The 56,855-nt window shown below is 68.0% G+C and carries 51 protein-coding genes and 1 riboswitch (1 of these 52 running past the window's edge); of the genes, 22 read left to right on the top strand and 29 right to left on the bottom strand.

Features of this window, described 5'->3' with window-relative positions; genetic code table 11:
• Positions 1-964, top strand: partial view of an MFS transporter gene (locus V6D00_11610; GenBank protein ID HEY9899820.1) — the 3' portion only. It extends 245 nt beyond the left edge of the window; only the last 964 of its 1,209 coding nucleotides appear in the window; the start codon falls outside the window, past its left edge; it ends in the stop codon at positions 962-964.
• A 91-nt stretch (positions 965-1,055) separates the two neighbouring features.
• Here the strand turns inward: V6D00_11610 and V6D00_11605 are convergent, their stop codons facing one another.
• A complete protein-coding gene (locus V6D00_11605; protein ID HEY9899819.1) occupies positions 1,056-1,571 on the bottom strand; it encodes a DUF2721 domain-containing protein in 516 nt (171 codons plus the stop codon).
• Between the two features lie 163 nt (positions 1,572-1,734).
• On the opposite strand from V6D00_11605, the gene V6D00_11600 reads away from it, so the two are divergent.
• The 3 genes from V6D00_11600 (at position 1,735) to V6D00_11590 (ending at position 4,539) form a co-directional block, all read left to right on the top strand.
• Entirely contained in the window at positions 1,735-2,820 is a 1,086-nt protein-coding gene (locus V6D00_11600; GenBank protein ID HEY9899818.1) for a phospholipase D-like domain-containing protein, read from the top strand.
• A 4-nt stretch (positions 2,821-2,824) separates the two neighbouring features.
• Entirely contained in the window at positions 2,825-3,592 is a 768-nt protein-coding gene (locus tag V6D00_11595) for a glycerophosphodiester phosphodiesterase family protein (GenBank protein ID HEY9899817.1), read from the top strand.
• A gap of 278 nt (positions 3,593-3,870) precedes the next feature.
• The gene (locus V6D00_11590; protein HEY9899816.1) at positions 3,871-4,539 is read left to right on the top strand and encodes a carboxypeptidase-like regulatory domain-containing protein; all 669 of its coding nucleotides are present in this window, start codon (positions 3,871-3,873) and stop codon (positions 4,537-4,539) included.
• 25 nt (positions 4,540-4,564) lie between these two features.
• Here V6D00_11590 and V6D00_11585 read toward each other — a convergent pair whose 3' ends face one another.
• Positions 4,565-6,607: a thioredoxin domain-containing protein gene (locus V6D00_11585; protein ID HEY9899815.1), complete on the bottom strand. Its 2,043-nt coding sequence runs from the start codon at positions 6,605-6,607 to the stop codon at positions 4,565-4,567.
• 78 nt (positions 6,608-6,685) lie between these two features.
• Between V6D00_11585 and V6D00_11580 the strand changes: the two genes are divergently transcribed.
• From V6D00_11580 to V6D00_11565, 4 genes are all read left to right on the top strand, one after another.
• On the top strand, positions 6,686-7,318 hold the full coding sequence (locus tag V6D00_11580) for a histidine phosphatase family protein (GenBank protein ID HEY9899814.1): 633 nt from the start codon (positions 6,686-6,688) through the stop codon (positions 7,316-7,318).
• A gap of 32 nt (positions 7,319-7,350) precedes the next feature.
• Positions 7,351-9,012, top strand: a complete 1,662-nt coding sequence (locus V6D00_11575; GenBank protein HEY9899813.1) for a DEAD/DEAH box helicase — start codon at positions 7,351-7,353, stop codon at positions 9,010-9,012.
• 209 nt (positions 9,013-9,221) lie between these two features.
• Positions 9,222-9,494 carry a hypothetical protein gene (locus tag V6D00_11570; GenBank protein ID HEY9899812.1) on the top strand — a complete coding sequence of 91 codons (273 nt, stop codon included), beginning with the start codon at positions 9,222-9,224 and terminating at the stop codon, positions 9,492-9,494.
• Positions 9,495-9,534: 40 nt separating this feature from the next.
• Positions 9,535-10,935 (top strand): DUF3370 domain-containing protein, encoded by a 1,401-nt coding sequence (locus V6D00_11565; GenBank protein HEY9899811.1) that lies wholly within the window; start codon positions 9,535-9,537, stop codon positions 10,933-10,935.
• Positions 10,936-10,941: 6 nt separating this feature from the next.
• Here V6D00_11565 and V6D00_11560 read toward each other — a convergent pair whose 3' ends face one another.
• Both V6D00_11560 and V6D00_11555 read right to left on the bottom strand, forming a co-directional pair.
• Positions 10,942-12,189, bottom strand: a complete 1,248-nt coding sequence (locus tag V6D00_11560; protein ID HEY9899810.1) for a type II toxin-antitoxin system HipA family toxin — start codon at positions 12,187-12,189, stop codon at positions 10,942-10,944.
• Positions 12,190-12,199: 10 nt separating this feature from the next.
• Positions 12,200-12,406, bottom strand: a complete 207-nt coding sequence (locus tag V6D00_11555) for a helix-turn-helix transcriptional regulator (protein ID HEY9899809.1) — start codon at positions 12,404-12,406, stop codon at positions 12,200-12,202.
• A gap of 238 nt (positions 12,407-12,644) precedes the next feature.
• Here V6D00_11555 and V6D00_11550 point away from each other — a divergent pair, with 238 nt between their 5' ends.
• Positions 12,645-13,559, top strand: coding sequence for a peptidoglycan-binding protein (locus tag V6D00_11550; protein ID HEY9899808.1), 915 nt, complete (start codon positions 12,645-12,647; stop codon positions 13,557-13,559).
• Here V6D00_11550 and V6D00_11545 read toward each other — a convergent pair whose 3' ends face one another.
• The 5 genes from V6D00_11545 to V6D00_11525 form a co-directional block, all read right to left on the bottom strand.
• Positions 13,560-14,363 carry a methyltransferase domain-containing protein gene (locus tag V6D00_11545; protein ID HEY9899807.1) on the bottom strand — a complete coding sequence of 268 codons (804 nt, stop codon included), beginning with the start codon at positions 14,361-14,363 and terminating at the stop codon, positions 13,560-13,562.
• Between the two features lie 367 nt (positions 14,364-14,730).
• Entirely contained in the window at positions 14,731-17,826 is a 3,096-nt protein-coding gene (locus V6D00_11540; protein ID HEY9899806.1) for an efflux RND transporter permease subunit, read from the bottom strand.
• Positions 17,813-19,012, bottom strand: a complete 1,200-nt coding sequence (locus V6D00_11535; GenBank protein HEY9899805.1) for an efflux RND transporter periplasmic adaptor subunit — start codon at positions 19,010-19,012, stop codon at positions 17,813-17,815. Before V6D00_11535 ends, V6D00_11540 begins: the two co-directional genes overlap by 14 nt.
• Positions 19,013-19,056: 44 nt before the next feature.
• A complete protein-coding gene (locus tag V6D00_11530; protein HEY9899804.1) occupies positions 19,057-20,322 on the bottom strand; it encodes a TolC family protein in 1,266 nt (421 codons plus the stop codon).
• A 228-nt stretch (positions 20,323-20,550) separates the two neighbouring features.
• Positions 20,551-20,925 (bottom strand): hypothetical protein, encoded by a 375-nt coding sequence (locus V6D00_11525; GenBank protein ID HEY9899803.1) that lies wholly within the window; start codon positions 20,923-20,925, stop codon positions 20,551-20,553.
• Between the two features lie 218 nt (positions 20,926-21,143).
• Here V6D00_11525 and V6D00_11520 point away from each other — a divergent pair, with 218 nt between their 5' ends.
• Entirely contained in the window at positions 21,144-21,728 is a 585-nt protein-coding gene (locus V6D00_11520; protein ID HEY9899802.1) for a hypothetical protein, read from the top strand.
• Between the two features lie 83 nt (positions 21,729-21,811).
• Here the strand turns inward: V6D00_11520 and V6D00_11515 are convergent, their stop codons facing one another.
• The 7 genes from V6D00_11515 to V6D00_11485 all read right to left on the bottom strand — a co-directional run bounded on the left by V6D00_11515 (position 21,812) and on the right by V6D00_11485 (position 29,768).
• A complete protein-coding gene (locus V6D00_11515) occupies positions 21,812-22,300 on the bottom strand; it encodes a hypothetical protein (GenBank protein HEY9899801.1) in 489 nt (162 codons plus the stop codon).
• A gap of 26 nt (positions 22,301-22,326) precedes the next feature.
• Positions 22,327-22,737 (bottom strand): hypothetical protein, encoded by a 411-nt coding sequence (locus V6D00_11510; protein HEY9899800.1) that lies wholly within the window; start codon positions 22,735-22,737, stop codon positions 22,327-22,329.
• A gap of 680 nt (positions 22,738-23,417) precedes the next feature.
• A complete protein-coding gene (locus V6D00_11505; protein HEY9899799.1) occupies positions 23,418-23,972 on the bottom strand; it encodes a hypothetical protein in 555 nt (184 codons plus the stop codon).
• Positions 23,973-24,298: 326 nt separating this feature from the next.
• Complete coding sequence (locus V6D00_11500; GenBank protein HEY9899798.1) at positions 24,299-24,982, bottom strand: DUF6338 family protein; 684 nt, start codon at positions 24,980-24,982, stop codon at positions 24,299-24,301.
• Positions 24,983-25,283: 301 nt separating this feature from the next.
• Complete coding sequence (locus tag V6D00_11495) at positions 25,284-26,108, bottom strand: hypothetical protein (GenBank protein ID HEY9899797.1); 825 nt, start codon at positions 26,106-26,108, stop codon at positions 25,284-25,286.
• A 175-nt stretch (positions 26,109-26,283) separates the two neighbouring features.
• A complete protein-coding gene (gene ggt, locus V6D00_11490; protein ID HEY9899796.1) occupies positions 26,284-28,005 on the bottom strand; it encodes a gamma-glutamyltransferase in 1,722 nt (573 codons plus the stop codon).
• Positions 28,006-28,016: 11 nt separating this feature from the next.
• Complete coding sequence (locus V6D00_11485) at positions 28,017-29,768, bottom strand: ATP-binding protein (protein HEY9899795.1); 1,752 nt, start codon at positions 29,766-29,768, stop codon at positions 28,017-28,019.
• 121 nt (positions 29,769-29,889) lie between these two features.
• Between V6D00_11485 and V6D00_11480 the strand changes: the two genes are divergently transcribed.
• Complete coding sequence (locus V6D00_11480; GenBank protein HEY9899794.1) at positions 29,890-31,497, top strand: glycoside hydrolase family 3 protein; 1,608 nt, start codon at positions 29,890-29,892, stop codon at positions 31,495-31,497.
• A gap of 26 nt (positions 31,498-31,523) precedes the next feature.
• A complete protein-coding gene (locus tag V6D00_11475) occupies positions 31,524-31,922 on the top strand; it encodes a secondary thiamine-phosphate synthase enzyme YjbQ (protein ID HEY9899793.1) in 399 nt (132 codons plus the stop codon).
• 43 nt (positions 31,923-31,965) lie between these two features.
• Here V6D00_11475 and V6D00_11470 read toward each other — a convergent pair whose 3' ends face one another.
• On the bottom strand, positions 31,966-32,559 hold the full coding sequence (locus tag V6D00_11470; protein ID HEY9899792.1) for a hypothetical protein: 594 nt from the start codon (positions 32,557-32,559) through the stop codon (positions 31,966-31,968).
• A gap of 272 nt (positions 32,560-32,831) precedes the next feature.
• On the opposite strand from V6D00_11470, the gene V6D00_11465 reads away from it, so the two are divergent.
• From V6D00_11465 to V6D00_11450, 4 genes are all read left to right on the top strand, one after another.
• Positions 32,832-33,989, top strand: coding sequence for an iron-containing alcohol dehydrogenase (locus V6D00_11465; protein ID HEY9899791.1), 1,158 nt, complete (start codon positions 32,832-32,834; stop codon positions 33,987-33,989).
• 112 nt (positions 33,990-34,101) lie between these two features.
• The gene (locus tag V6D00_11460; GenBank protein ID HEY9899790.1) at positions 34,102-36,906 is read left to right on the top strand and encodes an AMP-binding protein; all 2,805 of its coding nucleotides are present in this window, start codon (positions 34,102-34,104) and stop codon (positions 36,904-36,906) included.
• Positions 36,903-38,012, top strand: a complete 1,110-nt coding sequence (locus V6D00_11455; protein ID HEY9899789.1) for a hypothetical protein — start codon at positions 36,903-36,905, stop codon at positions 38,010-38,012. The genes V6D00_11460 and V6D00_11455 overlap by 4 nt, the downstream gene beginning before the upstream one ends.
• A 93-nt stretch (positions 38,013-38,105) precedes the next feature.
• The gene (locus tag V6D00_11450) at positions 38,106-39,068 is read left to right on the top strand and encodes an endonuclease/exonuclease/phosphatase family protein (GenBank protein ID HEY9899788.1); all 963 of its coding nucleotides are present in this window, start codon (positions 38,106-38,108) and stop codon (positions 39,066-39,068) included.
• 5 nt (positions 39,069-39,073) lie between these two features.
• On the opposite strand, the gene cydB is transcribed toward V6D00_11450, so the two are convergent.
• The 3 genes from cydB to V6D00_11435 form a co-directional block, all read right to left on the bottom strand.
• Positions 39,074-40,114, bottom strand: coding sequence for a cytochrome d ubiquinol oxidase subunit II (gene cydB, locus V6D00_11445; protein HEY9899787.1), 1,041 nt, complete (start codon positions 40,112-40,114; stop codon positions 39,074-39,076).
• Positions 40,115-40,125: 11 nt separating this feature from the next.
• Complete coding sequence (locus tag V6D00_11440) at positions 40,126-41,484, bottom strand: cytochrome ubiquinol oxidase subunit I (GenBank protein HEY9899786.1); 1,359 nt, start codon at positions 41,482-41,484, stop codon at positions 40,126-40,128.
• Positions 41,485-41,569: 85 nt separating this feature from the next.
• Entirely contained in the window at positions 41,570-41,923 is a 354-nt protein-coding gene (locus tag V6D00_11435) for a DUF1622 domain-containing protein (protein ID HEY9899785.1), read from the bottom strand.
• A gap of 137 nt (positions 41,924-42,060) precedes the next feature.
• On the opposite strand from V6D00_11435, the gene V6D00_11430 reads away from it, so the two are divergent.
• The 3 genes from V6D00_11430 (at position 42,061) to V6D00_11420 (ending at position 44,699) form a co-directional block, all read left to right on the top strand.
• Positions 42,061-42,468, top strand: coding sequence for a hypothetical protein (locus V6D00_11430; GenBank protein HEY9899784.1), 408 nt, complete (start codon positions 42,061-42,063; stop codon positions 42,466-42,468).
• 131 nt (positions 42,469-42,599) lie between these two features.
• A complete protein-coding gene (locus V6D00_11425; protein HEY9899783.1) occupies positions 42,600-43,538 on the top strand; it encodes a transporter in 939 nt (312 codons plus the stop codon).
• A 12-nt stretch (positions 43,539-43,550) separates the two neighbouring features.
• Positions 43,551-44,699 (top strand): hypothetical protein, encoded by a 1,149-nt coding sequence (locus tag V6D00_11420; protein HEY9899782.1) that lies wholly within the window; start codon positions 43,551-43,553, stop codon positions 44,697-44,699.
• Positions 44,700-44,753: 54 nt separating this feature from the next.
• On the opposite strand, the gene V6D00_11415 is transcribed toward V6D00_11420, so the two are convergent.
• From V6D00_11415 to V6D00_11380, 8 genes are all read right to left on the bottom strand, one after another.
• The gene (locus V6D00_11415; GenBank protein HEY9899781.1) at positions 44,754-45,305 is read right to left on the bottom strand and encodes a hypothetical protein; all 552 of its coding nucleotides are present in this window, start codon (positions 45,303-45,305) and stop codon (positions 44,754-44,756) included.
• 81 nt (positions 45,306-45,386) lie between these two features.
• Positions 45,387-45,830 carry a CBS domain-containing protein gene (locus V6D00_11410; GenBank protein ID HEY9899780.1) on the bottom strand — a complete coding sequence of 148 codons (444 nt, stop codon included), beginning with the start codon at positions 45,828-45,830 and terminating at the stop codon, positions 45,387-45,389.
• A 16-nt stretch (positions 45,831-45,846) separates the two neighbouring features.
• Positions 45,847-46,389, bottom strand: a complete 543-nt coding sequence (locus tag V6D00_11405; protein ID HEY9899779.1) for a hypothetical protein — start codon at positions 46,387-46,389, stop codon at positions 45,847-45,849.
• A gap of 80 nt (positions 46,390-46,469) precedes the next feature.
• Complete coding sequence (locus tag V6D00_11400; GenBank protein ID HEY9899778.1) at positions 46,470-47,465, bottom strand: D-alanine--D-alanine ligase; 996 nt, start codon at positions 47,463-47,465, stop codon at positions 46,470-46,472.
• Positions 47,466-47,468: 3 nt separating this feature from the next.
• A complete protein-coding gene (locus tag V6D00_11395; protein HEY9899777.1) occupies positions 47,469-48,893 on the bottom strand; it encodes a phosphoglucomutase/phosphomannomutase family protein in 1,425 nt (474 codons plus the stop codon).
• 169 nt (positions 48,894-49,062) lie between these two features.
• A complete protein-coding gene (locus V6D00_11390) occupies positions 49,063-50,133 on the bottom strand; it encodes an NDP-sugar synthase (GenBank protein HEY9899776.1) in 1,071 nt (356 codons plus the stop codon).
• Positions 50,133-51,194 (bottom strand): bifunctional phosphoglucose/phosphomannose isomerase, encoded by a 1,062-nt coding sequence (locus V6D00_11385; protein HEY9899775.1) that lies wholly within the window; start codon positions 51,192-51,194, stop codon positions 50,133-50,135. Before V6D00_11385 ends, V6D00_11390 begins: the two co-directional genes overlap by 1 nt.
• Positions 51,195-51,270: 76 nt before the next feature.
• Positions 51,271-52,251 (bottom strand): dipeptidase, encoded by a 981-nt coding sequence (locus V6D00_11380; GenBank protein ID HEY9899774.1) that lies wholly within the window; start codon positions 52,249-52,251, stop codon positions 51,271-51,273.
• Positions 52,252-52,412: 161 nt separating this feature from the next.
• On the opposite strand from V6D00_11380, the gene V6D00_11375 reads away from it, so the two are divergent.
• From V6D00_11375 to V6D00_11365, 3 genes are all read left to right on the top strand, one after another.
• Positions 52,413-53,285, top strand: coding sequence for a hypothetical protein (locus tag V6D00_11375; protein ID HEY9899773.1), 873 nt, complete (start codon positions 52,413-52,415; stop codon positions 53,283-53,285).
• Between the two features lie 185 nt (positions 53,286-53,470).
• Positions 53,471-53,575, top strand: a riboswitch (SAM riboswitch).
• A 97-nt stretch (positions 53,576-53,672) separates the two neighbouring features.
• Positions 53,673-54,890 carry a methionine adenosyltransferase gene (gene metK / locus V6D00_11370; protein ID HEY9899772.1) on the top strand — a complete coding sequence of 406 codons (1,218 nt, stop codon included), beginning with the start codon at positions 53,673-53,675 and terminating at the stop codon, positions 54,888-54,890.
• Positions 54,891-54,973: 83 nt separating this feature from the next.
• Positions 54,974-56,221: a hypothetical protein gene (locus tag V6D00_11365; protein HEY9899771.1), complete on the top strand. Its 1,248-nt coding sequence runs from the start codon at positions 54,974-54,976 to the stop codon at positions 56,219-56,221.
• On the opposite strand, the gene V6D00_11360 is transcribed toward V6D00_11365, so the two are convergent.
• Positions 56,218-56,673: a hypothetical protein gene (locus V6D00_11360; protein HEY9899770.1), complete on the bottom strand. Its 456-nt coding sequence runs from the start codon at positions 56,671-56,673 to the stop codon at positions 56,218-56,220. The genes V6D00_11365 and V6D00_11360 overlap by 4 nt on opposite strands.
• Positions 56,674-56,855: the final 182 nt, after the last annotated feature.

Genomic DNA, 56,855 nt, shown 5'->3' with positions numbered 1-56,855 from the left:
GATCGCCACCGCCCTGGCCATGGGCTGGCTGCTCTTGACCGGCAAGGTCGCCATGTGGCACGTGATGGCGATCGCGGTCGTGCTGGGCGTCGTGCAGGCCTTCGAGATGCCCGCGGTCTCGGCGCTGGTGCCTGAGCTGGTCGAGAAGGACGAGATCGGTGACGCGATCGCCATGGACCGGACGGTGTTCCACGCGACGCGCCTGGTGGGGCCCGCCGTGGCGGGCTGGGTGATCGGGGCCTTCGGGGCGGCGATCGCCTACTTCGTCAACGCCGCGAGCTTCCTCGCGCTCATCACGTCCCTGACCACCCTCAAGCCGCGCGCGGTGGGGACCGAGGCCGAGGAGGCCGCGCGATCGAGCGGGATGAAGGAGGGCATCGCCTACGTGCGATCCGATCGCATGACCCTCGCGATGATCGGCCTGATGGCGGCGAACACGGTCTTCGTCTTTCCCCTGACCGCCATCCTGATGCCGCTGTACGCGACCAGGACCCTGGGCCTCGGTCCCGACGGGATGGGCCTGTTGATGGCGATCACGGGGGCGGGCTCGCTCGGCGGCGCGCTGGGCCTGCTCAACGTCGCGCGCGAGAAGCGCCTCGGGCGCATCGGGCTCGCCTGCACGGGGATGGTGCTCGCGCTGTTGGGCCTCTCGGCGGCGGCCAACTTCGCGATGGCGGCCCCCTTGATCGCCCTGCTGGCCGTGTCGAGCTCGACCTTCTTCGGGCTGGCCAACACCACCATGCTGGAGCGGGCGCCGGACCACCTGCGCGGGCGGGTCTCCTCGATCGCAGGCCTTGCCACCTTCGGCCTGATGCCGGTCGCGGGGCTGGTGCTGACGAGCCTCTCGGACTTCATCGGGCTTCGGCTGGCCCTGGGCCTGGCCTCGGGCTGCTTCGCCGTGGCGGCGGCCTACACCCTCCTGGGCCCCGTGGCCCGGCTCAACGCGACGCCCGTCGAGGGGTAATCAGGTCAGACTTGAGATTGGCGCTCGCTTGATCCCCCGCCCCACCGAGGGGCGGGGAGGCTTCAGGCTGGTTTTTTTCGCCACGGTTTGCTCAGACGCCGCGGAAACTGCGCTCGGCCTCTTTGGCCGCGTCCGGGTCGAACAGCCCCAGCTCGTAGCGCACCACCCGGAAGGTGAGGCGCACCTCCAGGAGCTCCTTGACGAGTGCCGCGAGCACCAGCACCAGCCCGCTCAGGAAGGTGACCTTGGGGGCGTGGCCCAGGGTCTTGATCTGGAAGTACTGGATGGCCGCGATCAGGAACGACGTCGAGATGATGCAGGCGATCGCCGCGTAGAGCAGGAAGATCGCGTCGCGCATGTGCCGGGCGCGCCGAAAGATCAGGGCGATCTGCCGATCCAGGCTCTTGATCCGCAGCGAATCGGCCACCGAGATCGGATCCAGGTGCTGGAACTCGCGCCGCTCGGCGTTCAGGGTGCGGATGCGGTCCACCAGCGACGAGTACTTGCTCTGCGCGTTGGAGGCCAGGATCGCGCACGCCGAGATCGCGACCGCGGGCGCGAGTGCCGAGGAGATGAAGGGCGTGGCATCAAGCGTTTGCTGAAACATGACCCCCTCATGCTAGGTGAAAAGCGCATGCCGGACAAGACGTCAGGGCGCGAGTCCTGGAAAATTCACACGCAACTTTTTCGTTCAACGGGCGATAACCCCAATAGGCATTAACGAACAGTTAAGCCGCGTTGAGATTTCCTTCAAGGGAAAGGACCGCACGATGCACAATCGCCGCCCGCTCAAGCACCTCCTGGTCACCGCCGCCGCCGGCCTCAGCCTGCTGACGGGGTGCGGCGTGCCCATGCTCTCCGCGGGCTCCGTCGATCAGACCAAGCTGACGGCCAAGGCGCACAAGCCCGGCGAGCTGTCCCTGATGGTGATGCCCGAGTCCGGCCACCAGCCCATCCTCGACGCGATCAACGGCGCCAAGAAGTCGATCCTCCTCGAGATGTACCTTTTGACCTACTCGGGCGTGACCAAGGAGATCACCGACGCGCTGATCGCCAAGTCCAAGGCCGGCCTCGACGTGCGGATCATCCTCGAGAACCAGCCCTTCGTGATGCCCGTCATGCCCAAGCCCGGCGAGCTGCCCAAGCCCTCCATCAACGTCAACCGCGCCGCCCTCGAGGTGCTGACCGCGAACGGCGTGCGGGTCAAGCGCTCCAGCCCGCAGTTCGTCTTCACCCACCAGAAGTCCATGATCATCGACGGCAAGGGCGCCTTCATCATGACGATGAACTTCTCGGCCGCCGCCTTCCAGAAGAACCGCGAGTACCTGGTCTTTGACACCTCGCCCTCCGACGTCAAGGAGCTGACCGAGATCTTCGAGGCCGACTGGGACGAGCGCCCCATCGTGCCCAAGGACGAGGACCTGGTCGTCAGCCCGACCAACTCGAAGGAGCGCATCCTCAAGCTGATCGACTCGGCCAAGAAGGACCTCACGGTCCAGGTGGAGTTCATGGACGACGTGGACGTGGTCGCCCACATGGCCGCTCGCAAGAAGGCCGGCGCCAACGTGACCGTCCAGCTCTCCTACCACGCCCCGGAGAAGGACTCGGGCTACGACGGCAACGAGAAGCAGCGCAAGCAGCTCGCGGATGCCGGCATCACCGACGTCAAGTTCATCAAGACGGTCGGCCTGCACGCCAAGCTGGTCATCGCCGACGGCGCCAAGGCCTACATCGGCTCGGAGAACCTGACCACCAACTCGCTGACCAAGAACCGCGAGATGGGCGTCATCATCGACGACAAGGCGATCGTCGCGAGGCTCGCCCAGGTCGCCGCCAAGGACTGGGCCTCCAACTAGGCCCGTGGCGTCCCGCCCGCTCGAGACCCCGCTTTCGCGCCCCCTGGTGATCGGTCACCGGGGGGCGATGGCCTGCGCGCCCGAGAACACGCTCGCGAGCTTCCGCGAGGCCTTCGCCCAGGGGGCGGACGGCGTGGAGTGCGACGTGCACCTGAGCGCCGACGGCCAGGTGGTCGTGATGCACGACTTCACCCTCGAGCGCACCACCAGCGGCCAGGGGCTACTCGCCGATCACCCCTACCACGCGCTGCGCGAGCTGGACGCGGGGGGGTGGTACGAGCCGCGCTTTTCGGGCGAGCCCATCCCCCTGCTCTCGGAGCTCCTGGCGCTGGTGAACGAGGAGGGCGAGCGGCGCGGCGCCCTGCCCGTCGTGGTGATCGAGCTGAAGGCCGGTTCGCGCCGCTATCCCGGCATCGAGGCGGCCGTCGTCGCCGAGGTGCGCAAGGCGGGGCTTTCGCACCGGGCCCTCTTCATCTCCTTCGACCACTTCGCGATTCAGGCGCTCAAGCGTCTTGCGCCGGATTGCTGCGCCGGGGTCCTCTATCACGCCCTGCCCGTCGATCCGGCGGCCATGGCCCGCGCGGCCGGGGCCGATGCCGTCGGGCCGAGCGTGGAGACCGTCGACGCCGATCAGGTCCGGCTCGCGCACGCGGCGGAACTCTCGCTCTTCGCCTGGACGGTGCGGACCCCCGACGAGGCCCGCCGCATGGCGGCCTTGGGGGTGGACGCCTTCGGCGCCAATGCCCCTGGCGAGATGCTGCGCGCCTTCTGATCCTCTGCCGAGATCTTTCGGCCGCTTTGCCCGTGGCCCAAGGGGCGTGGGGTCGCTAGGGTTGGGACGGAACCGTTTCTAGCGATCGAGCCTTGAGGCGTGACGCCTCCTTGGCCGAACAAGCGGAGGTGCCGACCTTGGTGCGCAGGATTCACCTGGTTTGCGGGCTGACGATGGCCGCCATCGGGGCGGGATGCGGGGCGAAGAGCCCCCCTCCCGCTCCTCCCGCCGCCCCTACCTCCCCTCCCGCGGTGGAGTTGCCCCCTCCCCCCGTGCCCGTGACCTCACCGCCGCCGGTCACGGGCCCGACGCCGCCCTACCCCTACGCCACGCCCGCCCCGCCCGAGGTGGGCGCGCGCGAGGTGGCGGGCACCGTCCTGACCCGGGGAGAGCCCGCGAGCGGCATCCCCCTGACCGTGATCAACAACCGCACCGGCCGGACTTATCGGCTCACCACCGACGCCAGCGGGATCTACCGGGTCAAGGACGTGCCCGACGGCCAGTACTACGCCCACTTCTACAACGACAGCGACAACAACCGGGTCGGCTTCTGGCGAACCCGCACCGTCCAGGTCACGGCCTCGCACGGGGGGGTCTTCCCCGCATGGGACGTGTACCTGGTCGGCATGCGCAACTCGCCCGGCCAGGGGCAGTCGGTGAGCTTCCCCTTCACGGCGCGCTTCGAGCCCTATCCGCTCGCGATCACCTACCGCTTCCGCATCCACGACCGCGGCGGCCCGGGAGGGCAGGCGCTGTTCATCTCCGAGCTGATCCCGGCCAAGGGCCTGCGGACCTTCACCTTCGACGGGGCGAGCAACCAGGGTAGCCAGGGCGCCCAGAGCGTGGCCGCCCTGGGCTCGGGTCGCTACCTCTGGGGCTACCAGTGGGACTCGGGGATGGCGGGCGAAGGGGGATGCCTCTTTCAGGACTTCTCGGCCGGCAGGTGAAGGCGCGCGGGCGACGCACCCCTCCTCACGTGCGACGGATCTCCGCGGCGAGCGCTTCGGGGTCGGTGACGGGCAGCCCGCATTTCCGATCCACGCAGACGTAGGCCGTGGGGCGATCGCGCCACACGGGGCGATCGCGCAGAAAGACGATCGGGGTGGCCGTCGCCGCGGGGGCGGCGGCCACGACCTTGTGCGGCACGTAGTCCGCGAAGGCCGCCCGGACCAGGGCGCACGTCGCGTGCTCGCCGAGCGGCCCGATGATGGCGACCTCCTTGGTCGGCGCGAGCGCGAAGTCGAGCGCGCAGAGCAGGCGCCCGAAGCCGTCGGGGTACTTGCCCATCGCGCCGCTCAGGCCTTCAATGGCCTGCATGGCGCAGGCGCGGTAGGCCTCGTCGCCCAGGTAGGCAGAGAGCCTGAGAAGCACGTCGCAGGCCACCGAGTTGCCCGAGGGCGTGGCGTTGTCGTAGACGTCGCGCGGCCGCGCGACCAGCTCCTCGTGGTGCCTGCCGACGTCGTGGAAGCCAGGAAGATCCGGGTCCCAGAACTCGGCGATCATCGCGTCGGCCAGGGCCCTGCCCTCTTCGAGCCAGCGCGGGGCGAAGGTGGCCTCGTGGAGGGCGATCAGGCCGTCGATCAGGTTGGCGTAGTCCTCGAGGTAGGCGTTCAGCTTGGCCTTTCCGTCCCGGTACGAGCGAAGCAGCAGGCCGTCCCGGCGCATTCGCGAGAGCAGGAAGTCGGCGTTGATGACGGCGATCTCGCGGTAGTCCTCGCGCTCGAGGACGCGGGCGGCCTCGGCGAAGGCGCGCAGCATCATGCCGTTCCAGGCGGTCAGGACCTTCTCGTCCCGGGCAGGGGCGACGCGCGCCGAGCGGGCGTCGAACAGCCTCGCCCGGATCAGGGTCAGCTCCTCCTTGAGCATGCCGAGCGAGTATCCCAGCTGCTGGGCGGTGGTCTCGAGCGGCTGGCGCAAGTTCAGGACGCTCTTCCCCTCGAAGTTGCCTTCCGGGGTGACGTCGTAGGCCAGCTCGAAGACGACGGCCGCCGCCCGGCCGACCGCGGCCCTGACGCTTTCGGGAGTCCAGACGTAGAACGCGCCCTCCTCGCCTTCGCTGTCCGCGTCGAGCGTGGAGTAGAAGCCGCCCTCGGGCGATCGCATCTCGCGCGCGACCCAGTCGAGGGTCTCCTCGACGACCTCGCGGTGGACGGGCTGCGCGAAGGCCTGGTAGGCGAGCAGGTACAGCCGGCTCAGGAGGGCGTTGTCGTAGAGCATCTTCTCGAAGTGGGGCACGCGCCACTCGGCGTCGACCGCGTAGCGGTGGAAGCCGCCGCCCAGGTGGTCGTAGAGGCCGCCGCGGTGCATGTGCGCGAGGGTGCGTGCGACCATGTCGCGGTCGTGGGGGTTGCCGGTGCGCACGTCGTCGCGCAGGAGGAACTCGAGGGCCATGCTGGGCGGGAACTTGGGCGCCCCGCCGAAGCCGCCGTTGACGGGGTCGAAGCGGCGGCGCAAGTGCTGGGCGGCGTCGTCCAAGAGGGCGGTCGTCAAGGCGGCGGGCGGCACGGCGGCTTCGAGCCGGCGGTTGAGGTGTTCGCTGATCCGCTCGCCGCTCGCGTCCACCTCGGCGCGCTGCTCGCGGTAGGCGCGCGCGAGCTCGCTCAGGAGGGTGGGGAAGCCGGGGCGGCCGTGGGCATCCGCGGGCGGGAAGTAGGTGCCCCCGTAGAAGGGATGGCCCTCGGGGGTGAGGAAGACGGTCATGGGCCAGCCGCCCTGGCCGGTCATGGCCTGGACCGCGCCCATGTAGAGGCTGTCGAGGTCGGGGCGCTCCTCGCGGTCCACCTTGATGTTGACGAAGTGCGCGTTCATCAGGGCGGCGATCTCGGGGTTCTCGAAGCTCTCGTGGGCCATGACGTGGCACCAGTGGCAGGCCGAGTACCCGATGGAGAGCAGGATGGGCTTGTCCTCGGTCCTGGCCTTCTCGAGGGCCTCGGGCCCCCAGGGGTACCAGTCCACCGGGTTGTCCCGGTGCTGAAGCAGGTACGGGCTGGTCTCGTCTCTCAGGCGGTTCGGCATGGTCGTCCCCTCTCGCCTCTGGATTCTATCACTGCCTGCTTGACGCCGCCGGGCCCGGCGCCGTAGCGTTAGATCACCATGCAGCTCATCCTAATTCGCCACGGCGAATCCGTCGCCAACCAAATGGGAGTCGTCCAGGGCCATTTCGACTCCCCGCTCAACCCGCAGGGGCTCGCCCAGGCCCAGGCTCTCGCCGAGGGGCTTTCCCACGAGCGCTTCGACGCCATCTACGCGAGCGACCTGAAGCGCGCCCACCAGACGGGCCGCGCGTTGGCCGATCGCCTGGGCTTGAGCCTGAGGGTCGATGCGCGCATCCGCGAGATCGACGTGGGGATCTTCTCAGGGCTCAGCTGGGCGAGCATCGCCGAGCGCTACCCCGAGGAGCACCGCCGCTTCGTCGACTCCGGCGACTGGGCCCAGGTGCCCCAAGCCGAGACCGAGGAGGACACCCGCGCGCGCCTCGACTCGTTCATGGGCGAGATCCAGGAGCGGCATCCCGGTGGCCGGGTGGCCGTCGTGGCGCACGGGGCCATCCTGCGCCGGCTGATCCATGTCCTGCTCGCGATCCCCTTCCCGAGCGGGATCTTCTTCGAGCTGCACAACACCTCGACCACCGAGATCCACCTGACGGCCAAGGGCCCCAGCCTCCTCTACCTGAACCGGGTCCCGCAGGTCGCCGTCGCGACCGCCCCGACGCGATCGCTGATTTGACTCCGGAACACTCCCGCCTCCATGTCTCGCTATTGGACGGCGAGCTCGTCCTCGAATTTCCCTTCCAGCCCACCTGGGTGGCCGCGATCAAGCGCATGCGCTTCCGCAGCTTCGATCCCGAGACCAGGCGCTGGCACGTCCCCGCCTGGCTCGCCCCCGACCTCGCCGAGCGCCTGGCGCGAGCGGAAGCCCCCGAGGAGGCCCTCGCCGAGCTTCGCCGGATCTCGGGCGAGGCCCTGGCCGAGACCGCGGCCATGAACGCGAGACTGCTCGAGGCTTACGAGCGCGCCGTTCCCAACCTTTCGAGCCGGTATCCCGGGCTCTTCCCTCACCAGGTCTCGGGGATCGACTTCCTCATGCGCCCGCGCGAGGTGAGAGGGGCCCTCCTGGCCGACGACATGGGCCTCGGCAAGACGCGCCAGGCCATCATCGCGGCCCACGAGGCCCATCCGACCGGCGAGATCCTGGTGGTCTGCCCGGCGGGCCTCAAGCTGAACTGGGAGCGCGAGATCCGCCTGGCCCTGGGCCACGAGGCTGAGGTGAGCGTGGTGGGGCGCGCCTTTGCCCGCGCGCGCTGGACCATCGTCAACTACGACGTCCTGCGCAAGCACCGCTCGGCCCTGCTCGCCAAGGAGTGGGCCTGCCTCATTCTCGACGAGGCGCACTACATCAAGAACCTGCGCTCGCAGCGATCGCTCCTGGTGCTCGGCGGCGATCGCAAGGCCCGGCGCAAGACGGCGCGATCGCTGCCGAACGGCCGCATCCGGGGCATCGCGGATCGCGCCGAGCGGGTCTACCTGCTGACGGGCACCCCCATCACCAACCGACCGCTCGACCTCTTTGCTCTCTTGCGGGCCATCCGCCACCCCCTGGGCGACGATCAGCTCGCCTTCGCCCTGCGCTACTGCGCCGCCTTCCAGGGGGCCTTCGGCTGGGACATGAACGGGGCCTCCAACCTCGACGAGCTGCACGAGAAGCTCGAAGGCGTGCTGCTGCGCCGCAAGAAGGCCGCCGTGCTCGATCTCCCCCCCAAGCTGCGGACCTACATGCCGGTCGAGGTGGACCTCGCGGCCTACCGCAAGGTCTGGCTCGACTACGTCGCGCGGCTCGCCAAGCGCAAGCGCGTGCCCCGCAAGACCCTGCTCGCCGAGGTGGCCAAGCTGCGCCATGCGGCGGCGATCGCCAAGATCCCCGCGGCGATCGCGCTGGCCGAATCGATCCTGGAGGCGGGGGAGAAGGTCATCATCTTTGCATGTCATCAGGTGGTGATCGATGCCGTCGTGTCGCATTTCGCGGCGTCCTGCGTGAGAGTGACGGGTGCCGAGTCAGCAAGTCAACGACAGCAAGCCGTTGATGATTTCCAGAATGACCCGGGGATCCGGGTCTTCGCGGGAAACCTCCAGGCGGCGGGCATCGGCCTCTCGCTGACGGCGGCGACCCAGGTCGTGTTCGTGGACTACTCGTTCGTCCCGGCCGAGCACCTGCAAGCCGAGGATCGCCCCTACCGGATCGGCCAGCGCAACGCGGTCACCGTCACCTACCTCTCGGCGGTGGGGACCCTCGACGAGGAGATCGAGCGCCTCCTGGCCCAGAAGCTCGGGGTGGTCGCCCAGGCCATCGACGGCGAGGCGCCCTCGCTCGGCGAGAGCTTCCTCGACGACCTTCTCGCCGTGATGCGCCGCAACCTGGCCTGAGCCGAAGTCCCTCGATCGGCTGTCACCCGCTGGTGACGCGGGCCAAGGAACCATGCGATCGCTAGGATCGTCTACTTGGCGGGTATAAGGAGGGCGACATAACGCCGAGGCGCGTCGGCGACCTCTCCGGGGGAAAACCCCGTCAAGATAAAGGCTCCGTGGAACCGCAAATCGGGCGACGATGCCCGAGCACGAGGGGGTTGTAGGCCATGGATTACAAGCGCATCCAAGCCGCGCGTCACGCCGAGCTCGACGAAGCCCTGCTTCGCACCGTCCACGCCGAGCAGAGCCGCCTGCACAACAAGTTGCAGCTGCTGCTCGCCGAGATCGAGGGCGCCCACAAGATCATCGCCCAGTACCAGAAGGACATCCTGGAGCTGCAGCCCCAGGTTGCCGAGCTGCGCCAAGCGCTCGAGATGCTCGACGGCCACGCCCGCGACATCGAAAGCGACCAGGATCGCTGGCACCGCCTGCTCGCATAGGCCCCTATCCGCCTGCTATCCTGAAGCAGGAGGACAGGACATGGCCCGCACCACGCATCGCATCCTTTCGCCGCTCGCGGCCTCGCTGCTGCTTTCGGCATGCGCCGCCCAGCAGCAGGCGCAGCCGGCACCCGGAGCAAGCCCGCCTTCTCAGGTCGAGGTCAAGGTTCCGGGCGCGATCCGGGCCTTGCCGGGCGGCCTGGACGCTGGGCTCGTGTTCAACAGCAACAGCCCCGAGGTGGTGCAGAGCGAGGGGATCTTGCTCTCGACCCTGCCGGCGGCGAGCGCAGCCACCCCCTCCGCGCATCTGGACCTTCCGTTCTCCGGGGCCTTCTCGGTCTTCTCGCACCATATCGCCAAGGACGAGGCCCCGGGGGCGCGGCAGCTGTACGTGGGCCTGCTCGCGACCAACCTCGGCGATCGCCCCGTCAACCTGGACCTGGTCGGCGGCGCCAGCTACCTGAGCCAGCCGGACGCCGTCTTCAAGCCGCTGGACCCCCTCGTCTTTGACCCGCAGGGCGTGGTGTACGCGGGGCCCGGGGATCGGGTCGCCACCGACCTCTTGCACGGTCGGTCATCGGTCCCGAGCATCGCCCAGACCCTCTTGCCCGGCGCGACCAAGCTCGTGCGCAGCTGGAGCATTCCGACCAGCGTGCCGATCCCGCCCGCGGTCAACGGCCGCACCACCGTCCTTCGCCTGAAGAGCGATGGCATGGTTTACCTCTCGCAGGTGGCGCGCTTCGCCGTCAAGGCCCCGGACGGCAGCTGGATCGCCCCTTCCGAGGGCGACTACGCCCTCCTGCTTGGGACCCCGCTCATGGCGGGGCCGCGCGAGGCGGCGCCGACCCCCTTCGATCCCGCCCTGCCGCCTCCCAAGGGGGCGTTTCGCTTCGGGCGCGTGGCGGGGGTGAGCCAGGGCGATCGCTGGGACGGCACGCTGCTCGAGGAGCGGGCCTCGCTGGGCGTGGGCGAGCAGGTCTCCTTCCCCATCGCCACCACCTACCTCAACCGCCTCGGCACCGGCCAGAACCAGAGCGCGCCGCTGGTGCGGCGCTACCCGGACACCGCCTACCAGGCGCACGGCAACTACGGTGTGACCTACGCGCTGAGGGTGCCCCTGGACAACCCCGATCCCACCCCGCGGGCCTACACCTTCGCCCTGACTCACCCGGTGAGGGCCGAGGGCGATCGCACGGCCGTCTACCTGGATCCGCCCAACCGGCCGGTGACCTTCCGGGGGCCCGTGAAGCTGGAGTGGCAAGACGCCAGGGGCTTCCCCGAGGTCCGCTACACCCACCTGGTGCTGCGGCACGGCCAGCTGCTGCCGCCCTTCGAGACGGTCGAGGTCCCGCCCCGCACGCACTACGAGGTGAAGGTGACGCTCAGCTACCCGGCCGACGCCACGCCGCCGCAGCTGCTGACGATCGCTCGGAGGCAGTAGCGAGGATCAGGCGGCGGGGGGGTGAAACCGCCTCAAGACGTCCGTGGCATGCCGGCCGATGAAAGCGAGAATCTGGCGCGAGCGCGGATCGTCGAGGTCGGGAAAGCCATGCTGGATCGCTTGTTGAAGCGCGGCGTGGGTGTCCATCAGGGTCTTGCTCAGCAGGTTGAACCCGATTCCCACTTCGTCGCAGAAGGACCGCCAACGGCGCTCGATCAGTTGATCGACCTCGTAGTAGCCGCCGATCTTCATGGCCATGCGATCGATGAAGTCGGGATAAATCCGCGTACAAAGCACGTCATAAACCGGGGCCAGCGCGATGCGTCCATTGGGTTGGTGAAGCAAGGAGTAGTTCTTCGCGTGGGCATCCCAGTTTCCGATGAGCACGTTGAAGATGAGGTGGCGAAGCAAGCGCGTGATCGACAACGCGGGCTGGCTGGTGCGCTGCATCAAGGCGAAGCAGTCCTTCAACCCAGGGCCACCTTCTGCCTGGTACTTGCGCAGGGAGGACCTCCCCAGTGCCTGGCAGAAGTCTTCCTGGTGAATGCGGGCGATGTGGCCGTTCGGCAGGAAAGTTCGATCGTAACGCGCGATGAGCAGGTAGGGGATTTCCTCGGCGCTGCGGATCTCGACCGACGGGGCTTCGAGGCCGATCAGCGCGGCGAGCTTCATGCAGATGAATTCGTTGCGCACCGAGTCCACGCTCGCGGAGACCGCGGGCTTCAGGATGTGGGTGGTGGGCGTGCCGTGATGGGGCAGGGCCACTTCCCCGTCGATGATGCACACCGCCGCCTTGTCCTGGGTGCCCGCCAGCGAGAGTCTCAGACCATCGATCCCGGTGAACAGCGGTTTTTCGGGTAATTCCCGAATATGCCGAGCCAGCTCCGCCTGCGAGAGCACCCGGCCGTCCAGCAGGAAGCTCTCTGCCGAGCGAATCGGCTCATCTGGGGCGTGCAAGGACACGGCGCCCGCGCAGTCGTAGCCGATGGCGCGCAGGAGACTGAAGCTGTTGTTGGCATTGATGCCGTAGCGTCTGGCGATGGCCTTTCGAGCTTGCTCGCTTTCGGGCAAGAGGCCGCCGAAGAAGGCCTCGCAGGCGTCGGATTCGTAGGGGGCTTCGCGAAGGGGCAGGTTGAGCGAGAGCGCCCTCGTGGCCTCCGGCAGGTAAGTCAGGCGCAGCTTGCCGTGCTCATCCTGTTCCAGGATGGCTTGGGGAATGCCGTTTAGCCGAACGGATAGGCATCGAGAAAGCATGAGCGCGTCCTCAGTGTTCTGCTGCCAGGCGAATTCCCAGCAGTCGCGCGACTTTGAGCGCCTTGTCGAGCTCGCAGGTGGGCTTGCCGTTTTCCAGGTCGACGATGAAGCGTACGCCAACCCCGCAGGCGCCCGCAAGCTCGGCCTGGGTGAGGCCCTGCGCCTTGCGGGTCCGTCGAATGAGGCTTCCTAGTTCCTGAGCGGTCGTGATTTGCATGTTTTTTTCCTGTACGGGAATTCTAGCGCGATCTCGACGTCCCTTCAAGTAAAAATTCCCGCTCGGGAATTAGAGATCGAATCCGGGCGGCGTGTGACGCCATGTTCCCGAGCGGGAAAACTCGGCTGGGTGTTAGCCGCGCCGGGCTTAATGCAGGTTTAGGAAAAGTTTTACTCAGTTACCAGGGAATGGGGCGATAGGATTCAAGGGGGTCCCCCGGATCGTCGAGGAGTCCGAGATGAGCATGCCAATTTCCGGGCGTTTCGCCCCGGCCGTCACACCGCGCTTCGAGCGCGATCCGGTGATCGCGCCGCAGCCCAAGGCCAGCGCGATCGCCCAGGATACGCTCGCCCTCTCGACCCCGGCCGCCTCGCCCGCCGAGCCTACGGTTGCTGCTGGCGGCGGCGTGCCGATCCAGGGCCTCTTCGATCAGCTTCATGGTCTCGTGCAGCAACTCACCGATCCCGCAGCGGAACCCGCCCCGGCCGTCTCGAGCGGGGGCGGCAGCGGGCCGGTGCTCGGCGTCGGGCACTCGGGACCGGCGGTCGCGGCCATGCAGCAGCGCCTCAAGGAAATGGGCATCGATCCGGGCTCCGTCGACGGAGTCTTCGGGCCCATGACGCAGGTGGCGGTGAAGGCCTTCCAGCAGCAGCAGGGGATCACGGTCGACGGGGTGGTCGGGCCCGAGACCTGGGGCAAGCTCGGCATCCACGTGGCGGCCCCGGAACCGGTGGCCGACAGCAAGCCTTCCGCGGGCACCTTCAAGGAGGCCGCGAACCCGGCGGATCTCGTCAGCCTTCAGGGCTTCCAGATGCTGAAGGGAACTGCCGAGGCCTTCGACGCCATGCAGGCGGCCGCCCGGGCCGACGGGGTCGATCTCGGGATCACCTCGGCCTACCGCAGCGACGCTTACCAGGCGGGCCTCTTCAAGGATGCCGTGGCCAAGTACGGCTCGGAAGCGGCCGCCCGCAAGTGGGTGGCGCCGCCCGGCAACAGCCAGCACCGCAGCGGCCGCGCCCTCGACCTCGAGCTCTCGGGCGGGGTCCACGACTGGCTCAGCCGGAACGCCGCCAGGTTCGGCTTCTACCAGCCCATGTCTTGGGAGGACTGGCACTGGACCTACACGGGCAAGGCCCGGGGGAGCCAGGGCTAATCAGGGCTTCCTGGCGACGAGGGCCATCGCGCCGAGCTGCGCCTCGTACTTGAGGAACACCTTGCGCATGTCGAGGACCCGCTTGAGGGCCACGGGATCCTTGAGCGTGTTCCAGGCGATCCGCAGGGCCCCCCCGAGCCCCTCGTCCTGAATGAGCCGAACGGTCTTGAGCAGGTGCATGGGGGCCGTGGCGCACCGCTCGATGATGAAACCCTCGGATTCGAGAAGCTCGCGCCACTCCTGCTGGGTCAGGGGGCGCGCCCCCACGCGGATGACCGCGGAAAGCTCTCGCTGGATCTCGTCCTTCTGCTCGTCGCTCAGGTCGTCGGGCACGAGGGTCATCTCGTGAAGGCCGTAGCGCCCACCGGAACTCAAGCAGCGGAACGCCTCACGCACCGTCTGGCGCTTCATCTGCGGCGTCAGCATCGTGAGCATCGCCTCGCCGTACACGACCGTGGCCGACGAAGAGGGAAGGCCGGTCTCATGGGCCAGTCCGATCCGGCAGCGCTGCAGGGGCCCCTTCAGGATTGATTGCACCTGGGCGACGGCCCCCTCGTCCCGGTCGATCGCCGTGTAGCTGCGCGGGGAGAGCTGCAGCGTCAGCCGGGCGGTCGTGCCCAGGCCGGGGGCGAACTCGACCACGTCGTCGTCGGTATAGATCGCAAGCCCCCTCAGCATCTCCCGGGTCAGCTCGATGCCGCCGGGGCGAAGCACGCGCTTGCCGAGGCGGGCCAGGAGCCAGTGCCCGGGCATCTTGGCGGGGTCGAGCCCCTCGGCGGGAAACGGCAAGTCGAACGTGGACATGGGGCAAGCCTCCTCACTGGAAGTGTCTGCAAATGAGAATCATTCTCATGATGATGCAATCCTAAGGGGAGGCCTTACGCTTGTCAAGCGGTGCGGGCGAGTCTGAAGTTGAAAAGTTGAAATGTTGAGAGCACCGAGCAAAGGCCGAAATGGGGGGTGACTCTCACCCATGTCCGGGAACGCTACACCTACCTGTTGCCAGCCCGATGAAACAAAACTCGTTTCATCTGTTTCATTGGTTTCACGTTTTGAAGCGTGTAGTGGCGTATGGCAAAAGCCCTCGGCCACCAGGCCGAGGGCTTTGTGATGGAGCGGGCGACGCGACTCGAACGCGCAACAGCTTGCTTGGAAGGCAAGTTTGCTTCCATTACGCGAGCACGGACAGCTCCTCTTGACGGACGACCTGCGCCTTGCGGTTGATCCAGCCGTAGACGATGGGCACCAGGTACAGGGTGATGAGCGTCGAGGTGAGCAGGCCGCCAATGACCACGCGGGCCATGGGGGACTGCAACTCGCCGCCCTCCCCGAGGCCGAGCGCCATCGGGAGCATGGCGAGCACCGTGACGACGCTGGTCATCAGGACCGGGCGCAGGCGCACCCGCGCCCCCCGGCGCACCGCCTCGGCCAGCGGCACCCCCTCGCGGCGGAGCTGGTCGATGAAGTCGACCATGACGATGCCGTTGCTCACGGCGATGCCGACCAGCACGATCACCCCGATGTAGGACTGCACGTTGAGGGTGGTGTGGGTCACGAGCAGGGCCAGCACCACCCCCACCACGCACGCCGGCACCGAGAAGAAGATGATGAACGGCGATCGCAGCGACTCGAACTGCGCGACCATCACCAGGAACACCAGCAACAGCGCCAGCGCGAGCGCCGTCGCGAGCTCGTTGAAGGACTTCTGCTGCTGCTCGAAGTCGCCCGTCACCAGGAGGGCGAAGCCGCTGGGCAGCGAGATCCCGGCGAGCCGCTCGCGCAGGGCCGCAACGGTGCCGCCCAGGTCCTTGCTCTCGATCTCGCCCGAGACGTTGTAGACCCGCTCCTTGTTCTCGCGCTTGATCTGGGTGGGGCCGGTGCCGGAGAGCACCTTGACCGCGTCGCGCAGCGCCACCGGCGCACCCGAGGAGCTGGTGAGCCTGAGGTCCAGGGCGTCGTCGATCGACTTGCGCTGCTCGGGTGCGAGGCGCACCAAGACGGCGTACTCGTCGCCGCCCTCGCGGAGCATGGTGGCGCTGGTGCCGAGCATGGCCGACTCCAGGGCGCGGGCGACCTGGGTGGTGGTCACCCCGAGGCTCGAAGCCTTCTGGCGGTCCACGGCGAACACCGTCTCGGGACGGCCCCCCTGGCGCTCGGCCTGCACGTCGGCGATGCCGGGGGTGGCGGCCATGGCGGCCTCGACTTCCTTGGACAGGCGCTGGGCCGTCTGGAGGTCGTAGCCGCGGATCTGGACGCCCAGCTTGCTGGCGTCGGTCTGTCCCATCTGCATCATGCGGTTGCCGCCCGAGGCGCTCGCGCGGGCCGTCACGCCGGGGATGCCCGAGAGCTTGGGCCTCAGCGCCGTCGCGATCTCCTCGTTGGAGCGCTTGCGATCGGCGCGGTCCGCGAGCCTGACCTGCAGGGTGCCGGTGTTGGAGGCGCTCAGGCCGAAGCCGCCGCCGCCGAGCTCGGATTGCAGGGTGAGGGCCTCGGGTACCTCGCGCCGCACGATGGCCTCGATCTTCGAAAAGGCGGCCTCGAGGCCCTCGAGGGGAGTGCCTTCCGCCATCTCGACCCTGACGCGCACCTCGCCCTCGTCGGAGCTCGGCATGTACTCGGATCCGATCAGGGGGAAGAGCAGGAGGCTCAGGGTGCTGACGAGGGCGATCCCTGCCGCGACGCGCTTGCCGCGCGAAAGGGCCCACTCGAGGCTCTTCGCGTAGCCGCGCTCCAGGCCTTCCAGGAAGCCGCCGATGCCGTCGTACACCTTGCGAACCGCGGGTTGCCTGGGGGCCTCCTCGTCCTTGAGGAAGCGGGAGCTGAGCATGGGGATGAGGCCCTGGGCCACGATCAAGGAGCAGGTCAGCGCGAAGACGACGACCAGCGAGAGCTGCTTGAACATGACCCCGGTCATTCCCGTCAGGAAGATGAGCGGCACGAAGACCGCGAGGGTGGTCGCCGTCGAGGCGAGCACCGCCAAGGATACCTGCTTGGTGCCGTCGAGGGCGGCCTGGAGCGGGTTCTTTCCCATCTCCCGGTGCCGGAAGATGTTCTCGATGACCACGATCGAGTCGTCCAGCAGGCGCCCGATGCCGAGCGCCAGGCCGCCGAGCGACATGGTGTTGAGGGTGAAGTTCTGGAAGTACAAAAGGGCGAAGGTCGCGATGACCGAGACCGGGATGGCGGTCGCGACGATGAGGGTGCTGCGCAGGTCGCGCAGGAAGAACAGGAGCACCAGGACGGCCAGCGCCGAGCCGATCACCAGGTCGTTGGCGATGTGGTGGATGGCGCGCGAGATGAAGCGCGAGGAGTCGTTGGTGACGTAGAGGCTCGCGCCGCGCAGGTCGCGGTTGATGGCCTCGATCTCGCGCTTGACGCTTTCGGCCACCTGGACGGTGTTGGATCCCGACTGCTTGCTGATGGCGATGTTGAGGCTCGGCACGCCGTCGATGTACACCGCGCGCTTCACGTCCTGGTAGGCGTCCTTGACCACGGCCACGTCGCGCACCCGCACCGGGGTGGCGCCGCGGTTGACGATGGGGGTGTCGGCGATGTCCTGGACGTTGGTGAACTCGCCCCTGACGCGCAGGCCGGTCTCGCGCGCCCCCTGGCGGTAATCGCCCGCCGGCGCGTTGAGGTTCTCGCGGCCCAGGGCCGCGCTCACCTGGTCGATGGTCAGGTTGTAGGAGGCGAGCTTGTGCCGGTCGATCTCGACGTGGATCTGCCGGTCGAGGCCGCCGCGCACGTCCACCGCCGCCACCCCGGGCAGGCGCTCGAGCCGGAACTTGACCTGGTCGTCGGCGAGCTTCTTGAGCGAGGCCGCCGGCATGTCGCCCGCCATCCCGATGAAGAAGACCGGCATGGCGGCCATGTCGAACTTGCGGATGTTGGGGGCGGTGGCGTCGTCGGGCAGCCGGTTGCGGATGCGGTCCAGGCGGGCGCGCACGTCGTCGATGGCTTCCTGGAGGTTCGTGCCCCAGCGGAAGCTCAGGCGCACCTGGCTCTGGCCCTCGGCCGAGGTCGAGGTGACCTCCTCGAGGCCCTGGACGCCCGAGACGGCCTCCTCGATGGGCCGGGTGATCAGGGTCTCGATCTCCTCGGGGCCCACCCCGGAATAGGTGCTCGAGACCGAGACGGTGGGGTAGCTGATGTCCGGCATCAGGTCCACCGGCAGCCGCATGAGGGAGAAGAGGCCGATCAGGATCGCGACCAGGAAGCCGACCGCGACCGTGAAGGGCCGCGTGATGGCGAGCTTAGTGAGATTCATTCGGCTTTCCCTTCCCCTGGCCGCGGCCCTTGCCCCCGCCGCGGCGCTCGCCCTCGAGGCGGATCGAGGCGCCGTCGCGCAGCAGGTGGTTGCCCATGGTGACGACCGAGGCGCCCAGGGCCGGGCCCTCGACGACCTCGGCCCGGGTCTCGGTCACGATCCCGGTGCGCACCGGCACGAAGCGAGCCTTGCCCTCTTCGGCGACGAATACCCCGTCCCGGTCCTGGAGCTTGATCAGCGCCTGGATGGGCACGGTGGGGGCCCCCTTGCGCTCCTGGAGGGTCAAGGAGATGCGGGTGAACATCCCGGGCCGCAGGGCGCCGGTCGGGTCGGCGAGCGAGAGCTCCACCTGGGCGGTGTGGGTGTCGGTCGCAACGATCGGCGCGACGCGCGCGACCCTGGCCGCGAAGGTGCGGTCCGGCCAGGCGTCCACCTGGGCGGTGGCCGGCGAACCGACCTTGAGGCGCGTCAGCGCCGCCTCGGACACCTGGACGACCGTCTTGAGCCGGCTCGCGTCGACCAGGGTCAGCACGGTCTGGCCGGGGCCCGCGATGGCGCCCGGCTCGAGCAGCCGCGCTCCGACCACCCCGCTCATGGGGGCGACGACGACGGCCTGGGAGAGGGCCTCGCGCTTCTCGCGCAGGGCGGCTTCCTGCCGGGTCACCTCGGAGGCGGCGAGGGCCACCGTGGCCTGGGAGCCGTCGGCCTTGGCCTGGGCGTCCTCGTACTCCTGGCGGGAGATGAAGTCCTTGGCGAGCAGCTCGCGGTTGCGCGTGGCCGCTCGCGCGAGGTTGGCGTGGTCGATCTCGCGCTGGCGCTTGGTGGCGCGGGCGCTCTCGACCGCGGCCTGGGCCTGCTGGAGTGCCGCTTGCAGCTCGGCGTCGTCGAGCCGGGCGAGGGGCTGGCCCTTCTTTACGGGGTCCCCCATCGCGACGAGCACCTCGGTGAGGCGGCCCGAGACGCGCGGGGCGATCGCCACCTGGCGGTCGGCGGCGAGGGTGCCGGTCAGCGAGAGGGTCTCCTTGAGGTCGTTCGGTCCCACCTTCTCGAGCGAGACGGTGACCGCGCCGCCGGGTCCCTTCTTGCCGCCCATTCCGCCCTGCTTGGCAGGGGCCTTCTCGCCCGAGCAGCCGGCGATGAGGAAGAGGGTGCAGGCGATTGTCACCAGCGTGCGTCGCAGCCTCACCGACCGGTTGCAGTCATGGGTCACAAGCAGCGTGCGGTGTTGGCTCATTTCGAAATCCCCGTGAGGCCGGCGGCGCGCAGGAGGTCTGCGGCGGCCAGGTGGTAGTCGGTCTGGGCGCGGACGAGCTCGCTTTCGGCGCTCGCCAGGAGGGCCTGGGCGTCGCTCACCTCGATGATCGAGCCGACGCCCGCCTGGTAGCGGCCCTCGGCAAGGGCAAGGTTCTCCCTGGCGCTTCGGAGCGACGCCTCGGAGGCGGGCAGGCGATCGCGCGTGCCGGAAAGGGCGAGGTAGGCCCGCTGAAGGGCCGCGCGGACCTGGAGGGCCTGGTCGCGGCCGGCGGCCTCGGCCCCGGCGAGCTCGGAGCCCGCCGCCGCGCGCTGGCGATCGCTCGAGAAGCCGTTGAAGAGGGGCATGGTGAAGCCGACCCCCGCCGTCCAGTTCTGGCCCGGCGTCAGGTCGCGGGCGCGCACGCCGTAGTTGACGTCGAGGTTGACGTCGGGCAGGTTGGCCTTCTCGGCCGAGCGCAGGGTGGCGTCCGCGCGCAGCCGGCGCACGGCGCTCGACTGGAGGGCGGGGTGCCGGTCGAGGGCCGCCTGCTCGAGGGCCGAAAGGGGCTGCGTCGCCTCGGCGGGAAGGGGCGGGAAGGCGCTCGCCACCGAGACGGGGGCATCCTGCCCGACCGCGGCGCTCAGGGCGCGCTGGGCCTGCTCGGTGCCGGTGTGGGCCGCGATCAGCTCGGCGCGGGCCTGGGCGAGGCTCGCCGCGGCGCGGGTCGCGTCGATCCTGGATCGCTTGCCCGCCTTCCAGAAGGCCTCGGCCTGGGCTTGCAGCCGCGAGGCGGAGTCGAGGCGGGTGCGGGCCTGAAGCTCGATCTTCGAGGCGCGCACCCACTGGAGGTAGGCCTGCCGGACGCCGTAGGCGATGTCGACGGCCTGGCTCTCGGCCGAGAGCGCGCCGATGTCGGCGTTGGCGCGGGCGATCGCGACCTCGGCGTCGGTCTTGCCGAAGTCGAAGAGCTGCTGCCTGAGCGAGAGCCCCGCCGTGGAGAGGGCGAAGGGCTGGGCGCTCGTCTGGGCGTTGGAGAGGTTGGTGCTGTACTGCAGGCTGGAGTTGAGGTTGACCTGGGGCAGGTTGGGGGCCTGGGCGATTCCCACCCGCTCGGCCTGGGCGGCGGCGCTCTGGCGGGCCGACTGCAGGCCGGGGTGCTGATCGAGCGCCTGCCGGACGAGGGCGTCGAGCGAGACGGGCGCGGCGCTCGCGCCCCAGGCGAGGGCGGACCAGAGGAGGGTCGCTTTCAAGAGTTGCTTCATGGCGCTTTCTGCTGAAGGGGGACCAAGAGGAACGGCTCACCTCTACTACGCTCGCGGAGCGAGAAAAGTTTCAGCTCCGTAGCAGCGTACCAGTCGCGCGAAGGACGTGCTACTTTCCAAGAAGGTCGCCACGGTCTGACGCCCATCCCCGCCACGTTCATGGCGGGGATGGGCGCGGCTTCAGCGAAGGCCGGTTGACGGGATCGCCCGGCGGGGCCAGGAAGACCCTCAAGCACCGGCCTGCAGGGGCTTCTTCTGGATGGCCAGGGCTTCGGTCACTTGCTCGTCGGTACAACTCCCCAGCTGCACCAGGATCTCACCCAGCAGACCGCCGACTTTCCCCTGGCGTGCGAGGGCCATTTCAAGCTGGGAATGGGTGATGATCCCTTCGAGCACCAGGAGCTGGCCCAGCTTGCACTGGGCTCGGTAGCCCTGGAGGGCAGCAAGCAGCTCCGGAAAGCTCAGGGCCTGCGTCTGCGTCAGGATCTCCCCGATCCGCAGGAAGGCATGATCCGCCTGGAAGGCGCGAGCCCTTTGCACGATCGCTTCTTCGACGAGGCCAGAGGCGATCAGGTAGCGGCTGAATTTTCCGTCGACGTCCACGCTTCGCCTCCTTGCTCGAGGGTGATCCCTTCGCAATTTACCACCCGAGCGCTGCTTCCAATCAACCGAGGGGTCTTGCCGCGGCCCGGCCGGGCGAGGCGGCCGAAAAAGATCCGGCGCGATCGGGTATGTAATTATCCTGTCGTATTCTCGCTGGGAAGCGCAGGGCTTTTCTTGATTGCTCCGCCTTTCCCCATCTTTGCCAGGGAGCGTACCCGTTGAAAGCAGCACCCTTCATTCTCACCCTCGCGTTTCTCGCCACAGGCGTCCTCGCGCTGCCCGCCCAGGCCTCGGTCCAGGCCCGCGCCGGCCTGGAGCAGGGTCTCAACCTGGGGCTCGGCATGACCGGCGCCGGCCTCAACGTGTCGGCCGGCCCGGTCACGCTCGGCGGCTCGGTGACCAGCGCCTCGGTCTACTACGGCAGCGTCGGTACCGCGCTGACTCCCTCGGCGCACCTGGTCTACACGGTGCGCGACACCGGAGCGATCGCCTTCGGCCTGGTCGGGGCCTACACGGCGGTGCAGACCTACGGCCCCCCCAAGCTCGACGGCACCGCGAGCGAGCCTCTGGTCATCCCGGTGGGCGAGGCGGGCCTCGCGCTCAGCTACCGCTACGACTTTCCGCACTTCTTCGGCCGCGCCCTGCCCATCACCTTCTCGCCCACCGTCACCTTCATGGCCGACGACAAGGGAATGGTGAAGTTCGGGCCGCACACCAGCCTCGAGGTCTCCGCCCGGTTCACCCCGGAGGCGGAGCTGACCCTCGGCGGCGGCACGATCATCGGGGTGCGTTTCCGGCTCTAAGGGGCGCCGGATACGCCCACGGGAGGTAGAGCCGAGAAGGCTGCGCAAAGCACCGTCATGGTTTAGTCGCTTCAAGACTGAGATTAGTCCTTTACCTCCTTCCAGGTTGTCATCAATGACTCATGGGTGGCTTTCACAAAATTTATCGCGAGCGTTTCTATCCTTTCGGTACTACTTCCGCTAAAGAGGAGGTAGTGTTTGAGTTCCCGGTGAAGTGCCTCGCCTGCCTCTCGTACCTTCTGGTCTTCTCTGGTTTGGATGAATGGAATCAAACCAAAGTAGAGCGTATCGAACTCTTTGGCTTTCTTTCGAATCGTGCTTTTCTTCAGTCCATTCGATGAGGCTTCGGCTATTTCCCCGACAATGGTGTCAGCATGACGATAGACTTCGAGCTTTTCTTGCCAAAATCTTCGCTTGAATTCGGTAGCGTCGGCGATGCGATTTGCAGTGTTGAACTGCCAGACCCCTACGAGGATGCCAAGCACCGTGATACACGATGGTAGGAGGCTGGTGATGGTCTTGATGATGTCTGGATCAGCGATTTTCGGGGGATCTGGTTGGTCATTCCTCATGGCGATACACATTTTTCTTGTGAAAGCTATTGGGATTCGTGCTTATAGAATTCGTCAACATTCTTTCCCCCGGCTGGAGCTGGTTTAGAGATGATCAAATATTCGCTTCTGCTGTCCTTTCGAGCTTGAACAAGGTAGGGGTTGCCATCTATCAGCACGGTCCAGTCAAGAGCTCCCTTCGCTCCGATTATCCACTTTCCCTGGGTTTTTATCGGCTTGCCATCCAGGCAGGCTTGCATTTCACACGTGCCATCACGGCGAAATTGTATTGATTTGTTGCAATTACCACCTGGTCCCCAAAAGACTCTACTCCCCACGTGATGCCAAACTTTTTTGCCGTCTCCAACCAGTTCTTGAAAGACGTCGTTTTTGGTGGGAAGTGGGATATCAATGGTTTTCGCGAGAAGTCCGGCAGCCAGGACAATGCTGCTCAGCATGAACTACCCCCTCATCTCCATCAATAGGGATTCACTCAATCAAAATATGCCATCAGGCGACGGATTTTTGTAAAGTGACTGCCCAATAGATCGATTAGTCAGAATCGACTTGGAAAGGTGACGGTCGATCCGTTAGCGACCTTTCCGATTGGGCCCTGAGAGCGTTCATGGGCCTGATTTCAAGAATTGATTCGAGGTTTGGCGGGTCGTTGACAGTTCGGCATATCGGGTAGGGGTAGACCAAGAATCGGCGGGATTGCCTGGTTCGTGCCCTGGTCTCCCGAGCGGATCCAACGCTCAGGCAAACATGACCCAATACTCGCGCATCCCGATACGGACCCGGTGAGCCCGCATCCGGTCGAAGCGCTTCAGCATGACGTGAGCCTTGAACCACGCAGCACTACGGTGATAGGCGGGACACGGTCATCCAATCAATAGGCCAGATCTGGGCAGCCTAACGTGAAAAATGCGCAGATTGCCACAGCAGATCCGACCCTAGGAGTAGACGGCGGGTTAATAGGCAAGCAAGACCAGCAACCACGACCATGAGGCGTTGTTATGGGAGCCCATGCACAGGTATTGCTTCAGAAGCAGGGAGACATTTTTTCGACGGTCGTAGGTCTCGCCGCCCTTTGAGGGGCCAAGAAGATGAAGCGCGAATACCACACCACCTTGAAGCGCTAACGGGGAACTCCGAAACCGGACATTCTATTCTTGTTCGCGGAGTAGATACGGAGGATGGGAACGCCGTTGGTGTTGTAGCCCGAACGCGCGTAGAAGTTGTCCAGGAGTCCGCCGCCGAAGTGCCAGTAGGTGGATCGGTCGTCACGGTACCTGCGAGGGACGGCGTACATCATCTTGCCCTCGTAGGAGCTGTAGTTGAACGCGCCGTCCGAGGTGATGCGCAGAATGCCGAAAGGGCGCGTCTCGCTGTCGCCGAGCTGATAGAGCTCCCAGGTGCCCGCAAGCGCTTGGTCGAAGGGCGTGGCGTTCTGGTCGCGCGCATCGTCGATGCCAAACCGGATGGATTTCACTTCGCCCTCTGGGTCCGGCTCGTTCCAGAGGCGAAGCAGCGATTGCCTGGTCGTGTTGATGAAGCTGGCGCTTCGAGAAGAGTTGCTGTGTGCCGTGGCGCCTCCGGCGTTATCGGCCTGCGAGGGGACCGTCGACTGCTGGGGACAGCCGACGACAAGCAAGCTGAGCGATAGGCCGAGAAGTGCATCCCTCGTTCGCATCATTTCCCCCTTTCTCGCCAATCAAGCGCATGGCGATCCAACCAAATTGGTGCACGCTGACTGAGGTTTATTTGAGTGATTTTTCTCGTGTCATACGCCAAGCAGGAGCGGTGTGAGGAATCGCCGCCTGGCCCATCCCTTGCTACGGCTTTCGCTTGGGACCGTCGTAATAGATGCTGGGTCCGCCTTCTGGCGTGCCATTGAAGGGGTGATTGTTATCAGGCTGGATACCCAGTTGACGCTGAAGACACTCGTTTGTTGCAGAGAGATCTCGTTCAGGAAGGGTGGCATGCGTCATGAGGCTCCCGCCCTTGAAACCGGGAGACCTACTGATTGAGTACCGGCGGTTTTCGATCTGGATGAGCGGTTTCTTGGACATGAGGCTCCTCCTTGCTGTCGAAGACGAACTCGACAGCCGCGATTCGGTCTCCCCGAACCCACATGCCGGCACTGTTTGGAACCGGATGCCAGCGCTCACCGTCATAGCGATAAGCTTCTTCGAGCACGAGATCCCGTTCCGCCGGGTCGGTAGAGGCGAAGGAGCGGCCCGAGAAAGCACCGCCCACCACCCCACCATCGGTCAAGATGACCTTCAGGAAAGCGGCTTGGTTGTCCTGGGCCAGTTGATTGAACTTGTAGTCCCAACCCACCGGGAACAGGATGTTGGGATTGAAACCGATCGCGCGCCAGAGAGGACCTTTTCGATTGCGAACGATCAGGTTCCCGATCAATAGCCCAATAGCGACCGGACTAACGAACATGATGAAAAACACGCTGAGCGCAATGACGGATCCATGGCCCCAAAGCCAGATGGTGGGTTTGTTTGCCAGTAAAACCAATAACCACGACCACACGGCGTAGTTCAATGACGTCAAGCTCAGATACTGGATCAGCAGCTGGGAGACATCCTTGGTGCGGTTCGAGACAAAGAGCGAGATGATCCAGGACAAGATGAAACCTGGCACCACAAAGAGCAAGGTATAAAGGGCGACCTTTTGATCGATTGCCATGGCCCCCTCACATCAACTGAAGCCGTTCTGTAGTGAAACCATCCCATCATTCTTGAATCCGGGATTCAAGCCTCAATCAAGACTTCGCAGCACTCAAGAGCGCAGAATAGTGAGGGATGCTGCGGCTCGACGCCTTCCGCCGGGAGCTCGCCGTGGCTGTCGGCCGGAAATGGGTGGCGTTCGAGCCGAGCGATGGTGCGCACAACGGCCGAGCGACGAGGCAAGACGAGGAAGGCCGGGATCCTCGGCGGCTCGACCTCGCGTTGCACGGGGTCCGCGCCCCCGGAACAAGCATCGGGGGTTATTCCTTGGCGAATGTAAACCAATTTTTCGAGCCGTTTTTGTTCCGCCAGTAAAAGACCAGGTTCCCCCCGTCGAGGGTCGCGCGCCCCCCATCCCAAGCAGAGAGAGGTCCCGTAAAGGTAATGATGTTTCCGTTCACCGCATAAGTACCGTTACCATTGCCGTTGTATACGTAGGTGCCATCCGGACGAATGTCGATGGTTCCTACGGTCGATGCGGTGCCATACCACAGCCCAACGAAGGCGGAACGACCGACAGTGGCTTGCGCCGCAGCAGATCCCTTTCCAGAATAGGGTGCAAAACCGTCATTTACAGGGTCGATCTTGATTCCGCTGACCTGATCTCCTGCGTAAGAAAAGATGAGATGGTATTGATCGTAGATGAAGTCGTATTTGTGGTTGAATGTTTTCATGACCTCGTTCATTCCGCTGCCGATTCCAATGCCGGAATTGAGCTTGATGTTTTCTTTCAGGGTGAGGTGCCAGATTGACTTGTTCTTGCCTCCGCAAATGACGGTGAAGTCTCGATAGCCGAAGGTTCCATCGTCCCACGTGACGTACGTTGGTGGACCGAAACGTTCTATGATGTCACTCTTTGTCATGGAGAGAAGAAGGCCGTTAGAAAGAGGCTCGACGAGGTTTCCCTGAGGGGAATTAAGTTGCGTGCTCAGTAGAGAGGCCGCCTCACCGTTTTTTATTTGAGGGCCGACAGCAACTGCCATCGTCAGAAGAACCAGCAAAACGCTGCCTAGCTTGAGAATCTTCATGCAATTAATGGCCTCCATCTCGCCAAAAAACACGATAAAGAACAAAATGATCGCCATCCTTGGAATCAGGAGTTGGCCATGGCGATCGCTTGCGATTTGCTACGGTACGCTCTCGTGATCCTCGGGACGATGCTTGAACCCACAAAATAATTGGGTGGGGCTACGTCGTGTTGAAGCGGTCATTCGGGGCTTGATCTACTTGTGAACCAGGACACCGGTTCCTGCCTCCTTGCTAGTACCCCATGGACGTCCCGCCGCGGCGCGGATCGGCGTAGCCCTCGCGCTCTGCGCCCGGCGTCACGGCGACGGCCTTGACGTCGCCGATCGAACTCGACGCGATGTGAACGTGGTGCCCCATTTCCTCGAGGGCCTTGAGGGTGCCGGGAACAAAGCCGCCGGCCTCGACCTCGATGCGCTCGGGAAGGGCCTGGTGGCGGAAGCGGGGCGCGTTGATGGCCTCCTTGAGGTTCATGCCGTAGTCGATCACGTTGATCAGCACCTGGAGGAGGGTGGCGGGGATGCTTGCCCCACCTGGCGTTCCGAGGACCATGAACAGGCGCCCCTTCGGGTCGAGGACCACGGTCGGGGCCTTGGACGTGATCATTCGCTTGCCGGGAGCGATCGCGTTCGGTTCGCCCTGGGCCAGGCCATAGAAATTGGGGGTACCCGGTCTTATGGCGAAGTTGTTCATCACGCCGTTGAGCAGGACCCCCGTGCCCGGAGCGACGACCCCCGAGCCGAAAGCGTCGTTGAGGGAGGTGGTGTTGCTCACGGCGCCGCCGTGTCGATCGACGACCACGTAGCTGGTCGTCTGGGGCGGCTCAGCCAGCTGGCCCGGTCGCAGGGAATTCTCCGGAGTCGCGCGCCGGGGATCGATGCTTGCGCGGCGCCGGGCCAGGTAGGCGCTGTCCAGCAGCTCGCCGATCGGGACCGCGGAGAAATCGGGGTCGCCGATGTAGGTGTTGCGATCGGCGTAGACGCGGCGCTCCACCTCGGCGAGAAGGTGGATCATCGAGACGGAGTGAAAGCCGATCCGCTTGAAATCGTCGTGCTCGACCATCTGGAGCGCGGCGAGGAGCACGAAGCCGCCCGCGCTCGGCGGAGGCATGGTGGCGACGGTGTACCCGTGGTAGCGGATACTGAGGGGAGGCCGCCACCGGGTCCGGTATGCGGCGAGGTCGCCTTCGCTCAGGATGCCGCCGCTGCGCGCCATGTCCGAGGCGATCGCCTCGGCCACCGGCCCCTTGTAAAAACCGTCGGGACCTCGCTCGGCGATCAGGCGTAGGGTATGGGCGAGCTCGGTCTGGACGAGCCGGGATCCGGCCCGGCGGGGTTTGCCCCGGTCCAGGAAGATCCGCGCCGCTTCGGGGTTTTTCCGGAGCAGGGCGGCGCGATCCTCGAAGGAACGGGCCAGGGCGGCATCCACCACGAAGCCTTCTCGGGCCAAGGCGATCGCCGGTTTGAGCAGCTCGGCCCAGGGCAGCTTGCCCTTTTGACGGTGGGCTATCCAAAAGCCGCGGACCGTTCCCGGCGTGCCGACCGCCAGGTGACCGTGCAGGCTGCGCTCCTCTCCGTCGGCCTGCGGGCCCATGAACATGTCGTGCCGGGCCTCGGCGGGCGCCGTTTCGCGGTAGTCGAGGCCCTCGAGGCCGCCTTCGGGGTCACGGATCATCATCAGGCCGCCGCCACCGATGTTGCCGGCTTCGGGCCACGTGACCGCCAGGACGAAGCCGATGGCAACCGCGGCATCGACGGCGTTCCCGCCGCGCTTCAGGATGTCGACCCCGATCTTGCTGGCCAGGGGAGACACGGTGCTGACCATGGCATGGGCCGAGCGCGCGGGCTCGCCCTCCATGGGATAGGGCCACTCATTCGGCGTGCCGAGGTCTGCCGCCTGAGCGGAAATGCCGCAGGCCAGGAGCGCAGCCGAGGCGAAAAGGGTGATTCGACGCATGGTCTCGCTCCTCATGAGAGGGTGGCAGCCTGCGACCGTCGGGCGGTGGTGGGCAAGGTGAACCAGAAGGTCGTGCCCTTGCCCTTTTGGCTGAACACCCCGATGGTGCCGCCGTGGGCCTCCACCAGGGCCTTGCTGATGCTCAGCCCGAGGCCGGTGCCCCGCTCGCGCCTGCCCGCCTCGAGCTGGGCGAAGCGCTGGAACAGCTTGGGCAGGTCCTCGGGGGCGATCCCGATGCCGGTGTCCTGGACCTCGCAGTGGAGCCGCTGCCCCTCGCGGCGGGCCCGGACGGTGATGCGGCCTTCTCGGGGGGTGAACTTCAGGGCGTTGGCGATCAGGTTGGTCAGGACCTGCTGGATGCGCTGCGGGTCCATCGCGAGCGTCAGGTCCCCCGGCGCGAGCTCCACCTCGAGCCGGACTCCCGCCTCGGCGGCCCTGAGCCTGAGGGCGCGCACCGCCTCGCGGATCTGCCGGCCGAGATCCGAGGGTGCGAGGTTGAGGCGGAAGGTGCCCGCGCTGATCCGGGCGTTGTCCAGAAGGTCGTCCACCAGGCGCTCCAGCTGGAGGCTCGCGGCCCGGATCTGCTGGACGTACTCGCCCTGCTGCGCGTTGAGCGCGCCAGCGGTGCCCTCCTCCAGGAACTCGCTGTAGCCGAAGATGCTGGTCAGGGGAGTGCGCAGCTCGTGGGAGACCGACTGGAGCAGCTCGTCCTTGAGCCGATCGAGCTTCTTGGCTGCGGCCGCCTCGGCGCGACTCGCCTGCTCTTCGCCCTGGAGCCGCGCGCGCTCCGCCTCCAGGGCGTGCTGCTGGGTGACGTCGAGCATGATCCCCCGCAGCTGGGTGGGGCGGCCGCTCTGGTCCGTGAGGACCCGGACGTGGTCGTTGATCCAGAGCGTGCGACCGTCAGCGCCGATCATCCGGTAGCTCAGCCGGTGGTCCCGGCCCGCATCGGTGCTCTCCTGGCACTGCTTGACCACCGCTGCGCGATCGTCGGGGTGGAGGTGGCTCTGCCAGAACCCGGGCAAAAGCCACGCCTCGCGCGGGTAACCGAGGATCGCCTCGGCCTGCTTGCTGACGAAGGTGAAGGCCAGGGTGCCCGGCTCCCCTTCCCAGACGATGCCGTCCACGTCGTCGAGCAGCGAGTGGTAGCGATCGCGCGCGCGCGCGGCCTGAAGGTAGAGCCGCGCGTTGTCGAGCGCGTCGGCGGCGCGCTGGGCGAGGATCTCGGCGACGAGCAGGTCCTCCGAGGTGTAGGGATGATCGCCCTTCGAGCGAAAGAGGCTGATGGCCCCGAACAGATCCCCCCGGGCGCTCATGGCCACCGAGATCAAGGAGCGGGGCGAGAGGCGCCGCAGCAGGGCGAGGTGATCCTCGTCGAGGGCGATGCCGTCGAGGAAGGAGGGGAGAAGCTCGGGAATGAAGAGAGGCTTGCCCGTGCGCAGGACGACGGAGACGCCCTCCTCTTTCGAGAGATCGGGGGGGAAGCGGCGCAGCTCCTCGGTGAGGCCCTCGAGGCCGGGGTCGGAGTGGACCGCCACGATCCGCCGGAGGCCGCCTTCCTCGAAGAGGTCGATCAGGCAACAGTCGGCCAGGCTAGGGACCGCGAGCCGGGCGACGCTCCGCAGGGTGGTCATGGTGTCGAGCGAGGACGAGAGGATCCCGCCGGCGTGCACCAGGAACCAGAGCCGCTCCAGCGACACGTCCTGCTCACCGTCGAGGAGCGGGCGCTGAAGGTCGTCTGGCGGGCTCGGCGACGGGACCATGAGTCATTCCCCCTCCACGGGATCGTACGGACCCGAGCCGGTACGAACAAGAGACGAGGGGTTGTTCCCGCTTGTGTGGGGCGCTTTTTTTTGCGAAGATCGCCTGGCGAGAGGAGGGCGCATGAGCGAGCGATGGACGGCGAAGGACCTGAGCCTCGACGCGGCGGTGGGACAGCTCGTCTGTCCGACCCTCTTCGGCGCCCAGCTGGGGGATCGGCCCTACCACGCCGAGGCCGTGGCCCTCGAGCTCGAGCGCTACGGCTGGGGCGGCTACATCCTCTTCCACGCGGGGCAGGCCCAGACGCGCGAGCGACTCGCCGCGCTGAGGGCCGCGAGTCGCCTGCCTCTTTTGGTCGCTGCCGACATGGAGCACGGAGCGGGCCAGCAGATCGAGGGGCTGAGCGCCTTTGCGCCCGCGATGGCCTTCGGGGCCGCCGGTGCCCCCGAGCTCGCCTACCGCCTGGGCGCCTGGACCGCGCGCGAGGCCCTCTCGGTCGGGGTCAACTGGGTCCTCGCCCCGGTCGCGGACGTGACCGTCGACCCCCTCAACCCGATCATCGGCATCCGCAGCTTCGGGGGGGATCCCGCGCGCGTGGCCGAGATGGTCGCGGCCTTCGTCCGGGGCTGCCAGGACCAGGGGGCCCTCGCCTGCGCAAAGCACTTCCCGGGCCACGGCGACACCGGCACCGACTCGCACACCCGCCTTGCGGCGGTGATGGCGCCTCGCGCGCGCCTCGAGGCCGTCGAGTGGCCGCCCTTCCGCGCGGCGATCGCAAGCGGCGTCGCCTCGATCATGTCGGCGCACCTGGCCCTGCCGGGGCTCGGGATCGACGGCCCCGCCACCCTCAGCCGCGCGGCGATGACGGGCCTGTTGCGCGAGGAGCTGGGCTTTACGGGCCTCATCGTGAGCGACGCGCTGCTCATGGGTGGCATCACCACCCTGGCGACCCCGGCCGAGGCCGCGGTCCAGGCGGTGCTCGCCGGCTGCGACGTGCTCCTGATGCCGCCGGATCCCTGCGCGGCCCACGCGGCGCTGGTGTCGGCGGTCGAGGACGGTACGCTCGGCGAGGCGCGCGTCTACGAGGCGGCCGAGCGCGTCCTTTCGGCCAAGCGCCGCCTGGCCGTCCCGGGCGCCCCCGCGCCCCGGGGCGCCGCCAGGGACCTTTCGCTGCGCGTGGCCCGCGAGGCCCTGACTCTCGCCAAGGGTGAGCAGGGCGCGCCCCTCGCCAAGGGGACGCTCTGCGTCGGGGTGGACGACGGCGCCGATCCCTCGCGCCTTTCGGCGTGGCGCCGTGCCCTCGATGCCCACGGCCTTGCGCGCCACACGATCGTCTCGCGTGACACCACGCCCAGCCAGTGGGAGGCCTTGATCCAGGAGGCCGAATCGGCGCCGGGTGTGCTCGTCGGCGTCTTCTCGCCCATCCGGGTCAGCAAGGACCGCAGCCTGCTCACCGAGGACCTGGTCTCCCCCTTGCGGGCGATCGCCGGTCGGGCGAGCACGACCGTGGTCTCCTTCTCGAGCCCCTTTCTGGTCGCGCAGCTCCCCGAGGCGCAGCGCTGGGTGCTCGCCTACGGCGCGGAGCCCGAGCAGATCGAGGCGGCGATCGACGCCCTCGGCCGGGGCCTGCCGCTGCCTGGCACCCTCCCCGTCACCCTGCCGCTCGAGGTGCCGACACCGGCCGCTCGGGCCTTCGACGAGCGCCCCCCGAGCGGCCCCGCCTTCGCCTGAGGCCGCGCGATCGCAAGGATCGAACGATGCTTGAAACCCTGGTCGTGAAGACCCATGCCCGCGAGCAGCTGCTCGACCTTTCGGCCGAGGTGCGCGCGGTGCTCGCGCGATCCGGCGCGCGCGAGGGCCTGGTGGTGGTCTACAGCACCCATACCACCGCCGCGATCACCCTCAACGAGAACGCCGATCCGGACGTGCCCCGAGACATGCTCCACTGGCTGCGCCAGCGGATCCCCCAGCACGGGGAGTTCGTTCACGCGGAGGGCAACTCCGACGCCCACCTCAAGACGAGCCTGTTCGGCGTCTCCCAGACGGTGGTCGTCCACCAGGGTCGCCTGATGCTCGGGCGATGGCAAGGGATCTTCCTGGCCGAGTTCGACGGGCCGCGCACGCGCGAGGTGCTCGTCAAGGTCGTGGCGTCGTGAAGAAGGCGGCCGGGCACACGCCCGACCGCCTCCACGGGGTCGCTTACCGCAGGATGGTCCCGGTCCTGAGCGCGTAGACGCCGGCGTAGGGGACGGTCATGCTGTAGGAGTAGGGGGCGTAGAGGCTGCCGTAGCCCTGGTAGTACGGGTAGTAGTAGCGCCCGCTCCAGTAGGCGGCGTACGGGGCCCAGTAGCTGTTGCTCTGGTTGTAGACGTAGGGGTAATAGCTGATATAGGGCAGCGAGGCGTCACCGACGCTCATGAAGCGGTAATCCAGGTTGGATCCGGCCATGGCGCTCGCGTCCCCGTGGCCCCAGCTCATCGCCTGGCCCTCACCCGCACTGACGCGATAGCCCGCGTGGCGCACGTCCGCGAGCAGCGGGGCCCGCAGCTTCTCGGCAGGTAGCTTCACGAGCATCCGCTCGGCCTGTTCGTTGCTGATTTGCTTGGGGAGCGCCTGCATCATGCGCTCGAAGCCGGCACGATCCAGGCCCTGCACGCTGCGCTCGGCGCTGAGCACAGGAGCCGGCGCCCGTGACGCGCCTCCGGGCGTCCCGCTCGGCGGTGCCGCCTGGCAACCCGCCGCGGCGATGCCGCAGGCCAGCGCGAGATACGTCCCCATGGTTCTGCGAGTCATCCTGTGCTCCCTTCCGGCCTGGCGGCCGTCAACTCCAACCCCGTTCGGGCGGCCCCGATGCTAAGGGGGGCTCGCGGCGGCGCACAACGCGCGCTCTCTGGCTAGGGTGGCGGCCTGCCGAGCTCCCGAAAACCCGACGGGGCCGGAGCGCGGGCAAGTCGCGTCGCTTCCTTGTCCAGCAAGATGGCCAGTCTTGGACCGATCCTTCGGCATGCGCGAACGGTTCGTGGGATAATGGGACTTTGCAAGAGCACGAAGGGAGCAGCGAGCCCATGGAGAACTTCACGTTTCAGAACCCGGTCCGGGTCCACTTCGGCAAAGGACAGATCGCGAAGCTGACGGGCGAGATCCCGGCCGGCACCAAGGTGCTCCTGACCTACGGCGGCGGCAGCATCAAGGCCAACGGCGTGTACGACCAGGTCATGAAGGCGCTCGCCGGTCGCGAGGTCATGGAGTACGGCGGCATCGAGCCGAACCCGAGCTTCGAGACCCTGATGCCCGCGGTCGAGCTGGTGCGCAAGGAGGGGATCGACTTCCTCCTCGCCGTGGGCGGCGGCTCGGTCCTCGACGGCACCAAGTTCATCGCCGCGGCCGTGAACTTCGAGGGCGACCCCTGGGACATCCTCGCCAAGGGTGCCCGCGTCGCCTCGGCGCTGCCCCTCGGCGCGGTCCTGACCCTGCCTGCGACCGGCTCGGAGATGAACGGCAGCTCGGTCATCACCAGGCGGGAGACCCGCGAGAAGCTCGCCTTCTCGAGCCGCCACGTCTATCCCCGCTTCTCGATCCTCGACCCCGAGACGACCTTCTCGCTGCCGCCGCGCCAGGTCGGCAACGGCATCGTGGACGCCTTCGTCCACACCACCGAGCAGTACCTGACCTACCCGGCCGATGCGCCCCTGCAGGACCGCATGGCCGAGGCGATCCTCTCGACCCTGGTCGAGGTCGGCCCCAGGACCCTTTCGAACCCCACCGACTACCAGGCGCGCGCCACCTTCATGTGGAGCGCCACCATGGCCCTCAACGGGATCATCGGGGTCGGCGTGCCGCAGGACTGGGCCACCCACTCCATCGGCCACGAGCTGACGGCCCTGCACGGCCTGGACCACGGCCAGACGCTCGCGGTGGTGCTGCCCGCCATCCTCGAGGTCAAGCGCGAGCAGAAGTCCGGGAAGCTCATCCAGTACGCCGAGCGCGTCTGGGGGATCCGCGAGGGCGACGACGAGACGCGCATGCGCGAGGCGATCGCGAAGACCCGCGCCTTCTTCGAGTCGCTCGGGGTTCCAACGCGCCTGGCTGACTACGGGGTCAGCGCCGAGACGATCCCCACGATCGTGGATCGCATGGAGCGTCGCGGCGAGGTGGCCCTCGGCGAGCGCGAGGACATCGGGCCCTCGACGGTCAGGGAGATCCTGGAGGTCTGCTGCCGGTAGCGGGTGGCGGGCGAAAAAAGCGCCCGCCCCTGCGCCCTTGCGGCCAAAATAGCAGCCAAGCGGAGGACGCGGGTCTTCCGGTACCATGGCCCCGATTCATCCGGGAGGGGCCATGGCAGCGCGCGGACACCTCGCCACCACCCCCGCCGCCGTCGCCGACGAGCTGCTCGCGACGGTGCGGCAGCTCGCGACCGAGCTGCATCCTCGCCGAGGCGCGCAGGGCCTGACCCTGGACAGCGCCCTCGACCGGGACTTCGGCCTGGACAGCCTGGACCGCACGGAGCTGCTCCTGAGAATCGAGCGAGAGTTCGACGCACGCCTGCCCGACGGCGTCCTCTACGCGGCCGAGACGCCGCGCGACCTCCTGGGCCCCCTGCTGGCGGCTTCTCGCCAGGCGCCCCAGGAGGCGCAAGCGCCCGTGCTTCTAACAGGGGCAGCCGTGGGGCCCCCCGAGCGCGCCAGGACCCTGCTCGAGGTGCTGGAGTGGCACGTCGAGGCCCACCCCGAGCGGCGACACGTGGTCTTCTGCGAGGACGGCGAGGAGCCGCTCACCTACGCGGGGCTGCTGGTCGGGGCCTCGAAGGTGGCGCTGGGGCTCAAGGAGCGAGGCCTGGCTCCGGGGCAGTCGGTCGCCCTCATGCTGCCGACCGGCCAGGCGTACTTCCACTGCTTCATGGGCATCCTGCTCGCGGGCGGGGTGCCCGTGCCGGTTTACCCGCCCTTCCGGCCCTCGCAGCTCGAGGACCACCTCAGGCGCCAGGCGGGGATCCTCTCGAACGCGCTCGCCGCCTTCATGATCACGACCCCCGAGGTCATGCCGCTCGCGCGGCTGTTGCGGGGCCTGGTGCCCGGCCTGCGAGAGGTGGCGACGCCGCAGCAGCTCTCGGGGGTGGGCGGCATCGCCCTGCCCCTCTTCTCGCGCTCGGATGAGCTGGCGCTCTTGCAGTACACCTCGGGCAGCACCGGCCAGCCCAAGGGGGTCATGCTGACGCATGCCAACCTGCTGGCGAACATCCGGGCCCTGGGGCAGGCGGCGGCGGTCCGATCCGAGGACGTGTTCGTCAGCTGGCTGCCGCTGTACCACGACATGGGCCTGATCGGGGCCTGGCTCGGAAGCCTGTACTTCGCCATGCCGCTCGTGCTCATGTCCCCCCTGGCGTTTTTGGCGCGCCCGGAGCGCTGGCTGCGCGCCATCCACCGCTACCGAGGGACCCTCTCGGCCGCCCCGAACTTCGCTTACGAGCTCTGCGTCCGCAAGCTCGCTGATGAGGATCTCGCGGGCCTCGAGCTCGGCGCGTGGCGCCTGGCCGTCAACGGCGCGGAGCCCGTCAGCCCGGCCACCGTCACGCGCTTCTGCGATCGCTTCGCCCCCTACGGCTTTCGGCGCGAGGCCATGACGCCCGTTTACGGGCTCGCCGAGTCGTCGGTCGGCCTCACCTTTCCATCGCCCGGGCGCGGAGCCGTCATCGACCGGGTCCAGCGCGAGGCGCTGCTGCGAGACGGGCTTGCGACCCCCGCCAAGGAGGACGACCCGAGCGCCCTGCGCTTCGTGGCCTGCGGGAGGCCGCTGCCCGGCCACCGGATCCGCATCGTGGACGCCAGGGGGCGAGAGCTGGGCGAGCGCGAGGTGGGGCGCCTGGAGTTCAAGGGCCCCTCGGCGACCGCGGGCTACTTCCGCAACCCCGAGCAGACCGCGAGGCTCTTCCGGGGCGAGTGGCTGGAGTCGGGGGATCTGGCCTACACGGCGCTCGGCGAGGTGTACCTGACGAGCCGGGTCAAGGACCTGATCATCCGGGGCGGGCGCAACATCCCGCCCTACGAGCTCGAAGAGGCGATCGGGGAGATCGAGGGGATCCGCAGGGGCGGCGTGGCGGTCTTCGGCAGCGCCGATCCGGAGTCGGGGACCGAGCGCCTGGTGGTCATGGCCGAGACGAGAGAGCCTCGCGTCGCGCCCGACGAGGCGCTCAAGGCCCGGATCGTCGACGTGACCCTGGATCTGCTCGCCATGCCGCCTGACGACGTGGCCCTGGTGCCGCCGCGCACGGTGCTGAAGACCTCGAGCGGCAAGATCCGCCGTGCGGCCTGCCGCGATCGCTACGAGCAGGGCGATCTCGGAGCCGCCGCCCCGGCGCCCTGGCGCCAGTGGCTGCGGCTGGAGGCGGCCGGGCTCGTGCCGCGCCTCCGCCGCGCCTCGAGCGATTTCGCCTCTGGCCTCTACTCCCTCTACGCCTGGGGGGTCTTCGGCCTGGTCGCGGTGCCGGCCTGGATCATGATCGCCCTTGCGCCCGGCAGCAGCCGGCGTTGCCTGCGCGTGGCCTCGCGCCTGCTGCTGCGCCTGACGGGGATCCCGCTGGTGGTGCGGGGCCTCGAGCACCTGGAGGGGTGCGGTCCCTGCGTGCTGGTCGCGAACCACGCGAGCTACCTCGACGGCCTGGCGCTCGAAGCGTGCCTGCCGGTCGCGCCGCGCTACGTGGCGCACGCGCGCTTCCGGGCGCGCTTCTTCGCGCGCCTCTTCCTGCAGCGCATCGGCGCGATCTTCGTGGCGGCCAAGGGGCAGGCGCGCGGCCTCGAGGAGACCGAGGAGGCGGCCCGCACCCTGCGCCTTGGCGAGCCGGTCTGCTTCTTCCCCGAGGGCACCTTCATCCGAACCCCGGGCCTCCAGCCCTTCCGGATGGGGGCGTTCACGGCCGCGGCCGAGACGGGCTGCGCGGTGGTGCCGATCGCCCTTAGGGGGACGCGGCACATCCTGCGGGCCCACTCGCGCTTTTTGCGGCGCGGGGGGATCCTCGTGACGATCGGTCCGCCGATCCGCCCGAAGGGCCAGGGCTGGGCGGCTGCTCTCGCCCTGCGGGACGCCGCTTACGCCGAGATCCTGCGCGACTGCGGCGAGAGCGCGATCCCGGAGCCCGGAGCGTGAGGCGCTGGCTCGCCCTCGTCGGGACGATCGCCCTCATCCAGGGCTGCCTGCCGAGCCGCGAGGCGCTCTGGGTCCTGCGCGACGTCGCCGCCGGGGATCAGCCGAGCGTCCTCAAGGAGCGGACCCCTGCCCCCGCCCGTGCGGCCGTGCGCTACACCATCGAGGGGCGCGCCCACGCGGCGGACCTCTACCAGCCCGGCGAGGCGCCGTGCGCCGGGATCGTGCTGGTGCCTGGGGCCACGCGGGACGGCAAGGACGACGCGCGCCTGGTGGCTTTCGCCAACACCCTCGCCAGGGCGCGCTTCGCGGTCCTGGTGCCCGAGATCGCGAGCCTGCGCGCGCTGAGGCTCCGCGCCCGCGACGCCCGCGAGGTCGCCGACGCGTTCGCTTACCTGGGCTCTCGGCCGGACCTGGCGCCCGGGGGGCGGGCCGGGATCGGCGCCTTCAGCTACGCGGTCGGCCCGGCGCTGCTCGCGGCCCTCGAGCCCGCGATCCGGGACAGGGTGCGCTTCGTGCTGGGGGTCGGGGGCTATCACGACGTGGCGCGCGTCGTCACCTACTGCACGACGGGGTTCTTCCGGGACGAGAGGGGCGCGTGGCGCTACCTGCGCCCAAACGCCTACGGCAAGTGGGTCTTCGTGCTCAGCAACGCGGATCTGCTCGAAGATCCGGGCGATCGCAGGGCCCTGAGCGCCATGGCCGAGCGCAGGCTGAGCGATCCGGCCGCACCCATCGAGCAGCTGGCGCAGGGCCTCAGACCGGAGGGCCGCTCGCTCTACGACCTGCTGGCCAACGCCGATCCCGAGCGCGTGCCCGGGCTGATCGCGAAGCTCCCCAGGCCGATCCGCGACGACATGGCGGCCCTCGACCTCGCGAACAAGGACCTTCGCGCCCTCAGGGCCAGGGTCAACCTCATTCACGGCACCAACGACAGCGTCATCCCTTACACCGAGAGCCTGGCCCTGGCCCGGGCCTTGCCTCACGGCCTGGCGCGCCTCACGGTGGTCGGAGATCTGGGCCACGTGGAGCTCACGGGCCTCGGGATCCGGGACGCGTGGCGCCTCTGGCGCGCGATCGACGCCCTGCTCGCCGAGCGAGAGAAGTAGGTCTTTTCTTCACCAATTCTTAAGGAAAGTTTTGCCTGGATTTTGAGATAATCCTTGAAAGCACCCGCCTTCCTTCCAAAAGGAGCTCGACGCATGCACCGCCATCGCTTCCTCTGGGCCGCGCTTCTCGCGATGACCCTCTCCGGCTGCGGGCTCAATCCGCTCGGCTTCATGGGGGGCGAGGGCGGCGGAAAGGCGACCGCCGAGAGCGCCGACCTTGCGCCTGCGGGCAAGTTCACCCTCGCCACCTACAACGTCGAGAACCTCTTCGACGGCTCCAACACCGTCCTCGACCCCAAGACCAGCCCGGCCAAGAGCCACGAGGACAAGCAGGCCCTCGCCAGCGCCATGCGTGAGCTGAACGCGGACGTGGTGGGCCTGGTCGAGGTGGAGTCCAAGGCGACCCTGCGCAACTTCCGCGACGCCTACCTGGCCGACATGGGCTACAAGCACATGGCCCTGGTCGAGGGCAACGACGGTCGCGGCATCGACGTGGCGGTGCTCAGCCGCTTCCCCATCACCCACATCAAGTCCCACAAGAACGCCGAGTTCGGCGTGCCGGGCGCCCCGACGCCGCAGCAGCTGAGCCGCGACCTCCTGCAGGTGCAGATCAAGCCGGGCAAGGGCTATTCGTTCACGGTCTTCATGACCCACCTCAAGGCCCACGCGGGCGGGGCGCAGGCCGACGCCAAGCGCAAGGCCGAGGCCATGGAGATCCGCCGCATCCTGCGCGACTTCGAGGGCCAGAACCCGCGCGCCAACTACGCCCTGATGGGCGACTTCAACGACCAGCCCACCACCGAGACCCTGAAGGTCTTCCTCGAGGGCCGCGATCGCGATCCCAGCCTCTACGACGCCCTCTCGGAGCTGGGCGTCTCGGCCTTCACCTACCACCCGGCCAAGTACCGCGGCCGGATCGACTACATCCTGCTCTCGCAGGGCATCAAGCAGGAGTACGTCCCGAACTCGGCCACGATCCTGGACACCCCCGACGCCCAGCAGGCCTCGGACCACCTGCCCGCCAAGGTCACCATCGACGCCACGCGCGATCGCTAGAAGGATCAGTAGGGCCCGTCCTCCGAGGAGACCTTGCCCCGGAACAGCCGGTAGATGAACACGAAGTAGATCGCCGCCAGCACCATCCCGATGCTCCACCACACGAGCCCCACGGCCATGCCGTAGGGGGAGGTGGCGGCGTTGTGGATGGTGAGGTCGTGCGCGGGGTCGACGGCGGGCAGCACCCGGGGGTAGAGGGCGAAGGCGCTGCTCGCCATCATCCCTGCCATGTAGGCCCCCGACGACACGAGGGCCCCCTGCTCGCGGCGACGCCTCAGGCAGACGCCCATGCCGATCAGGCCGAGGATGGCGGCCAGCGGGAAGATCGCGCCCCACGGGGCGCGCGCGAAGTTGCCCCACATCTCCGGGCGCAGCCAGAAGGTCGACAGGGTCACCGGTACCGTCAGGGCGAGGGTCGCCCCCCAGCCGCCCAGCGCGAGGCGCCGGGCGCGCGCGTTGAGCGCCCCTTCGGTCTTGAGGGCGAGGTAGTTGGCGCCGTGGGTCACCAGGATCGCAAGGGCCAAGAGCCCCACCAGCACGGTGTACCAGTCCAGGATCCCCGGGGTGGGGCTCGCGGGGTCGAAGGTGGTCCAGAGCGGCTCGAAGAAGTAGCCGCTCGCATCGAGGGGCACCCCGCGGATCACGTTGCCCGCCGCCGCCCCCAGGAAGACCGCGAGCAGCGCGCTCGAGACGAAGAAGGCCGCGTCCCAGAAGGTCGCCCACATGGGGTGCTTGAGGTGCGATCGCAGCTCGATCGCAATCCCGCGGATCATCAGGAGCCACAGCACGATCATCAGGGGCAGGTAGAAGCCGCTGAAGCTGGACGCGTAGAGGACGGGGAAGCTGAAGAAAAGGGTGCCTCCCGCCGCGATGAGCCAGACCTCGTTGCCGTCCCAGACCGGCCCGATGGCCTTGAGGACCATGCGACGCTCGGCGTCGGTCTTGGCGACGAAGACGTGGATGGCCCCCGCCCCCAAATCGAAGCCGTCCAGGAGCACGTACATGACGAGCATGAAGAGGACCAGGACGAACCAGAGCGTGGCCATGGTCTCCCCTTTCAGGCGCTCACGCCGAGCGCCGACTCGGGACCCGCGGGGCCGATCTCGGGGCCGTGGGCGATCTCGCGCAGCACCAGGAGCACGAAGAGCATGCCCATCACGGCGTACATGCCGGCGAAGCCCAGCAGGGTGAACCAGATGCTGCCGCTCGACACGGTGGGCGAGGCCCCGTCCACGGTCCTCAGCAGCCCGTAGACGAGCCAGGGCTGCCGCCCGAGCTCGGCGGTCATCCACCCGGCCGAGTTCGCGATGTACGGGAAGGGCGCCATCAGCATGAGCCCCCACAGCAGCCAGCGGGCCTGGTACAGCCTCCGCCGCCACAAGAGCAGCCCCGAAAGCCCCATCACGGCGATCATGATCGTGCCCAGGCCCACCATGATGTGGTAGCTGTAGTACAGCATGGGCACCGAGCTCGGCCACTGGTCGCGGGGGAACGCGTCCAGGCCCTTGATCTCGGCGCTCCACGCGCGGTAGGTCAGGAAGCTCAGGGCGTTGGGAACCACCAGGGGGTTGTCGAGCCTCTGGGCCTTCATGTCCGGCTGACCGAGGATCGCGATGCCGGCCCCGCGCTCGGTCTGGAACAGGCCCTCCATGGCGGCGAGCTTGATGGGTTGCTTCGCGCTCACCTGCACGCCGGACCAGTCGCCGCTCGGGTAGAGCTGGAACACCGAGGCCACCAGGCCCGCGATCACCCCGACCTTCACGAAGATGCGCCCGTAGGCCTCGTGCTTGTGCGAAAGCAGGTAGAAGGCCCCCACCGCGCTCATGACGCAGGCGCCGGTCAATAGGGCCCCGCCCATGGCGTGCATGTACTGGGCGGGAATCCACGGGTTCAGGAGCACGGCCCAGTAGTCCGCCAGCGCGACGCCGCCGCCGGGCGTCGATCGGTACCCGACCGGGTGCTGCATCCAGGCATTGGTGGCGATGATGAAGTAGCCCGAGGCCCACGTCCCCAGCCAGACCATCAGGGCCGAGAACCAGTGGAGGCGCTGCCCGAAGCGGCGCTCCCCGAAGAGGAAGAGGCCCAGGAAGGCCGACTCGAGGAAGAAGGCGAAGGCCCCCTCCATGGCGAGGGTCTGGGCGATGATCCCGCCCGCGAAGACGGAGAACTTGGCCCAGTTGGTGCCGAACTGGAACTCCATCGGGATGCCGGTGACGACCCCCATGACGAAGTTGACGGCGAAGATCTTGCCCCAGAAGCGGGCGCTTCGGTTCCAGCGCTCGTCGCGCTTGCGCAGGTAGATGCTCTTGAGGATCAGGATGAGCAGGGCAAGGCCCATGGTGAGCTGGGGGAAGAGGTAGTGGTACAGGATGGTGAAGCCGAATTGCCAGCGGGCCACGAGGGTCGGGTCGTCCATCGGCGCTCCTCCTCCCCCCACCATAGGAGGGGCGCCGGCCGTGACGCATGGCGGTTCTCTGGACCTTTCTTGGCGCTTTTGACCTTCATCCGTCGGGGCTGCGCTCGCGCGCTTCCTCCTGGGCGATCTCCTTTTCCAGGAAGTAGTTGAGGGCGGTCCGGAGCACCGCGATCGCGGCGAGCTGCCCGATGTCGTTCCAGGAGGGCGCCGCGGCCGTCCGGAGGATGTCGGCCCCGAGCAGGAACTCGAGTCCCAGCGCGAGCCAGCGCCCCAGGTCCAGGCGAACTTGCTCGGGGCTGACGGGCGCGCGGCTCGGCAGCAGCATGCGGATGAGCCCCCGCACGATCGCCTTGACGGCCGCCATGCCGATGATGACGGCGGCGAACAGCTCGATGCCGCCGGCGAGGCGATCGGTCCAGAGCAGGACAGGGTCCTCCATCTCGGGCCTCCTGCGCGGAGCGCGCCCCAGTGAAGCAGAGCGAGGCCCCAGGTCAAATGGGCAAGCGGTTTTTCCGGGAGGCTGGAGGGGGCGTTGCTCTCCTCGACGCACGGTCGTAAGTCACGTATCATGGCGGCATGCTTACTCGGCTCGCCCGGCTCGCGATGGCGCTCGTCGTACTGCTCCTCATGGGGGCGGCGCGCTTGCCGATCCCGTGCGTGGGCGACGGCCAGGGCAATCCCTGCGCCGTCACGTCGTGCGTCTGCGATGCGAGCTGCTCGTGCAAGTTCGCCTGCGAGGCGGCCGCCAAGCACAAGGACCCCCATGCGGCCTGCCACTTGGCCGCGGGGATGCCGGCCGACCACGATGCCGGGCCGGCCCACTCCACCTTGCCCAGGGTGCAGGCCCCGACGCTCCTGGCCGGCCCATTCGTCTTCCGAACGATCTCTCCCCGGTCGGATCGATGGGCTCCTCCGGTGGGCGCGACCTACCACCCGCCTTTTCTCGCGATCGCCGAGCCTCCTCCCAGGTCGAACCTCGCCTGAGCGTGCAGGCGCTCTCGGCTGCGCGCGGCGGTTTCGGCTTGCCCTTGCCTCTATCTCGGGCGGCCGAAACCCGCGCGGGGGACTGATCCGCCTGCGGACCCCTTTTTTAACTCGATAGGAGAAGATCGGTCATGAGACGACTTGTCTCGGGCCTGGCCCTCGCGTGCGCGGTGAGCGTCGCGTGGGCGGGGCCGGCATCGGCGTGCGGCACATGCGGCTGTTCGGTCAACCTGAGCGAGGTGGGAGCCCTGGGTTCCGGGACCAACCTCTACCAGCGAACCAGCCGCTTCCTGCTTCAGCAGGACGTCGCCTACCGTTCCGTCAACGGTTCGTTCAACGACGGGGGCGCCCTGCGGGGGATCCCGGTGGATTCCTCCGTCCAGGCGCTCCAGGCGACCTTCGGTCTGGCGTACTACGCGACCCCGGAGCTGCTGTTCGGCATACAGGCTCCGGTCGTCGGCAACGCATACAGCGGCGCGGCGCCCAGCTCCTTCGGCACGGTGGAGCTCCGCGAGGCGACCAGCCAGGCCGCCGGGCTCGGCGACCTGGCGCTGCAGGTGGCCTACCGCGCCATCGCAGGCGACGGTCCCATTCCGGCCCTCGGGCTCTGGCTCGGGGTGCTGGCCCCGAGCGGGCGCGCGACCGGCGTGGATGCCGAGGTGACCGGCGCCGGCGTCTGGAACGGACAGGCGGGTTTCACCGCCACGGGGGCGAGCGGCGACCTGAGCTACGAGGCGAGCCTCGGCTACCAGCGGCCCTTCGGCACCCCCAGCGGAGTTGCGACCAATTTCTTCATCGGAGATGCCGTGGTCGCCCAAGGAACGCTAGGTTACCAGCTCGATCCGGTCTGGAAGGCCGGAGTCACCCTGAGCGGGTACCGGGGGCTGGCGCCGCTCTCGGGGGGCAGCTCGATCACCATGAGCAACCTCAAGGTGATCCCGGCCCTCACGTACGCCTTCTCGCCCGACCACGCCCTTCGCCTGGGGGTGGGCTTCACCCCCGGCTACGTCGCCTACAACGCACTGAGCGATCTCTCCTGCTACGTCACGTTCTTCCAGTACATCGATTAGGAGAAGCCAACAGTGAAAACTTTCAATATCGTCGCTTTCACCCTCGGCGCCGCCGCCCTCGCGGCCGCCTGTCAGCCCCAGGTCTCGAACTCGGTCACCGGGCCCGGCGACACCACCAACCAGGTGGTCAAGAGCGTGGCCGCCGACCTGCACGTGGCCACGGTGAAGTCTCCCCACGGCGTCGCCTTCGCCCAGGGCCGTGCCTACGTCTGCAACGTCGGCTCCAACGTGCTCACCGTCATCGACGGATCGACCGGCGCCACCGAGTCGGCGATCGTCGTCCAGCAGAGCCCCGGCTACGTCGCGGCGAGCCACGACGGCAACAAGCTGTTCGTGACCAACGGCGGGGCCGGGAGCATCAGCATCGTGGACCTCGCCCACGACAACGCCGTCACCCACGTGCCGGTGGGGGCGAGCCCGGACAAGGTCCACTCCACCCACGACGACAAGGTCCTCTACGTCACCTGCGGCAAGGAGAACAAGTCCGTCGTCAAGGTGGATCTGACGGCCGACCCCATCGCGACCAAGTCCATTCCGGTCGGCAAGGCCGGCGAACACCGCTCGCTGCTCGTCCTGCACGACATGGCCATCGCGCCCGACTCGGACGAGAAGTCGGTGGCCTTGATCGACGGTGCCACCGACGCCGTCACCTCGGTCGAGGTCGGGACCAAGCCCGGGGCGATCGCGGTCGGCACCGCCGGCGACCGCCGCATCCTGGTCGTCGGCAACGGCGGTGCGGGCACGGCCTCGCTCATCGATCTCGCGACCAAGGCCGTCATCAAGACGCTCGAAGTGGGCACCTCCCCCTCCGATGCGGTGGCGGTGGGCGCGCGCGTCTACCTGACGAACGCGGGCTCGAACACCGTCTCGGTGATCGACGTCCAGGAGCAGAAGGTGATCGCGACGCTTTCGGTCGGCAAGAAGCCCGTCCACGCCTTCGTCGCCCCGGCGGGCGGCAGCGGCCCCGCCAAGCAGGTCTGGATCGGGAATGACGGCTCCTCGTTCGCTTCGGTGATCGACGCGGACGCCAACACCGTCTACGCCAGCGTCGAGACCCAGGTGGGCCACCACAAGATGGCCTTCAGCGCCGATGGCAAGAAGGCCTTCATCACCAACATCACCTCGAACTCGACCTCGGTGATCGATCGGACCAAGCTCTAGCGCGAACGTCGGTCGATGCGCAGGCCCCTGAGCTGCTTGCAGCTCGGGGGCCGATTACTTCATGTCCTCGGGGGCGTCGATCCAGGTCCTCAGGGCCTTGAGCCAGGACTTGAAGCCGTACTTGCGCGCCTCGGCGAAAGCGGCACGGGCGTCCCAGCCCTGGACCTCCTGCCGGTACTTGGCGACCACCGCGCCGGTGCGGTCGGCGCCCCACTTGCAGTGGACGTAGACGTTCCTGGCCTGCATGGCCTGCTTGATCGTCGCCCACTGCTCGGGCTTGGGGGCCACGTCGGTCATGTAGCTCTTGATGACCGTGACGCCGAGCTCCTGGCCCCAGGCGAACTCGTTGTCGCCCTCGGGCCCCAGCGAGTCCTTGGCGAGGCACACCACGGTCTTGACCCCGTAGGTGTCGCGCAGCATCCTGAGCTGCTCCTTCGACTCGATCTTGCCGCCGCGGTAGAAGCCTTCTTCGACCGTGCGGAAGTTGCGCGGCGGCGCGATCGCCGGGGCCGTAGCGACGCTCGCCGCGGCGAGCGCCGCGCTCGGGGCGCTGACGAACGTGAGGCCGAGCATGGCGGCCGCGATGAACCAGCGGATGGGGCGCATGGGGGGTCCTCCTCGATCGGGGGGCGCCGAACCATTCTACCCGGAATCGCTGAAAGCGGCCACCCGAGGCCATCCTGGCGATCAGGCCATGGAGGCGACCAGGTCGGCTCTGCTCACGATGCCCACGAGCCGCCCCGAGGCGTCCACGACGGGCAGGCGGTTGATGCGGCGCTCGACCATGAGGCTCGCGGCCTCGGAGACGTCGGCGTCGGGCGAGATGGTGACGGCCGGGGCGGTCATGACGTCGCCCACGTGGGACCCCACGGTCTTGATGATCTCCTCGCGCAGGTGCTCGGGCGTCTCGAGGGGGATGACCATGTCGAAGAGGGCGAGGAAGGCGGGCGGCTTGAGGGGGCGATCGCGGTAGACCAGGTCGCTCTCGGTCACCACGCCCACGACCTTGTCGCCCTCGACCACGGGAAAGCCGCTGACCTGGCGATCCTTGAAGGTGGCGAGCAGGTCCTTGATCGAGGTCTGGGGGGTCACGGCGTGAGCCGGGGAAGTCATGATGGTGCGAATCTGCATGGTGTCTCCTGAGGGACTAGAGGGTGAGGCGGCTCGCCGTGCGCGCGAGGTCCAGGAAGAGGTCGATCACGACCACCGCGAAGAGCACCCGCAGCCCGGGGGAGCCGAACATGCCGAAGAAGCCTTCGAGGCCGTCGACCAGGGCACGCCCGACGGTCTGCTTCCCGCGATGGCCGCTGAACTGGACGCCGACGGTGCCGACGAGGGTGCCGACGAGCATCCAGAAGGCCCCCCCGAACACGAACAGCCCGATCATCCCGCCGATGAGGCCACCCCACACCGTGTTCTGGCCGACCCAGCCCATCCTGAAGCGCATGCGCTCGCTGATGGTCTCGAGGGAGAGCCCCAGGGCGACCAGCACGACCAGGATCGCGTACCTGGCGCCCCAGGGCCCGGAGACGTGCCAGGCCTGGAGCGACGCGAGCCAGAGGGCGTAGGCGACGGCCGTCACCCCGACCAGGGCGAAGCCCAGCAGCTGACGGCGGATGGCGAGCACCAGGCCGACGAGCGTCAGGACGAGGGCGGCGGGATACAGGTACGTGAGTGGCAACGATGACACGACAATCCTCCGACGAACGCGGTCATGCTAGGCCGTTATTCTAAGCTGTTTGAGTCCGCCCGGCAATGCGCCGGATGGCCCTACGGCTTCAGCGAGGCGGACGGGTGGAAGGACTGCCGCTCGAAGGCCATGGCGATGAAGCGGTCGAAAAGCTCGGGCAGCATGATGCCCGCCGCGCGCGCGGCCTTGGGCAGGAGGCTGTTCTCGGTGAGGCCGGGGATGGTGTTGGTCTCGAGGACGTAGATCTCGCCCTCGGAGGTGATGCGCATGTCGGTGCGCGACATCCCCCAGCAGCCGAGGGCCAGGTGGGCGCGCAGGGCCAGGTCCTGCACCTTTTCGGTCAGCTCCTGCGAGAGGCGCGCCGGGACGATCTCGTCCGAGGCGCCCGCGGCGTACTTGGCCTCGAAGTCGAACCACCCGGACGACTTGGGCACGATCTCGACCACGGGCAGGGCCTCGATCGCCGAGCCGCCGATGACCCCGCATGTGACCTCGAGGCCGGGCACGAAGCGCTCGACGAGCAGCTCGGGCGAGAGCTTCGCGGCCTCTTCCCAGGCGCTGACGAAGTCCTCGGGGGCGCGCACGATGTGGACGCCGAAGCTGGAGCCCTGGTTGTCGGCCTTGAGGACCATGGGGTAGCCGAAGGCCGCGCCCAGGCGATCGCGCTCGGCGGCGGGGTCGGGAGAGGGGGCCTGGCGCAGGTCGTAGGCGGCGGCGTCGGCCGTGGGGATGCCTGCCTGCTGGTAGATCTGCTTGGTGCGGGCCTTGTTCATGGCAAGGGCGCTGGCCATGACGCCCGAGCCCGTGTAGGGGATGCCGTAGAGCTCGAGCAGCCCCTGGAGGGTGCCGTCCTCGCCGCCCGCGCCGTGGATGGCGATGAAGACCACGTCAGCGTCGTCCTTGAGCTGGTGCCAGGTGCGGTCGCCACCCGGCAAGAAGGCGTTGAGGTCGTGGACCGAGACCTCGTAGGCCTCGGGGTCGAGGTTGCGCCGGACCATCTCGCAGGACCAGCTCGATACCTCGCGCTCGGTGGAGAAGCCGCCCCAGAGGACGGTGACCCGGGTCTTCTTGCTCATTGCCTAGGCTCCTTGCGCCAGCGAACGCCCCGCCTCGAGCAGCTCGCGCACGAGCGGCATGCTCGGGGCCTCGGCGTAGATCCTCAGGAGGGGCTCGGTGCCTGAGGCCCGGAACAGCAGCCAGCCTCCGTGGTCGAGCGTGAACTTGACCCCGTCCAGGGTCTCGACGGCCGTCACCGCCTGGCCGGCGAAGGAGCCGGGCGGGTTGGCCTTGAGCTCGGAGAGCACCCGGTCCTTGGCCGCGTTGTCCGTGAGGTGCAGGTCGATGCGGTCGTACTGGTGCGAGCCGTACTGGGCCTCGAGGCGCGAGACCAGCTCGCCGAGCGTCGCCTTGTGCTTGGCCATGATCTCGAGCAGCACCAGGCCGCACAGGATGCCGTCGCGCTCGGGGATGTGATGCTTGATGCCGATCCCGCCCGACTCCTCGCCGCCGATCAGGATGTCCTCGGACACCATCAGGTCGCAGATGTACTTGAAGCCGATGGGCGTCTCGAACAGGGGAAGGCCGTGGGCCCGGGCGAGCTTCTCGATCAGCCGGGAGGTTGAGAAGGTGCGGATGACGCCGCCCTTCCAGCCCTTCTCCTCGACCAGGTGCTGGAGCATCAGCGCCAGGATGCGGTGGGAGTTGACGAAGGTGCCGTCGGCGTCCACCGCCCCGATGCGATCCGCGTCCCCGTCGAAGGCCAGCCCCACGGTCAGGGGGTTGGCGTTGGCCGCCTCGCGGGTGCGGACGGCGAGCTCGACCAGGTTGGGGGCGATGGGCTCGGGGTTGGTGCCGTGGAAGGAGGGGTTGGCCTCGGCGTGCAGCTCGGTGAGGGTCATTCCCGCTCCCTCGAGCATGGTGCGCAGGTAGCCCGAGCCGGCCCCGTACATGGGGTCGGCGATGACCTGGAGGCCTGCCTTGGCGATCGCCTCGAGGTCCACCAGCTTGGCGAGCTGGGCGAAGTAGCCCGTCCGCGGGTCGAAGGTGGCGATCGCCTCGCCCCGGTAGGGGGCCGGGCGTACGCCCTTGCGCAGGACGGCCTCGACTTTGGCCGTCAGCTCGGGCGAGGCCGAGCCGCCGTAGTGGGCCTTGATCTTGAAGCCGTTGTACTCGGGCGGGTTGTGGCTCGCCGTGATCATCACGGCGCCGACGGCCCCGCGCTCCTTGACCGCCCACGAGATGGAGGGGCTGGAGCAGGGGCGGTCGGCCAGGACGACCTCGAAGCCGTTGGCGGCGAGGACCTCGGCCGCGGTGCGGGCGAACTTGTCGGAGAGAAAGCGGGTGTCGAAGCCGACCACGGCGTGGCGATTGTCCGATTCGGCCTTCCAGGTCTCGGCCAGGGCCTGGGCGACCAGGGCCACGTTGTCGAAGGTGAAGTCCTTGGCGATCACCGCGCGCCAGCCGTCGGTTCCGAACTTGAGGGCGCTCGCCTGTTCAGTCAGCACTTGTTCTCTCCTAAGAACGGGGGCTTGGAGCGATCGAGATCCCCCCACCCCCGACATCGCATCTAACAAAACCAGGCATGTGTTGAGTATTGCCGCTGTAAGCGGCTCGCAGGAACAGTTTTGTTAGACGCTCAACCCCGCCCCACCGGGGGGCGGGGGGGGAATATCGCTAGTTCGCGATGCGGGTGCCCTTGCCGACGACCGAGTCGTCGGCAAGGACCATGTTGTGGCCCAGCTGGGCGTGGGCGCCGATGGCGCAGTTGCGGCCGACGATGCAGCGCTGGAGCACCGCCTCCTCGCCGACCGTGCTGTTCGCGCCGATCATGGCCCGCTCGAGGATCGCCCGGTCATCGACCGTGACCCCCGCGCCGATGACGCTGTACTCGTGGATCTTGGCCTTCTTGCGGATCTTTGCGCCGGCCCCCACGTAGATGGGGCCGCGCAGGTCGGCCGTTTCGTCCACGTCGGCGTCCGGGCCCACCCACACGCTGGGCCTGATCTCGATGCCGGGCATCTGGACCTTGACCAGCTTCTGGAGCACGTCGCTGTGGGCCTGCATGTACTTGAGGGGGCTGCCGATGTCGAGCCAGTAGGAGTCGGTCACGTGGCCCGTGATGCGCTCCTCGAGTTGCAGCAGGAGGGGGAAGAGGCCGCGCTCGAAGGAGTAGGCCTCGCCCTTGGGAACGTAGCGGAAGACGTCGGGGTCGAGCACGTAGATCCCGGCGTTGACCGTGTCCACGTTGAGGGCGCGGGCCTCGTCCATGCTGGGCTTCTCGAGGAAGCGGGTGATGCGGGTGTCGTCCATCATCACCAGGCCGTAGGCGGTGGGGTCCTCGACCCGGATCAGGGTCAGGGTGGCGCGGGCCTGGGTCTCCTTGTGGGCACGCAGCACCGCCGAGAGGTCCACGTCGGTCAGGATGTCGCCGTTGAAGACGAGCATGGGCTCGTCGTCGAAGAACTCCTCGGCGTGCTTGACCGCGCCCGCGGTGCCGAGGGCCTTGTCCTCGAGCGAGTAGAAGAGCTTGACGCCCAGCTGGCTGCCGTCGCCGAGCACGTTCCTGATCGAGTCCGACAGGTAGTGGAGATTGATGATGATCTCCTTGATGCCGTGCTCGCGCAAGAGCTCGATCTGGTACTGCAGGAAGGGCTTGTCGAACAGCGGCACCATGGGCTTGGGCGTGTTGTAGGTCAGGGGGCGAAGCCGCGTGCCCGATCCGCCCGCGATGATGACGGCGCGCACTAGCGGACCTCCTGGGTGAGGGCCATGCGATCCTTGAGGCCGAAGATGGCTTCGACCGGGGTGGGATCGACCCCGGCCATCAGGGCCAGGTAGACGCTGACCCAGTCGCCCAGGTATGCCAGGGAGAGCTGGCGGCTCAGCGGGTCCTCGCCCGCGCCGGCGAGCTCGATGACCTCGTCGAGCATCGGGGCCATGATGTCGCGGGCGAAGCCGAGCTGGCGCTGGAGGAAGGGGTGGTCCGAGGGGTCGCGCAGCACGACCATGACGTGGTCCTCGTGCCGGGAATGGGCCAGGTTCACGATCTCGTTGTGGGTCAGCTCGGGGAAGACCCCCATCAGGGCCGTCATCTTGGAGTTCTCGTTGATCTGGGCCTTCCAGCGCATGGCGACGGCCTCGGTGCTGGGATGGACGCCGAAGATGACGGGGCGCTTGCCCGCGAGCTTGCTCGCCACGCGCTTGGCCGGATTGCTCTCGATGGGCACCTCGAGGCCGTAGGTCTCGCGCTCCAAGCGAAGCTGCCGGACGGCGGCCTCGGGCGAGATCCAGGCGCAGCCGGGCAGCTGGCTGATGAGGCCCAGCAGCGAGAAGTACAGCTCGCCGAGCGCCGCGCGGGGCATCCAGCCGCTCTCGACCCGGACGGTCGCAAGGCCGTGCTCCTCGGCGAGGGCGCCGAACTTGCCGCCCGAGGTGACGAGCACGCAGGGGATCTTGCGGGCGATGGCATCCTCAAGGCAGCCGAGCGTCTCGGCGGTGTTGCCCGAGTACGAGAGCAGGATCACCAGGTCCTCGGGGCTCACCGAGGCGCCCAGGCCGTTGTGACGCGAGACGACGACCGGCACCTCCGAGTGCGCGAAGACCAGGTTGCGGGCCAGATCGCCGCTGATGGCCGACCCGCCCATGCCGCAGACCACCACCTGGCGGGGGCGCGAAAGCGGGAGGGCCACCGCGCGGGCGCGCCGGAAGGCCGGCTCGGCGACCTCGGGCAGCCGGTGCAGGTAGCCGAGCATGTCCGAGGGATCGAAAGTGGTCAGGCGAGCGGGATCGTCGAGCAAGGAAAGCAAGGAAAACCCTCCGTCGTGTGGGGTCGGGCCGGCGCGCGAACGCTTGCGCGCTCACGATCATAGCATGGCTCGGGATCTACTTCCAAACCGCCGCGAAGACGCGCAGCCAGTTGCGCCCGAGGATCTTCTCGATGCGCTCCTCGGAGTAGCCGCGCGCGAGCATGCCCTCGGTCAGGTTGGGCAAAAGCCCCACGTGCGAGAGGCGGGTCGGAGGGGCGGTGATGCCGTCGAAGTCGGAGCCGAGCGCCACGTGGTCGTCGCCGACCAGGCGTACGATGTGGTCGATGTGCGCGAGCACGTGGTCGAGATCGGCCTTCTCGCGCGTCAGGAAGCCGGGCACGAAGGTGACGCCCACCAGGCCGCCGCGCTCGGCGAGGGCCTTGATCTGGTCGTCGCGCAGGTTGCGGGGGTGGGCATGGAGGGCGTGGGCGTTGGCGTGGGTGGCGACCACCGGCCCCTCCGAGCATTCGAGGGCGTCCCAGAAGCCGGGCTCGGCGATGTGGGCCAGATCGAGGACGATGCCCAGCTCCTGCATGCGCTCGACCAGCTCGCGCCCGAGCTCGGTGAGGCCCGACGGGCGCGGCCCCACCTTCTGGCCGTCGGCGAAGGCGTTGCGATGGTTCCACGTCAGCCCGATCATGCGCAGGCCGAGCCGGTGGAAGACCTCCAGCATGGAGAGGTCGTCCACCAGGGGATCCGCGCCCTCGAAGGAGAAGATGAAGCCCGGCCGGTCAGCGGCGAGGTCCGAGACCGCGGTGATCTGGCGCAGCTCGGGACGATCGCGCTGCGCGTCGAGGAAGGCCGCGATCATCTTGAGGGCGCGGTGCAGGGCGCGCTCCGCGTGGTACTCGGGCGGGGTCCACAGCGAGAACACCTGGGCGTTGACCCCCGAGGCCACGAGGCGCGGCAGGTCGATCTGGAAGTCCGGCGACGCCTCGGTGAAGGAGTGGCCCTCGGTCAGGACGCGGTCCAGGGTGTCGGCGTGGCCGTCGACGATCAGGCAGCGACGGTGGAGTGCGAGGGCGTGTTCTCTCAGGGCGGTGGCGGTCTGCGGCACGGGGTCCTCCGGGTTTCAATGCGGCACGGGCGCAGGGATTGTACCACGCGATCGACCTGGGGGGCCGGACGGCATGCGGCCCAGCCAGCGTTGTAAGGCGTCCCGGGCGAGTGCTACCTTACGTTGCAAATCTTCACGATCGATGCCAAGGAGGGACGGCAATGCGAACCAACAGCATGATCGCGCTGGCGGGTGGGATGGCCCTGTGCCTGGCGAGCGCTGCCAACGCGCAGGGGGCTGCGCCCGGCACTTCCATGAAGACCTCGGTCTCGATGGTCCAGGTGCCGGTGGTGAGCGCCCAGGAGGCAGGCCCGACCCGGTACTACGCGGTGCCGCGGGCCAGCGTCCTGAGCGCCAACACCAACCTCCTCAGCGCGAACCTCTTCCTCGGCGGGGTGGGCATCGGGCCCGGGCCGGTCGGGATCGGCATCAACTCGGTGAGCGGCAACGCCTTCAACCTGCGGGCCGAGATGGGGATGGGCAACAACTTCGAGCTGGGCACCGGGATCGGCGTGCTCGCCACCGCCCCGTGGCGCGGCCGGCTGGATCTCAGCGGCAAGTGGGGCCTGCTCTCCGAGGGTCAGGCGATCGCCGGCGTCGCGGGCCTGGCGGGCGGCATCCTCGAGGTGGACGCCAACGGCACCCCCAACCTGGGTCTCCAGGTGGGGCTGCCGATCTCGAAGCTCTTCGCCTTCAACGGCGTGAACACCCTGGGCCTCACGCTCGTGCCGAGCTGGAACCTCGGGGTCCTCAACATGCCGGCGACCATGGTCGGTGCGGCGAGCGGCCCGGTCAACTTCTTCGGCATGGGTATCGGGGCGGACCTCGGCCTGATGCCAAACCTGCACTTGCTGGCCGACACCAGCCTGGGCTTCCCGGTGGCGGGCCTCAACACCCGCTCGGCATTCGGCTTGCGCTACGCCTTCAACAGGGACACGACGGCGGACCTGTTCGTCGGCTTCAACTCCGGGCCGAGCCTGGGCCTGGGCGGCGCGGTGGGGTCGCTCGGCCTCGGCTCCAGCTGGCGCTTCTGATCACGCGCTTGCCGGCGGCCCGAGGCAACGTCCTCGGGCCGCTTTGGACTTGTCGCCGCGCTCAGGCGAGCATTGACGGCGCCTGGTTGGCGTGACTTGTCGCCGCGCTCAGGCGAGCATTGACGGCGCCTGGTTGGCGTGATAAGAAGATTCAAGAAAGACAACGGCCGAGAGGCCTGCATACTTGCTTATCAAGAGAAGGCGGAGGGACTGGCCCGATGATGCCCGGCAACCGGCGATGATGCGTGCGGTGCCAAATCCTGCGAGAGGTGACTCTCGGAAGATGAGCGAACGGCGGCGAAAGCTCCGGACGATGCCCTTGCCTCTTGATAACTGGCAAGCGGCTATTTTTTTGCGCGGTTCGCGCCCTTACGAAAAGGAGCACCCATGACTCAGCGCCGGCGCCTGTTCACCTCCGAGTCGGTGACCGAAGGCCATCCCGATAAAATCTGCGACCAGATCTCCGACACCGTGCTCGACGCGATCCTGTCGCAGGATCCCCTCGGCCGCGTGGCCTGCGAGACGACGGTCACCACGGGCCTGGTTCTGGTCTCAGGCGAGATCACCACCACCGCCAACCTGGACATCCCGGCCCTGGTTCGCAAGACCGTCGCCGACATCGGCTACACCCGCGCCAAGTACGGCTTCGACGCCGAGACCTGCGGCGTGCTGGTGGCGCTCGGCAAGCAGTCCCCCGACATCGCCCAGGCCGTCGATCGCGCCTGGGAGGTCCGCGGCGGCCTGTCGGACGCCGAGGTGGACGCCAAGATCGACGCCATCGGCGCGGGCGACCAGGGCCTCATGTTCGGCTTCGCCTGCAACGAGACCCCCGAGCTGATGCCCCTGCCGATCAGCCTGGCGCACCGGCTGGCGCGGCGCCTGACGGAAGTCCGCAAAGAGGGCATCCTGCCTTACCTGCGCCCCGACGGCAAGACCCAGGTGACCGTCGAGTACGAGGGCCACACCCCCGTGCGGGTGGACACCATCCTGATCTCGACCCAGCACGCCCCCGAGGTCTCCCAGGAGCAGATCGAGCGCGACCTGATCGCGCACGTCATCAAGCCGATGGTCGAGGAGGGGCTTCTAAAGGACACCCGCTTCCTCATCAACCCCTCGGGCCGCTTCGTGGTGGGTGGGCCCATGGGCGACGCGGGCCTCACCGGCCGCAAGATCATCGTCGACACCTACGGCGGCTACGCCCGCCACGGCGGCGGCGCCTTCTCGGGCAAGGATCCCACGAAGGTGGACCGCTCGGCCGCTTACGCCGCGCGCTACGTGGCCAAGAACATCGTGGCGGCGGGCCTCGCGGACCGCTGCGAGGTCCAGGTGTCCTACGCCATCGGCGTGGCGCGCCCCACCTCCGTCATGGTCGATTGCCAGGGCACCAACCGCATTCCCGAGGACCGGATCGAGGCGCTGGTGCAGAAGCACTTTGACCTGCGCCCGGCGGGCATCATCCGCGCCCTCGACCTGCGCCGGCCCATCTACCGGCAGACGGCGGCCTACGGCCACTTCGGCCGGGTCGATCTGGACCTGCCCTGGGAGAAGACCGACAAGGCCGCCATCCTGGCCGAGGCCCTCGACCAGGGGCGCGTGCTCGCCTAGCTTCCCTTCCTTCAAGCAAGAAAGCCACCGGCGAGCCGGTGGCTTTCTTGCTTGGGGCCCCGGGCGTCCCTATAATGAACCCCATGCGATTACCTCGTCCCGGGTTCCGGCCCCTTCTCGTCCTTCTCGCCTCGGCGATCGCCCTGCTCGCCAGCCTCGCGCTCGGGCCGGGGGCGCTCGCCGCCGAGGCGGTCCTGCGCCTCGAGTACTCGCCGCTCGCCCCGGCGCGCGACGTGCGCGCCGTCCAGGGCCTCGCCGCGGGCCGCTGGCTCGGCGAGGTCTACACCGCCTTTCCCGCCGACCTCAAGCCCAAGATCGGCCTCATCTCGGTCGAGAACATCCCGAACGGGGTGGCCTTCCACCTCGACGTGCAGGCCAGCGGCGGAACGCGGGACAGGGCGGTCGCGATCGCCATGCAGCGCCTCAAGGAGCTCGCGGACGCCAGCCCGGTCCATTACGCCTACCGCCTGTCGGGCGAGGGCATCTCCCTGTCGACCACGCCCCCGTCGGCCGAGCCCGCGACCCCGGGGGCGTCGCCCGGGGTGCCGCTGCGCCTCGGGGTCTCGCGCCGCGCGCTCGGGATGGGGGCCGCAGCGGTCGCTTTGTTGACCGCTGCGGCCCTCGCCGTCTACTTCGCCCTGCGCCGGCGCAGCTTCCTGTCGCTGCCGGCCTTCTTCGGCCTGCCCGTGATCGGCATCCTGCCCGCGGGCCTCGGGATGGGGGGGCGCTTCCTGGAGCTGCAGGCCCCGGCCTGCCAGGCGCTCGGCGTCTTCTTTCGCCGCTTCGCCGCCCTGCACAAGCCGCCGTTTCGCGAGGCGGGGGTCTTCGCCCTCGGCGATCTGGACGCGAGCGCCGGGGTGAGCGCCGCTCTGGGGATCGCGCTGACCCACGATCGCGGGCGGGTGCTGGTGGTCGATCTGGCGGGCGAGGCGAGCAACCTGCCTGCCATGCTCGAGGAGACGGACGACGCCGGCGAGTTCGCGTCGGACGGGGCCCTGCGGGCCACCTCGATCGCCGATCTCGACCTCTTGACCGGGCTGGTGGCGGTGGGCGGGATGCGCCCGCCGCTTCCGGCCGACCTGTTGAAGCGCTACCGCTGGGTGATCTACCACACGGCCGTGGCGCAGCCGCTCAAGGGGCTGCGCCACGTGATGGTGCTCTCGGGGGAGGTGGGGGCCAAGGAGGCGGTGCTCGGCCGGCGCCTGGCCTGGCGTCGCGCGGCGACCCTCATGGGCGTGGCCCTGGTCGGCGTGCCTCTCTCGGCGCGCGTCCGCGACGGCTACATGGCCCGCTTCTACTTTGAGAAGCTCAAGCTCCAGGAAGGCAGCTAGTCGTCCTCGTCGGAGTCGTCCTCCAGGTAGACCTCGGCGAAGGTGTCCCCGAAGATCCGATCGAGCGCCTCGCGGGGCGAGGCGCTGGCCTCGACGATCACGCCTTCCTCATGCTCCTGCAGGGGGTCGCTGGTCGGGATGAGGCGCAGCGTCCGTTGCTCGGCGACCAGGTCCACGTGGGCACCCCCGGCCTCGTCCGAGCCCAGGCTCAGGTACTCGAAGGCGTTGACGTTGAGGTAGAGGCGCTTGTTGAGGATGACGGTCGCGTTCTGGTCGTTGGCGACCACGTTCATGATGATCCCCTCGCCCTGGTGGACGATCGCGCCGTCGACCAGGTCCTGGTAGCGGACCGGGCCCAGATCGCGAAGGACGCGGACCATGTCCCGACGGTTCACGAGCAAGCCTTCGTCCACGACGCACTTGAGCTGGTTCTTGTGATCCCGGGTGTCCATGGAGGCCCTCCCTTCTGATCGTTGGCGCTGTGAACCGCCTGGCAAGTTGGATCGATCGGGGCGCCGCGACTGGTGTTGCCGCTCTGGGGTACACGGATTATAGCTCCCGGCGCGGATCGCGGCGCAACGATTCGTAAAGAGGGCAAACGATGGTAGAATGGCGTGTTCGGCGGATTTGTAAG

The sequence above is a fragment of the Pantanalinema sp. genome (assembly GCA_036704125.1).
In the GTDB taxonomy this organism is placed as follows: domain Bacteria; phylum Cyanobacteriota; class Sericytochromatia; order S15B-MN24; family UBA4093; genus JAGIBK01.
The sequence above is the reverse complement of the archived record's forward strand: the minus strand, read 5'-3'. Positions and strand labels throughout refer to the sequence as shown.

Bases quoted from the DNA above. Each gene is read 5' to 3' on its own strand.
- V6D00_11605 (HEY9899819.1), bottom strand. From the start codon at position 1,571: ATGTTTCAGCAAACGCTTGATGCCACGCCCTTCATCTCCTCGGCACTC.
- V6D00_11600 (HEY9899818.1), top strand. From the start codon at position 1,735: ATGCACAATCGCCGCCCGCTCAAGCACCTCCTGGTCACCGCCGCCGCC.
- V6D00_11585 (HEY9899815.1), bottom strand. From the start codon at position 6,607: ATGCCGAACCGCCTGAGAGACGAGACCAGCCCGTACCTGCTTCAGCAC.
- V6D00_11580 (HEY9899814.1), top strand. From the start codon at position 6,686: ATGCAGCTCATCCTAATTCGCCACGGCGAATCCGTCGCCAACCAAATG.
- V6D00_11570 (HEY9899812.1), top strand. From the start codon at position 9,222: ATGGATTACAAGCGCATCCAAGCCGCGCGTCACGCCGAGCTCGACGAA.
- V6D00_11565 (HEY9899811.1), top strand. From the start codon at position 9,535: ATGGCCCGCACCACGCATCGCATCCTTTCGCCGCTCGCGGCCTCGCTG.
- V6D00_11560 (HEY9899810.1), bottom strand. From the start codon at position 12,189: ATGCTTTCTCGATGCCTATCCGTTCGGCTAAACGGCATTCCCCAAGCC.
- V6D00_11555 (HEY9899809.1), bottom strand. From the start codon at position 12,406: ATGCAAATCACGACCGCTCAGGAACTAGGAAGCCTCATTCGACGGACC.
- V6D00_11550 (HEY9899808.1), top strand. From the start codon at position 12,645: ATGAGCATGCCAATTTCCGGGCGTTTCGCCCCGGCCGTCACACCGCGC.
- V6D00_11545 (HEY9899807.1), bottom strand. From the start codon at position 14,363: ATGTCCACGTTCGACTTGCCGTTTCCCGCCGAGGGGCTCGACCCCGCC.
- V6D00_11540 (HEY9899806.1), bottom strand. From the start codon at position 17,826: ATGAATCTCACTAAGCTCGCCATCACGCGGCCCTTCACGGTCGCGGTC.
- V6D00_11530 (HEY9899804.1), bottom strand. From the start codon at position 20,322: ATGAAGCAACTCTTGAAAGCGACCCTCCTCTGGTCCGCCCTCGCCTGG.
- V6D00_11515 (HEY9899801.1), bottom strand. From the start codon at position 22,300: ATGAGGAATGACCAACCAGATCCCCCGAAAATCGCTGATCCAGACATC.
- V6D00_11510 (HEY9899800.1), bottom strand. From the start codon at position 22,737: ATGCTGAGCAGCATTGTCCTGGCTGCCGGACTTCTCGCGAAAACCATT.
- V6D00_11505 (HEY9899799.1), bottom strand. From the start codon at position 23,972: ATGCGAACGAGGGATGCACTTCTCGGCCTATCGCTCAGCTTGCTTGTC.
- V6D00_11500 (HEY9899798.1), bottom strand. From the start codon at position 24,982: ATGGCAATCGATCAAAAGGTCGCCCTTTATACCTTGCTCTTTGTGGTG.
- V6D00_11495 (HEY9899797.1), bottom strand. From the start codon at position 26,108: ATGGCGATCATTTTGTTCTTTATCGTGTTTTTTGGCGAGATGGAGGCC.
- ggt (HEY9899796.1), bottom strand. From the start codon at position 28,005: ATGCGTCGAATCACCCTTTTCGCCTCGGCTGCGCTCCTGGCCTGCGGC.
- V6D00_11485 (HEY9899795.1), bottom strand. From the start codon at position 29,768: ATGGTCCCGTCGCCGAGCCCGCCAGACGACCTTCAGCGCCCGCTCCTC.
- V6D00_11480 (HEY9899794.1), top strand. From the start codon at position 29,890: ATGAGCGAGCGATGGACGGCGAAGGACCTGAGCCTCGACGCGGCGGTG.
- V6D00_11475 (HEY9899793.1), top strand. From the start codon at position 31,524: ATGCTTGAAACCCTGGTCGTGAAGACCCATGCCCGCGAGCAGCTGCTC.
- V6D00_11470 (HEY9899792.1), bottom strand. From the start codon at position 32,559: ATGACTCGCAGAACCATGGGGACGTATCTCGCGCTGGCCTGCGGCATC.
- V6D00_11465 (HEY9899791.1), top strand. From the start codon at position 32,832: ATGGAGAACTTCACGTTTCAGAACCCGGTCCGGGTCCACTTCGGCAAA.
- V6D00_11460 (HEY9899790.1), top strand. From the start codon at position 34,102: ATGGCAGCGCGCGGACACCTCGCCACCACCCCCGCCGCCGTCGCCGAC.
- V6D00_11450 (HEY9899788.1), top strand. From the start codon at position 38,106: ATGCACCGCCATCGCTTCCTCTGGGCCGCGCTTCTCGCGATGACCCTC.
- cydB (HEY9899787.1), bottom strand. From the start codon at position 40,114: ATGGCCACGCTCTGGTTCGTCCTGGTCCTCTTCATGCTCGTCATGTAC.
- V6D00_11440 (HEY9899786.1), bottom strand. From the start codon at position 41,484: ATGGACGACCCGACCCTCGTGGCCCGCTGGCAATTCGGCTTCACCATC.
- V6D00_11435 (HEY9899785.1), bottom strand. From the start codon at position 41,923: ATGGAGGACCCTGTCCTGCTCTGGACCGATCGCCTCGCCGGCGGCATC.
- V6D00_11430 (HEY9899784.1), top strand. From the start codon at position 42,061: ATGCTTACTCGGCTCGCCCGGCTCGCGATGGCGCTCGTCGTACTGCTC.
- V6D00_11425 (HEY9899783.1), top strand. From the start codon at position 42,600: ATGAGACGACTTGTCTCGGGCCTGGCCCTCGCGTGCGCGGTGAGCGTC.
- V6D00_11415 (HEY9899781.1), bottom strand. From the start codon at position 45,305: ATGCGCCCCATCCGCTGGTTCATCGCGGCCGCCATGCTCGGCCTCACG.
- V6D00_11410 (HEY9899780.1), bottom strand. From the start codon at position 45,830: ATGCAGATTCGCACCATCATGACTTCCCCGGCTCACGCCGTGACCCCC.
- V6D00_11400 (HEY9899778.1), bottom strand. From the start codon at position 47,465: ATGAGCAAGAAGACCCGGGTCACCGTCCTCTGGGGCGGCTTCTCCACC.
- V6D00_11375 (HEY9899773.1), top strand. From the start codon at position 52,413: ATGCGAACCAACAGCATGATCGCGCTGGCGGGTGGGATGGCCCTGTGC.
- metK (HEY9899772.1), top strand. From the start codon at position 53,673: ATGACTCAGCGCCGGCGCCTGTTCACCTCCGAGTCGGTGACCGAAGGC.
- V6D00_11365 (HEY9899771.1), top strand. From the start codon at position 54,974: ATGCGATTACCTCGTCCCGGGTTCCGGCCCCTTCTCGTCCTTCTCGCC.
- V6D00_11360 (HEY9899770.1), bottom strand. From the start codon at position 56,673: ATGGACACCCGGGATCACAAGAACCAGCTCAAGTGCGTCGTGGACGAA.